Here is a 57,671-nt window from a genome sequence, read left to right as displayed (position 1 = left end):
CTTTGCCATACCAATACTGCAGCGCCATTTTTAGTGCAACTTCTACAGAGACAGATCCTGAATCGGCTAAAAAAACGTGCTCAAGGTTGGATGGTACTAATGACAAAATATTTTTGCATAGACTGACAGCGGGCTGATGAGTTAAGCCACCAAACATGATGTGTGACATTTTATCGATTTGTTGGTGCGCAGCTTGATTGAGTTGAGGATGGTTATAACCATGTATAGCTGACCACCAAGAAGACATTCCATCCACTAGATTTTGACCATCTTCTAATTGAATTATCACACCATTAGCCTGAGTCACTGGGTAACATGGTAGAGGATTTATAGTCGAAGTATAAGGGTGCCAGATATGCTGCTGATCAAACTCGGTGTCTACTCGAGAAGATTTGTTTAATTCACGACTCATTGTAAACCTGTTTATTAATTTAAAGTTGACAGTGTATCCGCTGTGAGTAGACTAGCCAAGCTTTAACAAGTGCTAGTTTATGGCATTCATCAAAATAATAAGGAACTCACTGTGGAAGCTCGTCATTACTGGAGTGTTCAGCAAGTACAGACACTTATCGATAAACCTTTTATGGATTTGTTGTTTGAAGCCCAACAAGTGCATCGTCAATATCAACAGAGCAATCATGTGCAAGTTAGTACATTACTTTCGATTAAAACGGGTGCTTGTCCTGAAGATTGTAAATATTGTCCACAAAGTGCGCATTATCGTACCGATGTTGAAAAAGAGCGTTTGATGGAAGTTGAGCGAGTATTGGATGCGGCGCAAAAGGCTAAGCACTCAGGTTCAACACGCTTTTGTATGGGAGCTGCTTGGAAGAATCCCAAGCAAAGAGATATGCCATATTTAACTGACATGATTAAAGGTGTGAAAGATTTAGGTTTGGAAACGTGCATGACGCTTGGCATGTTAACGCCAGATCAAGCCACTCAGCTTTCTAATGCAGGTTTAGATTATTACAATCATAACTTGGACACTTCTCCTGAGTTTTACGGCAAAATAATCACCACTAGAACTTATCAAGATCGCTTAGACACCCTTTCTCATGTCCGTGATGCGGGAATGAAAATTTGTTCTGGTGGCATTATTGGAATGGGAGAAAGTGTTTCTGATCGTGCCGGTTTATTAGTTGAGCTTGCGAACTTACCAACTCAACCAGAAAGTGTACCCATTAATATGTTGGTGAAGGTTAAAGGCACACCAATGGAAAATGTTGAGGATGTTGAACCGTTCGATTTTATCCGCTTAATTGCAATTGCACGGATTATGATGCCTCAATCGGCAGTTCGTCTCTCTGCTGGACGTGAAAATATGAATGAACAGATGCAAGCTTTGTGCTTTATGGCGGGTGCTAATTCTATTTTTTACGGTTGTAAGCTATTAACCACGCCCAACCCTGAAGAAGATACCGATCTTCAATTATTTGAAAAACTAGGGATCAACCGTCAACAAATCCATCAAAAACCAGATGATGTTCAAGAGAATGATTTGTTGGATCAAGTAATCGAACAAGTTGTGGCTCGACCGACAGCAGATGATATTTTCTATCAAGCATAAGGTCTGAAATTATGTTTGAACAACGAATAGCTCAGCAGCTGCAAGGGCGACAACAAGCAGGATTATCCCGTAGTTTACATGCTGTTAATATGGGAAGGAACGCGCAGTTAATGAATGATAAACAGCAATCATTTGTGAACTTTTCGAGTAATGATTATTTAGGTTTGGCTCAAGACCCTGAATTACGCCAAGCATGGCAACAAGGTTTAGCAAAGTATGGGTGCGGAAGTGGAGCGTCTCCTTTAGTCACTGGCTTTAGTTCTGCACATGCCAACTTAGAATCCAAGTTATGTGAATGGCTCGGATTTGAAAGGGCGGTTTTATTTAGTTCGGGCTTCAGTGCCAATCAAGCCATGCTGTTTACTTTACTGCAATCAGGCGATGTATTGATTCAAGATAAGCTCAATCACGCTTCATTAATTGAGGCTGGTTTATTATCTGCGGCAGAGATGATTCGTTTTAAACATAATGACGTGAATCAACTTAATCAACAATTACAAAAGGCTGCGAATGACCGTAAATCCAGATTGGTGGTAACGGAAGGCGTATTTAGCATGGATGGTGATCAATCTGATTTAGCGGCTATTCATCAAGCCTGCCTTAATCATCAATCATGGCTTGCGGTCGATGATGCTCATGGGATTGGAGTGTTAGGAGATGCCGGCGCAGGAAGTTGTGCTGCAATGAGCATTAAACCTAATATTCTGGTTGTTACCTTTGGCAAAGCATTTGGTTTATCGGGTGCAGCCATTTTATGTGACCGTAATTCGGGGGATTATCTGACTCAGTTTTCACGTCACCATGTTTATTCTACAGCGATCCCACCATCACAAGCATTCGCACTATCTCATGCGATTGAGATGATCCAAACGCAGCAGTGGCGTCGAGATAAGCTTCAAGATCTCAATGGTTATTACCAAGAAGGGTTAGATAATATAGCTGGATATGTCGCGACTAAAACTACAATTAAACCTTTTATCTGTGGATCGAATGATAAGGTTATGCATTTCTCTGAACAGTTGAAGCAATACGGTTTTTGGGTTGGCGCGATCCGTCCACCGACAGTAGCGAAAAATAGTGCTCGCTTACGCATAACACTAACCGCGAATCATAGTGCTGAACAAGTCATGCAATTAACTACATTACTCTCTGAGGTCGTTGAAATTTCTGACCAATATACAACTAGTGAGGCAGTGTAATGCAGACCTCAACGATGTTATTACCAAAAGTTGAACAAAGTTTCATAGATAAACAAGCGATCGCGCAAGCATTTAGCAAAGCCGCGAGTACCTATGATCAACATGCGGCATTTCAACGAGATGTTGGCCAAAGACTGATGGATAAATTACCTCAAGATCTCACCGGATTATCGGTATTAGATTTAGGCTGTGGAACTGGCTATTTCACTGAGCAATTAGCCCAGCGCGGGGCAAAAGTGACCGCATTTGATTTATCTGATTCGATGCTAGAGCAATGCCGCAAACGCTGTGTCTCGCTCTCGGTTTCATATCAACAAGGTGATGCTGAAATACCGCCATTTGAAAACAATAGCTTTGATATTGTATTTTCCAGTCTGGCGATTCAATGGTGTCGTGATTTAACTCGTTTATTTAAAACTGTCATGAATTTATTAATACCGGAAGGTCAGTTTTATTTTTCCTCCCTTCTTGATGGATCTTTGTATGAACTACAACAATCATGGGCTCAAGTTGATGCAAATCAACATGTGAATAAATTTCATCTACGTGATGAGATAAACTTTGCGTTAGCTCAATCACCTATCAAATCCTATCACGTAGACTCAATTAAAATTCAAGTTTGGTATGCTTCTGCTTTTGAATTAATGAAAGATTTAAAAGGAATTGGCGCGACGCATGTTTCTGGAAGAGCTTCAGGCTTAACCAAGCGTCGCTCATTACTGGATGTCGAACAAGCATATCGACAATATTGTAATCCATTAGGTCAGTTTCCTGCGACCTATCAAGTTTGCTTAGGACTTATTGTAAAATGATTAATTCAGTATTTATTGCCGGCACGGATACCGATGTCGGTAAAACTATGGTATCTCAGGCGTTATTACGTGCTTTTTCAGAACAAGGGCTTTCAACATCAGGTTATAAGCCAGTGGCTTCTGGTTCTGAAATGACAGATCAAGGCATGAGAAACTCAGATGCACTCCACTTACAATCAGCATCAACCATTGAGTTAGAGTATGACGTGGTGAATCCATACACTTTAACGATGCCCGCATCCCCGCATTTTGCCGCGCGAACAGAGGGTGTTGTGATTGAATTTGACACACTCTCATTGACACTTACTCAGCATAAATCAGCAGCCGATATTGTTGTTGTTGAAGGCGCTGGTGGGTGGCGAGTACCTATATCTGAACACGAATATTTATCAACGTGGGTTCAACAAGAAAAATTACCCGTCATTCTTGTTGTGGGTGTAAAACTAGGTTGTTTGAGCCATGCTATATTAACAGTCGAAGCGATTGAAAGTGATGGTTTAGAAGTGGTTGGTTGGGTTGCCAATAGAATTAATCCAGGCACCGAGCATTACGCGGAGATTATTCGTATGTTGGAATTAAAAATAAAAGCGCCAAAATTAGGTGAAATTCCATACTTACTTGGCTCAAAACGTAAAGATGCGAATAAGTATTTAGATGTATCTAGTTTGCTAGAATAATCGATTGTTGGTTTAAAGGATATTCGTTACATAAAGAAACGCTGCTCTAAATAGAGCAGCGTTTTTGCTATTAACTTTGTATATAGACAGGGCCTTAAGTGAGGTATTATTTTTTTAAATAGATACCAGGAATAACCACTTTAGCTTCTTCTTCTTTTTTGTCGTTAATACCTAAATGTTCTTTTGCTTCTTCTTCCGAAAGCCCTAAGTGGCAAGATAATAAATCAATCGCCATCTGGTAGTTTGCTTTCTCTGCCATTGTTCTCGTTCCTATTTATTGATCTTATTTGTTTACAAAGTAAGCTGCTTAGAATAAAAGAGCAATACGACCAAAGTCTAAAGCCAAAATAATCACCGTTGTTGCTGTGATGTTAAGGTAATGAATGCGCAGGTGTTTATCATTAAAGTAAATAGAGACATTAAATGTTTCAATTTAACACTTAACCTACATGTGAAAATCTACGATTATGTATAGCTATAAACGATAGCTTCTTATTACGGAGACAAAAATGAAGCGAGTGATGTTATTTTTAGCAACCAACTTAGCAGTAGTGTTAGTTTTAAGTGTTGTTCTAAATATTGTATATGCCGTAACGGGAATGCAACCAGGTAGTTTGTCGGGCTTATTAGTCATGGCCGCTATATTTGGTTTTGGTGGTTCATTTATCTCTTTGCTAATGTCGAAAAAAATGGCATTACGATCAGTGGGTGGGCAAGTTATTGAACAGCCACGTAACGAAACTGAGCATTGGTTAATTCAAACGGTTAGTCGTCAGGCACAACAGGTTGGGGTTGGAATGCCAACAGTAGCTATTTATGATTCACCCGACATTAATGCGTTTGCGACAGGTGCTAAAAAAGATGACTCGTTAGTCGCGGTTTCAACCGGCTTGTTACACAACATGACCCGAGAAGAAGCAGAGGCCGTATTAGCACATGAAATGAGTCATATTGCCAACGGTGATATGGTGACCATGACGCTTATGCAGGGTGTCGTGAATACGTTCGTTATCTTTTTATCTCGTATGATTGCTAATATGTTGAGTTCTCGTAATAGCGAAGAAGGCGGTGGTTCTAATATGATGAGTTATTTCATCATTTCAATGGTATTGGAATTAGTATTTGGCTTCTTAGCTAGCTTTATTACAATGTGGTACAGTCGCCACCGTGAATTTCATGCGGACGCAGGTGCAGCGCAATTAGTCGGAAAAGAAAAGATGATTGCAGCTTTAGAGCGTTTGAAGATGAGCCATGAACCGCAACTTGAAGGCTCGATGATGGCGTTCGGTATCAATGGTAAGCGTACGATGATGGAATTACTGATGAGTCATCCGCCACTTGATAAACGTATCGATGCATTAAGAAGTCAACAATAATCGATTACATACCAAATAGTATTTACGCTTAATCAATATGAAAAGGCTTAGCTCTTAGATAAAAATGAGACTAAGCCTTTTTTGATGCTTTGAGAAGTGACTAGATAGGAATCAGGATTATTGAACTTGTGGTTTTTCGGGATTAATCGTTTACGTTTGACCTGATTTTTCTCTCCAGATCTTTTTTAACTATTTCGATAGCATTTAGCGCAACTTGTGAATCGATCTCATTACTTTCGAGTAAATAAATCAAATCGACCGCCAGTTTTACTTCGGCAGGCGCGGAGTTTAATGGGCTTTCAATGCGAGAGTCTTGATCGGTATTTGTATTTAATTCGTTAGACATAATCATTACTTGGGTTATGTTGTTCGCGGTAAGTTATCTTCCTTTCAATTTTTAATATTGCAGCTTTACATCGTTCTAAACGTTGCTCTGCTGCCATTAAATCTTGCTGTGCTTGCGTTTGGTTATGTTGTCCGCATTGATTTAAAGCAGCCGTTTTTTGACGAACCAAATCAGAAAGTCTAGTTTCCCATTCTTGGTGTTGCGATAAGTCTTGATATAGCTCGCTGATGGTTTTTCGATAATAGCTACTGTGCTTAATTTCAGTATTGCGGATTTTCTGAGTGGCTAACTCTCGCTGTATCGCTGCTAATTGAGATAATAGAAGCTGAGTTAAATACTCTGCTCGTAATGCGGTTAACCGTTTTGCCGTTTTTTCTTTTAGAATCGTGTCATAAGTGGTGAGTGTTTCTGCTACGCAAGGAGCCAACAAGCGAGCACGACAACGAAATAAGTGTTCATCAAATAACGCCTGATGATGCTCACCTTTTTGTTTATCTCGTTCTTTTGCTTGTATCGACAATTGTTCTAATTTTGCTGCAATGTCGCTGAATGTATTCATAAACACCTTTTTGGCGGCTTAAATTGTTAGAACCATACTTGGTAAGCAAGCTTAATCGCCATCACATAAATTATTGAGGTATTTCCCCCTTGAAGTGATGAATGGCTGCAAGTTTACTTATTCGTCAATCAAGTCAATCCGATTAATATTCCACTTTGCGAGAAAATGGCGGTAATGAATCTAATAATGCTTTGCCATAACGCTTGGTAACGATGCGGCGATCAAGTAACACGACTCTACCAGAATCTTGCTCTTTACGCAGCAGTCGCCCTACCGATTGGATCAGTTTTTTACTGGCTTCAGGAACGGATATTTGCAAAAAAGGATTGCCGCCTTTATGGCTGATATATTCCGAGTGTGCTTCTTCCACAGGGGATGTGGGGACGCCAAATGGTATTTTTGTAATGATCAAGTTTTCCAAAAGGTTGCCGGGTAAATCTAATCCTTCTGAAAAGCTACCGGTTCCAAATAGCACGCTAGTTTGGCCGAACTGACAATAAGCACTGTGTTTTTTTAGGATCTCACCCCGAGAAGCTTTGCCTTGAACCTGTAAGTTCCATTTATTTTTAATGGCTATTTTATCGAGGGCTTCGGTGACTTTATTCATTTGCCAATAAGATGAGAACAGCACCAAGTTTGCTTTTTTTTCTTCTATATATTGAGGGAGAAGTTCAATTAAGTATTCTGTGAAATCTGGGTGCTGAGGTTCTAATTTAAGTTTTGGGATCAATAATTCTGCATTATTGGTATAGTCGAAAGGAGATGCTAATGCCAAAAATTGAGTGGCATCCTCTGGTTTTAAACTGATCCCAGCTTGAATAGCAAAGTATTGAAATGAATTCAACGCTCGCATGGTGGCAGAAACTAAAACTCCACCGTGACACCGGCTCCATAACTGCTGATCAAGTCGCCAACCAATTTCTAATGGTGAGACGTTAACGGTAAAATCGTTATCACGCTCAGAGCTCACTTCTAACCATCGTGCCAGTGGTGCCCCTTTTTCATGATTAGGCTCGGCCATCAAGCTCCATACTTTGGCTAAGTTTTCTAATCGTTGTAAAAAGAAACCAGCTTCAGCCAGTGCGGGTTCGGCGAGTCGATTAGATAATTCACCATCTTTGACTCTTTCGGTAATTAAATCGATTATTTTTGCCATGGCTTTATTGGCTTTTTGAGTTAAAAGCTTCAAGCCCTTTGATTCTTCTTCAAGCCATTGAGGGAGTTCACCATGCTCAAAACGGTAAATGTTGTCTTTGAATTGTTCCGCATTAAACTGCTGACTTAATTGAGTCAGTGAAGGGACCAGTTGCTGAATAGCATCGGTTAATTCATTTTGAAAGCGGCCACTGCGTTTGAGATCAGTGAGACCTACAAATTTAGATACCGCCTTATTGAGCGTTTCAAGCCAACTGGCGGCACCTTTTAAACTTGCGGCGGCGGAAGCATGCTCGCGTGCGACATTTGGCAGATGATGCGCTTCATCGAAAATATAAATACTTTGCTCTGGTTCTGGCAAAATTACGCCGCCGCCTAAATCAATATCGGCCATCACTAAACTGTGATTGGCAATGATTACATCGACTTTATCTAAATTGGCGCGTGATTTTTGGAAAGGACAATCGCGATGTGATGGCATGGAATTATTGCAACTGTGCTTATCACTGGCGATGATTTTCCAAAGATCATCCTGAATCGTCGCTGGCCAACTGTCTCTGTCGCCATCCCATTTATTATTGCTGATTGCCTTATATAAGGATTGCAGTAATTCGATGTCTTTTGTTTTAGGTTTAGATTCGAACATGCCTAGTTGCGCACCGCCGGATTCTGGCGCATTTTCACCGCTCGCAAGTGCTAATTTTTCTAGGCAGCAATAACGTTGGCGACCTTTGGCTAATAAAAAGCTAAAGGGCGTTTCTGTAAGGCGGCGATAAAGTGGTATGTCTTTATGAACTAGTTGTTCTTGCAGAGCGACAGTGGCAGTCGAAATAATGATTTTCTTTTGGCTAAACTGCGCAAAAGGAACGGTAGCCATTAAATAAGCAAGAGACTTACCAATACCGGTTCCGGCTTCGGCCACGATCATTCGATTGGATTCGTGGTAACTACCCGATAAGGTTTTTGCTATTTCAGCCACTAGATAATTCTGCGCCCGACGAGGGATGAAACCATCAAGTTGGTGGGTCAGATTTTGATAGCTTTGTTTTATGGCTTTTTGGATGGTTGGCGACAGCATAACTAACTCTCATAAAGGAACGCGGGGATAGTAGCATAAACAGCGGTAAGTCATATCAATAGTATATTTTGTGAGGGTAAGTACAGTGAAGCGGAAGGTTTTTTGTACGTTGTTTATTCATGGTTTAGTAATCATTAAATACGACGTTTTATTGGGTTGTGCATAAATTTAGGTAGAAGTCTTACCTTTATCTAATGAAAACAGGAGCTTTATCACAAAAATAGATTGAACTTTACCAAGTGATTCAATTTTGAACATTGCTCACATGTCTTTATATAAAAATATCGGTAACCTTTTATTTTTTAGTGTATTCAACTTGTTTATTTGTATTTTGTGTTTTTATATTCTGATTTTATGTTGTGTTTTTATGATCTGTGTTGACATTGAAGTGCTCTACATTTTGAATGTAATGGCTTGTAATTTGTTATATCTATTTGTTTATTAATGTTTTTTATTAATTTTTATGTTTGATTTATTTTTTTTTATAATATTTGACAGTTTCATGGAACTTTAGCAATCTTGAGGTGCGAATCAGATGTATCGCCTGTTGGTTGGATTGACCGATGAGCATAAAAAATAAAGAAAGGAATCCCAAAGGGAATTTCACATTAATTAAAGGCAGTGGATTATTATGAAAAAAACGCTTCTATCGTTAGCTATCGCAGCAACAGCAGTCGCTGGTTCTGTAAACGCAGCAGAGATTTACAATCAAGATGGTGGTTCAGTTGATTTTTATGGTCAACTTCGTACTGAAATGAGATTTGATGATTCAAATGACCACAATGGTGATTTAACAACAGGCTCTTCTCGTATTGGTGTTAATGGCGTATATGCGATTTCTGACAATTTTGACGCATTAGCTACTATCGAATTAGGTGTTCCAGCGAATAGCAGCAATGATGTTACTGTTCGTCGTCACATGGTTGGTTTTGCAACTGAGCTTGGAACTATTCAATTTGGTCGCGATTGGACAACGTCTGATGATCTTGGTGGTACAGATTACTCATACATGTACGGTGGTTCAGGTAACCTTTATAGCCAACTAAATGGCGCATTGCACGATTCACAAATTAAATACTCTCTAGATTTAGATAACTGGTGGGTAAAAGCGACTTATGGTTTTAATGATAATACATCACAAAACAGCGATCTTGCTGAAGCATTCGTAGGCGCTACTTATGGCGATTTAAGCTTCCACGTTGGTGGTGGTTACAACCGTAACCATGCATTTGATGTTGCTGGCACTAATACGATGGATATAAGTAATACATATTATGAAGCAACCGTAATATATGATGTATTAAATAATCTGCAATTAAGCGGTACTTATTATGGTTCTCAACTAAAGAATAATGATGGTGCAGGCAAAGTTGATCAAAATGCAATTTCTGTTGGTGGTTACTGGACCTTTATTGATAAAACATCTTTATACGGTGGCTATGAATTTGTAACTCAAGATGCAACAGATGCTTACAATAATGCTGATGAAGATGGTACTAATATCTTTGTAGGCTTAGAATATAAATTCTCTAGCTGGGCTCGTGTATTTGCTGAAGGTAGTTATTCTGATGGTACTACTCTAGGCTTTACTGATAATGATCAAGAACCTGTTAAAGCACAAAAAGTTGATGATTCTTTTAACTTCGGTCTTGGTGCTCGTTTCTACTGGTAATCAAATTACTGAATAACACTAGAAGCTCGGTATTATACCGAGCTTTTTTTTTACTTGAATTTGATGAATAGATGCACGTTAGTTTCTTTCTTATTAGAAAAAAGAGAAACAAATATTCTACGAGATTCGGTTTTCAGGTAATATTTATAGTTCTATCGTTATGGTATTTAATGTAAATAAAGAAAAGGAATAATAATGAAACGATTGGTTATTTCAGCTATAGGTTGTTTGGGATTATTGGTTAGCCATGTGTCATTTGCAGAAGTGAAAATTGTTATTCCAGATAGTATTAACCTGTTAGTAGTGAATTCCTTAAAGCCTCATACGGAAGGAGGTGGTTTCTTTGGTGATAAAACTTTGGTGCTTCCTGATGGTGAAAACCAAATTTTGTTTAAATTTCAGCCTAGTGTGGATGAAAATGATACTGTAAGAAAGGCTTATAGTGATGTGGTCGTCGCTAAGTTCACTGCCACTGACACACAGTTAACCTTTGAACTGCCAACTTATCGAGATTTAAATCAAGCTCGTCAAGAAATTAAGACTTTTGAATGGTCGTTAGTTGATGCCGATAAACAGTCGATTGAAGTCATACAAGATAAACTAGATGCTGATGGCGTACAATTTGGTCGTAATTTTATTCAAGATGTCACCGATTATAATCAACGTGGTGGAATTGCAGCGATTTCAGTGGGTACGACCGCGACACTTAAATCGTTACCAAAAACAGGTAACGGAGCATTATCTGAAAATAGTGCACAATTACAAATGTGGTATTTAAAAGCCTCACCAAGTGAGCGTAAAGAATTTCAAAAATGGTTAATTGACCAGAATTAATTTTTACCGCGTATGCACTCTATTTTGTATAAGGCGATCTTAGGATCGCTTTTTTATTGCAGTTAATTTGACTTGCAACCGTTTGCTATTTTTCGCTGTATTGATGATATTGAAAACTCTCGCTACAATTTATAATCCTGTCCTCATTACACAGTATATAAACCGATTATGAAATTCCCCGGCCAACGTAAATCCAAACATTATTTCCCTGTTCATGCCCGTGATCCTTTAGTGACTCAAGCGCAAGAAAGCAAAAGAATGACGCGAACACATATTATTGGTATTGATCAAACTCTAGTCGATATTGAAGCGAAGGTGAGCGATGATCTTATTGACAAATACCAACTGAGCAAAGGTCATTCATTAGTATTAGATGATATTAGAGCCGAAGATTTATATAATGAATTGAAAGAAATGGATTTAATTACTGATGAATTTGCTGGTGGTACAATTGGTAATACGCTACATAATTATTCTGTACTCGCGGATGATAAATCAACATTATTAGGGGTAATGAGTAAGAATATTAAAATTGGTAGTTATGGCTATCGATATATTTGTAATACCTCAAGCCGTATGGATTTAAATTACTTACAAGGTGTGGATGGGGCGATTGGCCGTTGCTTTGCCTTGATCAGCGATAATGGTGAAAGAACTTTTGCGATTAGTGAAGGGAAAATGAATCAACTTTTGCCCTCTAGTATTCCAGAATCTATTTTTCCGGATGCCTCAGCTTTGGTGTTAACCGCTTATCTTGTGCGTTGCAAACCGGGCGACCCAATGCCAGCAGCCACAATGCAGGCGATTGAATACGCTAAGAAGCATCACGTGCCGGTTGTTCTAACTTTAGGTACGAAATATGTGATTCAAGATGATCCAGAATATTGGCGCGACTTTATCCAGCAGCATGTGTCTGTTTTAGCCATGAACGAAGAAGAGGCGGAAGCCTTAACGGATGAAAAAGATCCATTACTAGCATCTGATAAAGCATTGGATTGGGTTGATTTGGTATTGTGCACTGCGGGGCCAGTTGGATTATATATGGCCGGTTATACGGAGGAAGATGCAAAGCGCGAAACTAGTTTGCCTTTGCTACCGGGTGCGATTGCGGAATTTAATCGTTATGAATTTAGCCGTCCGACACGCCACCTTGAATGTGAAAATCCGATCAAAGTATATTCTCATATAGCGCCTTATATGGGTGGACCAGAGAAGATAATGAATACTAACGGCGCAGGAGATGCTGCTTTATCGGCTATTTTGCATGATATGGCTGCTAATAAATATCATAGAGAAAATATTCCTAATTCAAGTAAGCATGAATATTCGTATCTAACTTATTCTTCATTTTCTCAAGTGTGTAAGTATGCGAATCGAGTAAGTTATGAAGTATTAGCACAACATTCACCACGTTTGTCTCGTGGGTTACCTGAGAAAGAAGATAGCTTAGAAGAAGCGTATTGGGAGCGGTAATATTTACGGCTAATATTTATCAGGTATTTATAAGTGCTTTATTTATAGGTATTAAATAAAATAGTAAATACAAAAAAGGATGACTAATTTAGTCATCCTTTTTTGTTAATATATAAGTTTTTATTTGATTAAAAATGTATCTATTGACTTGCCAGCATCTAAGGCTTCTTGAATCTGAGATGGTGTACGTCCTTGACCTGTCCAAGTTTTACGCACGCCATTTAGCATGTATTCATATTTAGCAGGGCGAGGTTCACGTTTCTTACGTGATTTAGTTTTAACTTCAGTGCCATTCATTGCTGCGATAAGATCTTCAAGGTTGATGCCATCTTTCGCAATCATATCAGCGTATTCAGCAAGTTTTGCATCACGTTGAGCTTGTTGTGCTAGCTCTTCCTCTTCAATTTCTTTTCTTTCTTCGTAAACTGTTGAAAGTTTTTCAATTAGCTCTTCTAATTCTTGTAATGTGAATTCTTCACGAGTAAAAGCACGAAGACTGCGGATATTAAGAAGCGCCGATTTTTTGATTTCTGACATGGGATTTCCTATATGGGCTGTATTTAATTTAATCACGTGAATGCGTCAAATACTATTTATATACGCATAGTAGCGCTGTTTATTTTATAAGTGAAATAGTATTTTAATCAATTGGCATTAATTATTGTGATAACTAAATTTAGACTTAGTTCAATAATATTTCAAATTGTTTTATATAGTGTTTCATTATTGTTCTGAATCAATACTCAGGCATTCATTGATTAAATCTCAGTTTTAGTCATTTATCTTGCCATTTCTGTTTTGATCATTACAATACGTCGAATCTTTTCTTACTGACTCGTATATACTCTAGTTTGATAGTGTTTACTGGGTTGATCTAGTGAAAGGATGTAGAGGTGCAAATTTCATCAGTAACTTATATTAGGGTGATGCCTGTGATTATAAGTGAAAGGGGCTTTTGCCGAAGTAAGGATAAAATAATCGCTATATCATTTATTTTATTATGATTTATCTCAATCACTTGCTGGGGATGCATTAAATAAGTGTATCACTGCCATAGTTTGTACTTAGATTCGTTGGTATAAGTATTTAAGTATGTTTATTACCGTACTATGGAGCGCTACTGTAGGCAAATCTCATCTATGATTTGTTTATTGTTAAATGTTGTATTGTTTGAATATCTTCAAAGAATATCTTTTTCTGCAGTAGATCTCTGACCAATTTTGGTTTTTAAGATCATGAACTTGATAGATTTTACTTCTTCTCCGGAATCGTTACTTCCTCCCATTGTTGCTTTAAGCATGGCTATTTTGACTCGTCGCGTTTTGTTATCGCTTGGGCTTGGCATCTTGTTGGGTGGCATATTATTAGCTGATTATTCTTTATTAAATACTTTTTCTTACATCAGTGGCAAAGTTCTTGCTGTGTTTATTTCTGAGGGTGGCATTAACTCCTGGAATATGAGTATTGTTGCCTTCTTAATTATATTGGGTATGACAACAGCATTGCTGACCTTATCTGGTGGAACCTATGCATTTGCAGAATGGGCACAAACTCGCATTAAAAGTAAACGTGGTGCGAAGCTATTGGCAGCATGGCTCGGTGTGTTTATCTTTATCGATGATTACTTTAATAGTTTAGCAGTTGGCGCTATCGCTCGTCCTGTCACTGATCGTTATTATGTTTCTCGTTCAAAACTTGCTTATATTTTAGATTCAACAGCGGCACCAATGTGTGTACTAATGCCTGCTTCAAGTTGGGGCGCTTACATCATGACAGTGGTTAGCGGCATTCTAGTGTCTCACGGCATTACTGAATATTCAGCATTAGGGGCTTATGTCCGCCTTATTCCTATGAATTTCTATGCCATTTTTGCTCTTGCAATGGTCTTTGCTGTCGTTTGGTTCCAGTTAGATATTGGTCCAATGCGTCGTGAGGAAATTAAAGCTTCACAAGGATTGGGCTTTGATGATGAAGAGGGTATTCGCGATTTAACTGAAGAATCTGATATTGAAGAGAGTAAAACTGGCTCAGTTTCTGACCTTATACTACCTATTGTTGGATTGATTGTTGCCACCATGTTTTTTATTGTCTATTTAGGTGCTTTAGCATTAGAAGCGGATGGACAAGAATTTAATATATTTAAAGCGTTTGAAAATACCGATGTAGGTATGTCACTTTGCTATGGTGCTTTGGTTGGGCTTGCTATTGCATTATATACCGTTTGGAAACAGCGTTTACCGATTAAAGATGTATCTCATACTTTATGGATTGGTGCTAAATCTATGTTTGGTGCGATCTTGATTTTGATATTCGCATGGACAATAGGTTCTGTTATTAAAGACATGGGGACTGGAGCTTATCTTTCTACTTTGGTTGAAGGTAACATTGATGACCATTGGTTGCCGGTTATTTTATTCTTATTATCTGGCGTGATGGCATTTTCAACAGGAACTTCGTGGGGGACTTTTGGAATCATGTTACCAATAGCGGGCGACATGGCAGGAGCAACGGATTTAGCGTTAATGTTACCAATGTTAAGTGCGGTACTGGCAGGATCGGTATTTGGCGATCATTGTTCACCAATTTCAGACACAACGATTTTGTCGTCAACGGGGGCACGTTGTGATCATATTGATCATGTTTCAACTCAACTGCCGTACGCATTATTGACAGCATTTATCTCTGCAGTTGGTTTTCTTGTTCTTGGTTTAACTATGAATGTGTGGCTTGGACTAGCTGCTTCTACTGCAACCTTCATGGTGTCTTGTCTGGTACTTTCAATGATATCGAGATCAAGAGTGTCGGCTGTATACGCTAGATAATTAACCTTATAAAAAATAATTCAATTAATAGTTGAAAAAAACACGCAGCTTCGATAATGTGAAGCTCATACAAACTGATAAGAAAGTGAAAACTTATGCGTACATTTGATATGAACATTCATCATCACCATCATCCTGTTATATCTTGCGGGTGAGTGTATGCATCCGGAAGATATCTCTTCCGGTGCTGAATCAGTAACAGATTCAAACCCTCGGAAGAGTATTCTCTCCGGGGGTTTTTTCATTTTGGACGGTTTATTAATAACATTAATAAAACAAATTTACAGGGATAGAAAAATGCAAAACAAACGATTAAGAATTGCGATTCAAAAGAAAGGCCGTTTAAGTAAAGAGTGTCAGATTCTGCTTAAAAAATGTGGTGTAAAATTTAATATTGCTGGTGAACGTTTAGTTGTCCACAGTGAAAATATGCCAATCGATTTATTACTCGTTCGTGATGATGATATTCCAGGTTTAATCATGGATGGTGTTGTTGATTTAGGTTTTATTGGTGAGAATGAATTAGAGGAAGTTCGTCTTGATCGTAAAGCATCGGGAGAACCTTGTACTTTTAATGCACTGCGTCGCTTAGATTTTGGTGGATGTCGTTTATCTATCGCGATTGATAAAGAACAATCTTACAACGGCCCACAAGATTTAGCGGGAATGAGAATTGCAAGTTCATATCCGCATTTGCTGAAAAGTTATATGGATGAGCAAGGTATCAATTTTAGTACTTGTATGTTAACAGGATCGGTTGAAGTGGCTCCACGCGCAGGTCTTGCTGATGCCATTGCCGATTTAGTTTCTACTGGCGCAACGCTTGAAGCGAATGGCTTAAAAGAAGTTGAAGTGATTTTCCGTTCAAAAGCAACACTAATCCAACGTATTGGTGATTTCTCGGAAGAACAAAATAGCTTGATTGATAAGCTTCTCACACGTATGCAAGGTGTTATTCAAGCGAAAGAATCTAAATACATAATGCTTCATGCTCCATCAGACAAGCTTGAGCAAATCAAAAAACTGTTACCAGGAGCCGAAGACCCTACGGTTCTGCCTCTTTCTCAAGAAAAAAACCGTGTTGCCGTACATTTAGTCAGTACTGAAAACCTGTTCTGGGAAACGATGGAAGGTTTGAAAGCATTAGGCGCAAGCTCAATTTTAGTATTGCCAATTGAGAAGATGATGGAGTAAGCCTTATGAAAACAGTGGTTTGGCAATCATTAAGTGAAGAGCAACAAGATAGTGTACTTGAGCGTCCTGCGATTAGTAATGGCGCAAATATTACCGATATCGTGACGGGCGTATTAAAGCAAGTTCAGCAAGAGGGTGATGTCGCTTTGAAAGCGCTCACTGAAAAATTTGATAAAGTAGTACCTGAATCGATTCGAGTCTCAGCGGTAGAAATTGAAGCGGCTTCGAATCGTTTATCAGATAAAATGAAACAAGCATTGAAACAAGCGCATAAAAATATTTCGATGTTTCATCAAGCACAAAAAGCTCAACCGTTACGCGTTGAGACACAACCAGGTGTGGTGTGTGAGCTCGTTACTCGTTCCATTAACAAAGTGGGCTTGTATATTCCCGGTGGTAGCGCACCATTGCCTTCAACGGTATTAATGCTTGGCGTTCCGGCGCAAATTGCGGGTTGCCGCAAAGTGGTGTTGTGTTCGCCGCCGCCAATTGCTGATGAGATCTTATATGTTGCTAAACTATGTAATATTGATGAAGTCTACAATGTTGGTGGCGCTCAAGCGGTAGCTGCAATGGCATACGGTACTGAAACAGTAGCAAAAGTTGATAAAATATTTGGCCCAGGCAACGCCTTTGTGACCGAAGCGAAACGCCAAGTCAGTAATGATTTTCGCGGAGCAGCGATTGATATGCCTGCTGGTCCTTCTGAGGTGTTAGTGATTGCGGATGAAACCGCAGATGCTGATTTTGTCGCGGCAGATCTACTCTCTCAAGCCGAACATGGTCCTGATTCTCAAGTGGTATTATTGACACCATCGGCAATGATTGCCGATCAAGTTGCAGATGCATTACAAAAACAACTTAAACTACTTTCTCGCGCAGATATTGCGGAACAAGCTCTAGGTTCAAGTGTTATTGTGATCACTGAGTCGCTAACTCAATGTGTCACAATTTCGAATGCTTACGGTCCAGAACACTTGATCGTTCAAACTAGAAACCCACGTGAACTCTTACCTCTGCTAGACAATGCTGGTTCTATTTTCTTAGGCCAATGGTCGCCAGAATCGGTTGGCGATTATGCTTCAGGCACAAACCATGTATTACCAACGTATGGCTACACTCGTACATACTCTAGTTTAGGTTTAGCGGATTTTTCGAAGCGAATGACAGTGCAAGAATTGTCTCAGCAGGGTTTGCAAGGCTTGGCAGATACGGTGGTCACCATGGCGGAAGCGGAAGGGTTAGATGCGCATAAACGTGCGGTGACGATTCGTATTGAAAAGCTTAGTTGTATGGAAAAGCTAAGCCGGACGGAAAAATTAACTAATCAAGTCAATGGATAAGTAAGAGGATCACATGGAAAAGTTAGCTCGTAAGCAAGTTCAAGCGTTAACCCCTTATTTATCTGCCCGTCGTATTGGTGGCAGTGGCGATGTGTGGCTTAATGCCAATGAATCTCCATTTGATAACGAATATAAAACGAATTTCTCACGTTTAAATCGTTATAGCGAATGCCAACCAAAAGCATTAATTGATGGTTATGCCGCTTATGCAGGGTTAGCGCCTGAGCAAGTGCTAACCTCTCGTGGGGCTGATGAAGGTATCGAGCTTTTAATTCGCGCTTTTTGTGAGCCAAATGAAGATGCGATTTTATATTGTCCACCGACATATGGAATGTATGCGATCAGCGCGGAAACGTCGGGTGTCGAACGTAAAGTCGTTCCATTGACACCTGAATGGCAACTCGATTTAGATACCATTCAAGCTAATCTTGCCAATGTTAAATTAGTGTTTGTATGCAGTCCCAATAATCCAACGGGCAACCTAATCAAACGTGAAGACATTATTAGTTTGCTTGATATGACGCAAGACAAAGCCATCGTGGTGATGGATGAAGCCTATATTGATTTTTGCCCTGAAGCCTCAACCGTTGATTTGCTAGCTCAATATCCTAACCTGGCGATTTTACGCACCATGTCGAAAGCCTTTGCATTAGCGGGTCTACGTTGTGGCTTCACGCTGGCTAATCCGTCGATTATTGATGTGTTGTCGAAAGTGATAGCACCTTACCCTGTGCCTGTTCCGGTTTCAGATATTGCGACTCAAGCATTATCGGCTGCAGGTCTTGCTCGTATGCGATATCAAGTATTGGATTTAAGCGCTAATCGAGCTTATTTACAAGCGGGTTTAGGGATGCTTGAAGGTGTGGAAGTATTTGATGGATGGGGCAACTACCTATTAGTTAAATTTATCGATGGTAACGCTGTATTTAAAGCTGCGTGGGATAACGGTATTATCTTACGTAATTCTCCAATTAAAGACTGTGTTCGCATTAGTATCGGCAATCGGGATGAGTGTGAGAAGACCCTCAGTTTTATTCGTAATGCAGTAACTACTATTAATTCGGTTTCTAATTAAGCAACCGAGAGCTCTGAGAAGGAAATCGATGTGAGCCAAGCAAATAAAATTCTTTTTATCGACCGAGATGGCACCTTAATTGTTGAGCCTCCGGTTGATTTTCAAGTGGATCGTTTAGATAAACTAAAATTTGAACCCAACGTTGTTCCTGTTTTGTTAAAGCTGCAAGATGCAGGTTACCGTTTAGTGATGGTGACTAATCAAGATGGCCTAGGCACTGACAGTTACCCACAAGCTGATTTCGATGCACCTCACGATATGATGATGGATATTTTCAGTTCACAAGGTGTGAAGTTTGATGATGTGTTGATTTGCCCACACTTTGAAGCTGATAACTGTTCTTGCCGTAAGCCAAAATTAGGCATGGTTAAAGATTATCTGCAAGCAGGTAGAGTGGATTTTAAAACCTCTGTGGTAATCGGCGATCGTATCACGGACTTACAACTTGCTGAAAATATGGCGATTCGTGGGATTCAATATAATCCTGAAAGTATGAATTGGCTGGATATCTTAAAAGATCTTACCGTTAATGCACGTAAAGCAACGGTTGTTCGTACCACTAAAGAAACTGACATTAAAATTTCGGTGAACTTAGATGATCAGGGTGGCAATAAAATTTCAACCGGGATGGGATTTTTTGATCACATGCTCGATCAAATTGCTACTCATGGCGGATTCCAACTCATTGCTGAAGTGCAAGGCGATTTGCATATTGATGATCATCATACCATTGAAGATACGGCGCTTGCGTTAGGTCAAGCGTTGAAAGAAGCCTTAGGGGACAAACGTGGTATTGGTCGTTTTGGTTTTAGTTTGCCAATGGATGAATGTTTAGCCCAATGTGGTTTGGATTTATCGGGTCGTCCGTATTTGAAATTCGAGGCCGAATTTAGCCGCGAGCAAGTGGGCGAGCTTTCAACCGAAATGGTGGTGCACTTTTTCCGTTCATTGACTGATACCTTGGCTTGTACATTGCACTTGTCCTCAACCGGCCATAATGATCATCACATTATTGAAAGTTTGTTTAAAGCTTTCGGTCGTACATTACGTCAAGCGATTAAAGTTGAAGGTAATGAATTACCAAGTAGTAAAGGGGTGTTGTGATGAGTCAAACACTCGAGTCATCGCCAAGCCAATTTAATCAGCAGCAAAAAGTCGTGATTATTGATACCGGCTGTTCCAATGTGTCTTCGGTTCGATTTGCAATTGAACGTCTAGGTTATGAAGTCACTATCTCAAAAGATCCTCAAGTGGTTCTTGCTGCAGATAAGCTATTTCTACCTGGTGTCGGTACGGCTTCAGAAGCGATGAAGAACCTTGAAGAACGTAACTTGATCGAATTGGTAAAAAAAGTTGAAAAACCGTTATTGGGCATTTGTTTAGGCATGCAATTACTTGGAAAACTTTCTGAAGAAAAAGGTCAGCAAGGATCGAAAGGAAGTAGCCAAGAAGTTTCTTGTCTTGACTTGTGTGATGGCGAAGTCCGTTTAATGGATACTGGCGATCTGCCATTGCCACACATGGGGTGGAATACCCTTAAATCTGTGGATGGACATCCTTTATTTAAAGGCATTGCAGCCGATAGCTATTTTTACTTTGTGCACAGTTATGCCATGCAATTGGGCGATTACACTATTGCCAGTTGTGAGTACGGCAATCCGTTCACCGCAGCCGTCCAACGCGGTAATTATTATGGGGTGCAATTTCACCCAGAACGTTCATCTAAAGTAGGATCGAAACTGATCCAAAATTTTCTTGAATTATAAAGGGATTTAACAGTGATCATTCCTGCATTAGATTTAATTGATGGCCAAGTAGTGCGCTTGTTTCAAGGCGACTATGGGCAAAAAACAGAATATAAAGTGGATCCGGCTGAGCAATTTAATTTGTATCATCAAGCTGGTGCCAATTGGCTGCATCTAGTCGATCTGACTGGTGCCAAAGATACCAATGCACGCCAACTCGATTTGATTGCCAAACTGTTGGCAAGTACTCCTGCTAATATTCAAATTGGCGGTGGTGTCCGCAGTGAACAAGATGTGGTTGATTTATTAGAAGCTGGAGCACAACGTGTCGTGGTCGGCTCTACCGCGGTTAAACAGCCTGAACTTGTAAAAGGTTGGATGACAACTTATGGCGCAGAAAAAATTGTCTTAGCATTAGATATTAATATTGATGACCAAGGCGTGCGGAACGTCGCTATCTCTGGCTGGCAAGAAGATTCTGGTGTGACGATTGAAGCCCTGATTGATGATTATCTGACGGTTGGTTTGAAGCATGTATTGTGTACTGATATTTCGCGTGATGGCACATTAGCAGGTTCGAATGTTGAACTGTATATCGACCTTTGCAAGCAATACCCACAAGTACAATTTCAATCCTCTGGTGGTATTGGTAACTTGGATGATATTGCCGCATTGAAAGGGTCCGGAGTTTCTGGTGTGATTGTTGGCCGAGCATTACTTGATGGTAAATTTACAGCCGAGGAGGCATTCTCATGTTGGCAAAGCGAATAATTCCTTGTCTTGATGTTCGTGATGGCCAAGTGGTCAAAGGCGTACAGTTTCGTAACCATGAAATCATTGGTGATATTGTACCCCTAGCGCAGCGTTATGCCGAAGAAGGCGCAGATGAACTGGTTTTTTATGATATTACCGCCTCAAGTGATGGCCGAGTAGTTGATAAAAGCTGGGTAGCGCGTGTCGCAGAAGTGATTGATATTCCTTTTTGTGTTGCGGGAGGAATTAAATCTGCCGAAGATGCAGCGAGGATTTTAGAGTTTGGCGCGGATAAAGTCTCGATTAATTCACCTGCATTGGCGAACCCTGAACTTATCACTGAATTGGCCGATAAATTTGGCGTGCAATGCATTGTGGTCGGCATTGATTCTTACTTTGATAGCGAAACGGGCAAATATCAGGTCTACCAATTTACTGGTGATGAAGCACGTACTAAAGCTACAAAATGGGAAACGCGTGATTGGGTCATTGAAGTACAAAAACGTGGCGCAGGTGAAATCGTATTAAATATGATGAACCAAGATGGTGTTCGTAATGGCTATGATTTAGACCAATTAAACATGGTGCGTGATGTGTGCCATGTGCCTTTGATTGCTTCTGGTGGCGCCGGTGAAATGGTGCACTTTAAAGATGCGTATGAAAAAGCCAATGTAGATGGCGCATTAGCCGCATCGGTATTTCACAAGCAAGTGATCAACATTGGTGAGTTGAAACAATATTTGAAAAATGAAGGCGTGGAGATACGTTTATGAGTAACGTTACGTTAAACCTTAAAACTACATTTCAAGCGTCTGATTATGAGGCTTTAACAGGTCGAATCAATTGGGAGAAGGTCGAAGGACTCGTCCCTGTCGTGGTACAAGATTTTCAATCAAGCCAAGTATTGATGTTGGGTTATATGAACCAAGATGCGTTGCAAAAAACGGCGCAAACGGGTTTAGTGACTTTTTATTCAAGAACGAAGCAACGTTTATGGACTAAAGGTGAAGAGTCGGGTAATTCATTAAATGTGGTGAATGTGGCACTCGATTGTGATCAAGATACATTACTGGTAAAAGTGAATCCTATCGGACCGACTTGTCACACTGGAACCACAACCTGTTTTGATAATGAGCAACAAGAAGAAAGCCAATTGGTGTGGCTTCATCAACTTGAGCAGTTACTGGCTGCCCGCAAGAGTGCCGATCCCGAGTCTTCTTATACTGCCAGTTTGTATGCCCGTGGCACCAAACGTATTTCGCAGAAAGTGGGCGAAGAGGGCGTTGAAGTCGCGCTTGCGGCAACGTCGGGTGACAAGGCGGAATTAATCTGTGAATCTGCTGATTTGATGTATCATTTGTTTGTTTTATTGCAAGACCAAGGCTTGTCGTTTAATGATGTCATTAATAAATTAAAAGAGCGTCATCAGTAAACGCTTGAAAACGAGATTAAAGAATCGCTTACAGCCTATTGGTTATAAGCGATTTTTTTTGCTTTATTTTTTATTGTCCATTTGTGCAGTATTATGTTGAAAAATTAATAAGCAATGCTTACTATATGCTTTAGTTAAGTCAAAATGCAGAATATATTTGAGTGGTTTATACCTGAAAGAGTTGGAGCACAGCTTTCAATTTTAAAAGGGTAAATTTATGAGTTATTAAAATAGAAGGTTTTATGACCAGAGCACCTATTGGATATTTACTTTCTGATGTATCACGTTTGGTACGGAAAGAATTTCAGAAAGACCCATCGATGGGGCAAATGACACTCGCAAAAGCAAGAGCGTTAGGTTTGATATCGAGACATGAAGGTATAAAGCAAGTTGAATTAGCAGAATTACTTGAAATTAAACCAATGACGTTAGGAAGAATTATCGACCAGCTTGTTGAAGACGGATTGATTGAACGCCGAGCTAATCCGTGTGATCGAAGAGCGTACTTAATTTATTTATTACCTGCAGCGCAATCTGAATTAGAACGAATCAAATCAGCCAGTTTTCGTGTGTGGGGAAGAGCACTTGAAGGTTTGTCGGAGCAAGAAATCGAAGCTTTCAACCAATCGTTAGAACGTATACGTAACAATTTGTCATCTTATTAAACTTTGGAATTATTTATTTATGGCTAACCAACCAATTAATACTGAATCACCGGATCTTGAATTAAGCAAAGATCATCAGGTTGAAGTTGCATCTACGTTGCCTCCTAGGAAACCAAAGAAAAAAACAAAACGTGTCATTTTCCTTTTTGTTATTCCTCTTTTATTAATTATCGCTAGTGGTTTTATCTATCTGCATGGCGGTCGCTATGTTGAGACTGATAACGCTTATGTGAAAGCCAATAAAACACCGATTAGTTCAGAAGTTTCTGGCCGAGTGATAGCTGTCCCTGTTGTTGAAAATCAACACGTTAATGCTGGCGATTTATTAGTTAAAATTGATCCTAAGCCATATCAATATGCCGTTGATCGCGCAAAAGCCAATTTAAATGATATTCGCACTGACCTTGAAACGACCAAAGCTGAATATCAAAGTAAATTAGCGAATATTGATGTTGCAAAAAGCCAATTAGATTACGCGCGTAAAGAAGAAAAACGCCAATATGATCTGCGTAAAAAGAATTATGCATCGGTTGCTGAATATGATTCGGCGCATCAAAAGACACTGTTATTTGAACTACAGATCAATATGTTGAACAAACAATTAGACCAAGTGGCTGAAAGCTTAGGTGGCGATCCTCAAGCGCCAGTTGAACTTCATCCAAAATACCATTTAGCCCAAGCCGAATTAGAACAAGCACAGAATGATCTGAATCACGTCAATATCTATGCACCTGCGGCTGGAGTTGTATCGAAAGTCCTTGAAAAAGGTCAGTATATTTCTCCCAACACAACCACCATGTTACTGATTGCTGATGATAACTTATGGATCGAAGCTAACTTCACAGAGAAGGAAATGTCGAATGTCCAAGTTGGACAAAAGGTAGATATTGAAGTGGATTATGCTTCTGGTTATCAATGGACTGGTCATGTGAAAAGTATCAGCCCTGCTACGGGATCGGAGTATTCAGTTATTCCAGCGCAAAATGCAACGGGCAACTGGGTAAAAGTAACTCAGCGTTTACCTATCCGTATTTATATCGATGCACAAAAAGATGCACCGAAATTACGTGCAGGCATGAGTGCAATAGTAACGGTCGACACTGAGCATGTTCGTCATCTTTCCCTTTAAATATATAATTAATAAGGGGTCGAAATGAATCAGATTACAGCGAGTCAACCGGAAAAAGATGAAGGTTCGAAAAGGCTTCTAATTACTTTTTCCGTTATGCTTGCCACTATTATGCAAGCATTGGATACCACTATTGCCAATGTTGCTTTGCCACACATGCAAGGAGCGATGGGGGCGACTCAAGATCAAATTTCATGGGTATTAACGTCTTATATTGTTGCGTCAGCCATTGCCATGCCATTAACAGGTTTTGTGGCTGCAAAAATTGGTCGTAAACGATTATTTATTTACTCGGTTATTGGTTTCACGATTGCATCTGCATTGTGCGGCGCAGCTCAGTCGTTGGATCAGATTATTCTATTTCGCTTGCTGCAAGGTATATTTGGCGCGAGTCTGGTACCACTTTCACAAGCTGTATTGCTTGATACTTATCCTAAAGAACAGCATGGTTCTGCGATGGCAATGTGGGGTGTCGGAGTTATGGTAGGTCCGATATTGGGACCTTCGCTCGGCGGCTGGTTAACAGAGTATTATAATTGGCGTTGGGTGTTTTACATTAACATCCCCTTTGGTGCTTTAGCGTGGTTTGGTATTGCCGCGTATGTGAAAGAAACCAGCATTGAAGCGAAAAGAAAGTTTGATATCTTTGGCTTTGCGCTAATTGGTATTGCGATTGGGTCATTACAATTATTTTTAGATCGAGGTGAATCTCAAAATTGGTTTTCAAGTATGGAAATTGTAATTGAAGCCGTTTTAGCTGGATTAGCCTTTTATATGTTTCTTGTCCACATGTTTACCGCCAAAAAGCCTTTCTTAGATCCTATCATGTTTAAAGATAGGAATTTTGTGGTTGGTTTAATTGTCGGGTTTATGATGGGGATTGTGTTGCTAGCAACCATGGCATTATTGCCACCGTTTATGCAAAGCTTAATGGGATACCCTGTGCTAGATGTTGGTCTTCTATTGACCCCACGTGGCTTTGGTACCATGATCGGTATGCTGATTGTTGGTCATTTAGCTCGGAAAGTTGATTTACGTTATTTAATGGTGGTTGGAGTCTTATTGATGATTCTCTCGCTTTGGGAAATGACGCTTTTCACTGCAGAAATCAGCTCTTGGGATATTGTTAGAACTGGTGTAATACAAGGCTTAGGTTTGGGTTTAGTTTTTGTACCATTATCAACTATGGCTTTCTCGACTTTAGCACCTAAATTTAGAACCGAAGGTACGGCGTTATTCAGTTTGATACGTAATATTGGCAGCAGTATTGGGATCTCGGTTGTAACAACGTATTTAGCCCACCGGGTACAGATTAACCATGAGACATTTTCTCAGTATATTACCTCATTCAGTTTGCCGTTAAAGATGGCTTCGGAGCATGGCATGTACGATATATCTACACAGGTTGGATTAATGTCGATTGATGCAGAAGTGAATCGACAAGCGGCTATTTTAGGGTATTTACAAGATTATCGTTTAATGATGTTTGTATGTTTTATCATGCTGCCATTGTTGTTTTTACTCAAGCGAGCTAGAGATTAATAATTTGCCTAAGTAAAAGTAAAAGTAAAAGTAAAAGTAAAAGTCCAATATCAAATCAGATATTGGGCTTTTTATTTTATGTTCGTTTTATTTATCATCTTGATGATATTCAAATTATTTAAGGTGTATCTTGTATCAGTATATTTGGTTTTTTAGCCACAACACTTTTTGAATTTTTTGCCACTTCCACAAATACAAGGGTCATTACGACCAATTTTTAAGCTTTGGATGGTTTGAGTAAGTCTAGGATCAGTGAGTGTTGGTTCTGGTGGCATAAAACCATCAATGTATGTCCAAAGTCCATCTTCTTTCACAAAACGAGAATGTTCATGTAAACAGAACTCTTGTTCATCCTCTTTGAAATAAGCTTTAAATTCTACATAGCCCTGATCGTTTTCAACGGCGCTAGTGTTTAACACGTCTAACCGACACCATCGGCTTTCAATCGAATCAATAATCGCCGTACGTTGTTCTTCTGCATGACAAGATGAGTGGTAAGTTTCTATAACAAAATCAACCAGCTTTAGAGCATGTGCAGAGTAACGTGCACGCATGAGTTGTTCTGGCTTCTGTGCTTGCTTGCGATCGTTATGAATAGGCTGACAGCATTGTGAATAGGTAAGGTTACTACAACAAGTGCAAAGCATAGAATATCTCTTCTTTTAGGTCTACTTACGACGGTGAGGTCATTTATTGCTAATAAATTGACGTGTTTGTAATGACGTTGATTCTGGTGTACAAACTAAAACAGAACCTTGTTCATACCAATCACCTAATACAATACGAGTGGCAGTGCCATCACTAGTTTCAAGACTATGAACAAAAGGGCGGTGAGTATGCCCATGGATCATTTGAGTGACATGATAAGACTCTAGAACTCGTACCACTTCACTTGGCGTGACATCCATAATATTCATTTGCTTGGTCTGTTTGACTTGCTTAGCTTTATTTTGAACATGAGACACAATCTTTTGACGAATAAATAATGGAATACGTTTAAATAAGAATTGCAGCCAAGGTTGATGAACTTTAGTCCTGAAATTTTGATAGTTTTCATCCAATGTACATAAGGTATCACCATGTAAAATAACCGTTGGTGTTCCATAAAGATCAATCATACAGACGTCATCCAACAATGTGATTCCAGTTTGTCGGCAAAATTCTTTCCCGAGTAAGAAGTCTCTATTTCCTTGAATGAAGTAACAATTGACACCTTGTTGAGTTAATGTCGAAAAAGCCTCTTTAATGGTTTTGCTAAATGAAGAATCCTCATCATCACCAATCCAAAATTCAAATAAATCGCCTAAAACATATAAAGACTTGGCTTGTGGCGCTTCGGTTTGCATAAAGTGCAGGAAGCAAGCCGTGATATCTGGTCGAAGAGGTGAAAGATGTAAGTCTGCAATAAAAAGCGTTGTCATTAGGTTGTGATCATCATTTAGAGGAAGGACTTGAGTAATTACTAGGGTAGGGCAAAAGAAGTAAAAGATAAACAATAGTAATGCGAGGCAAATAAAAAGGAGAACGCTGTCTCCCTTTTATTTGTTAACACCGAAGGATTACGCTTCGATTGTTGTACCAGTGATCAGCACGTCTTCTAGCGGAACATCTTGATGCATACCGTAAGAACCAGTGTTTACATTTTTGATTTTTTCTACAATATCCATACCTTCAACTACTTCAGCAAATACACAGTAGCCCCAGCCATTCATTGATTCAGATTTAAAATCAAGGAACGTATTATCATTCACGTTAATGAAAAATTGTGAACTCGCTGAATGCGGCTCCATAGTACGTGCCATTGCTAATGTACCTGTTTTATTACTTAGGCCATTGTTTGCTTCATTTTGAATCGTTGCACGAGTGGTCTTCTCTTTAAGGCCTGATGTCATGCCACCACCTTGAACCATGAATCCATCAATAACGCGGTGAAAAAGAGTATTGTCGTAGAAACCATCTTGACAATATTGTAAGAAGTTAGCGCTGGTTAATGGTGCTTTTTCTTCGTTAAGTTGGATCTTGATATCACCGAAATTAGTATGAAGGATGATCATGATGTAGTCCTTTCTATATTGAGTTTAATAAGGTTTAGATGGGGTGATTTTATAGTAAGTTTAAGTGAAAGCAACCGTAAGACTTGCGAGATGAATATTTGCTCAGATGAATGCTTAATAAAACGGCAGATAAGGGCATGAAACTATGCATGGTTATCGACTTACTTTTCGCTTTGGGTATAATTAAGGATTCGAATGTTTCCCCAACGAATAGATAGAGATCATGTTAAAAATATATAACACATTGACCCGACAGAAAGAGGAATTCAAACCCATTCATGCTGGAAAAATTGGCATGTATGTTTGTGGGGTAACTATTTATGATCTTTGTCATATTGGCCATGGGCGTACTTTTGTGTCTTTTGATGTTATTTCTCGTTATTTGCGCTTCTTGGGATATGACCTAAATTTTGTCCGCAATATTACCGATATCGACGATAAAATCATTAAGCGCGCCGCTGAAAATAATGAAAGCTGCGACGTTTTAACCGAGCGCTTAATTGGTGAGATGTATACAGACTTTGATGCTCTGAATATTAAGAGACCGGATGTTGAGCCACGTGCAACGCATTACATTAAAGAGATCATCGAATTAGTTGAAAAGCTGATTGAGCGTGGTTTTGCTTATGTAGCGAGTAATGGTGATGTTATGTTCGAAGTGAAAAAATTCGAACAATATGGAAAACTATCAGGGCAAGATCTTGAGCAGCTTCAAGCTGGTGCGCGTGTCGATATTGAAAGTGCGAAACGAAGCCCAATGGACTTTGTGGTTTGGAAAATGTCGAAACCAGGCGAACCAACGTGGGAATCACCTTGGGGGCCAGGTCGTCCTGGTTGGCATATTGAGTGTTCAGCCATGAACTCATCTATCTTAGGTAATCACTTTGATATTCATGGTGGAGGCTCTGATCTACAATTTCCTCATCATGAAAATGAAATTGCACAATCGTGCTGTGCACATGACACCCCATATGTGAATACGTGGATGCATAGTGGTATGGTAATGATTGACCGTGAGAAGATGTCGAAATCATTAGGTAATTTTTTCACTATTCGTGATGTATTAAAGCATTATGACTCTGAAACTGTGCGCTACTTTCTTATGTCTGGACATTATCGTAGCCAATTAAATTACAGCGAAGATAACCTTAACCAAGCGCGTGCTTCCCTTGAGCGTTTATACACCTCTCTACGTGGATTGGATTTCTCGGTTGCTCCTGCTGGTGGCGAAGAGTTTGTCGCTCGTTTTAGCGCGGCAATGAACGATGACTTCAATACGCCAGAAGCTTATTCGGTGTTGTTTGATATGGCGCGTGAAATTAATCGCTTAAAGACAATTGATATGTCAAAAGCTTCCGCATTGGGTGCATTAATGCGTGAGTTAGCCGATGTGATTGGTATCTTACATCAAATACCAGAAAGCTTTTTACAAGGCGAGTCGAGTTCAGATGATGAAACCGCTGAAATTGAGGCTTTGATTAAACTGCGTAATGATTCTCGTGCATCTAAAGATTGGGCTAATGCCGATCTTGCTCGTGATAAATTAAATGAATTAGGCATTGAGTTGGAAGATGGATCAGAAGGGACAACTTGGCGTCGTAAGTAATTTTATATGTTTTTGAATGAAAGGCTGGTCATTAACCAGCCTTTTTTATAACGCTATATTTTAATAATAACTTTAAATATTACATAGGTATTTTTCGTGGCTCAGATGTATTTTTACTACTCGGCAATGAATGCGGGTAAGTCGACTACTTTACTCCAATCTTCTTTTAACTATCGTGAACGTGGTATGAATGCGGTGATTTTCACAGCTGAAATAGACAATCGAAATGGTGTTGGAATCGTCAGTTCACGTATTGGTCTACAGTCTGATGCGCATTTATATAATTCAGCAACCGATATGTTTGATGCGATTAATACCTTATATCAAGATGAAAAAATTCATTGCATTATGATTGATGAATGCCAATTTTTGTCAAAACAACAAGTTTACCAATTAACCGAAGTTGTCGATAAGTTACATGTGCCTGTTCTTTGTTATGGTTTACGCAGCGATTTTTTAGGCGAGCTTTTTGAAGGTAGCCAATATTTATTGGCGTGGGCTGATAAGCTGATTGAACTTAAGACGATTTGTCATTGTGGCCGTAAAGCCAATATGGTGGTGCGGTTGGATGAAAGTGGTAGGGCGATTGCAGAAGGTGATCAAGTAGCCATTGGTGGTAATGATCGTTACGAATCGGTTTGCCGAGTGCATTATAAAGAAGCGTTAGGAAAATAGGTAAACACTGTGTCGTAGGCATAAAAACCGCAGATCAATCTGCGGTTTTTTAGGTTTAAGCTTTGGATCTTATTCTGCTTTAGAATTGTGGTTTTGCTGAAAAATGCTTTGCAGCATAAGCAACACGCTCAGCAGGTTTTGGATACTCTAATGGAACACCCAAGTTTTCAATATGATGTAAGCGAGGCAGAAGACCTGCGCCATTGGCGATCTGAATAGCAAGCCCAGGGCGAGCATTTAATTCGAGTACCATTGGGCCTTCTTCTTTATCGAGCACCATGTCAGTTCCCATATACCCTAATCCAGTCATCTCCCACGCGCTTGATGCTAGAGTGAGTAGTTTTTCCCAATTTGGGACAACTAACTGATTCAGTGGTTTATCGGTATCTGGGTGATGAGAAATAGGGTGGTCAAATTGAACCGCACGAACTGCACGACCTGTCGCAATATCCAGACCCACGCCAACTGCGCCTTGGTGTAAGTTCGCTTTACCATCAGACGCTGCTGTTGAACAACGCATCATCGCCATAACCGGGTAGCCTTTAAATACGATTACTCGAATATCAGGCACACCTTCATAACTAAAACCATCGAAAGAAACATCATCAAATTTGATTAAGTTCTCTACGACTGCAACATCATTTTTACCACCAAGTGAAAATAACCCGGCGAGAGCATTACTGATATGACGCTCAACGTCTTGCTCATTAATGGCGTGACCAGATGGCTTTATATAAACCCCATCTTTATGTGAAATGACAACAAGAATGCCTTTTCCACCAGAGCCTTGTGCTGGTTTAATTACAAACCCAGGCCAATCTTTCACCATGGCATGAATTCTTTTTACTTCAGCTTGTTGAGCAATCACACCAATCAGTTTAGGCACGGTTGCACCATGTTGCTGGGCAATTATTTTGGTTTTTAGCTTGTCATCAACTAAAGGGTATTTAGAACGATCATTATAACGACTAATAAAGGCGCTATTACGTTTATTCATACCCATGATGCCTTTTGCATTTAACTTTTGCGGTGAAGTAAACATTGAAAACATGGCTTAGTCCTCCGCAAGTGGTTTGAATCTTTTTAGCTCAAGTAAGCGGTATCCAGTGTAATTACCAAGCGCTAGGATACAGGCCAAGATAATGAACTGAGTACCAATAAAGTTAAAGGTGAAATGTTGAACATAAGAGTTCGTCATTGCTAGATAGATGAGCACTGCAGTAAGCAATGAACCGCCACCTTGCATTAAGACTTCCTTCGCACCTTCTTCTTCCCAAAGAATCGACATACGTTCAATGGTCCACGATAAAATAATCATCGGGAAGAAGGTAATAGTGAGCCCTTGAGTTAGGCCGATGTTAAACGCGACAATAGTGAACACAGAAATGATCAATATTACCGTAATAATCACCGCGGATATTCGGGAAACAAGAAGTAAATTCAGCTTAGATAAGTAGCCTCGAATCACCAGACCTGTTCCGACGATCAATAAGAAACCTACAATGCCGGGTAGTAATTGTGTTTGTACAAACGCAACCGCAATCAATACTGGCATAAAAGTACCAGAGGTTTTTAAGCCAATTAAAACGCGTAAGAAAACAACGATTAATGCACCAATTGGGATTAACATAATAGTTTTAAACATCGACTGCTCTTCAAGCGGTAAGCTATGGATAGAGAAGTTGAGTAAGTTATCTGCGACAATTTTTTGTTTCGTGGCATTATTTGGTGATACATCGTGAGAAAGCATAGAAAAGTAAACTTTACTTTGTTTGCCTCCAATCACATCTAGTAATGAAACGTTAGACTCGTCCCAGATAAGCATGTTATCAGTGACGCCTTGTACGTTTGTTTCTGAGTTAAATAGTGTCCATGCTTTACCATCCCAAACTTCAATCATTGGAATAATAGATTGGCGACGACGGCCATCTTCCATTTCAACTACACCGACCGTCTTGCTGTAAATTTTATTTGTCGCTAAAAGCTTAGAAATAGCGTCCACTTTACTAAAATCATCGAGCAGTAATGAAGCATTTTGATTATCGGGATCATTAAATTGTTTAATGATTTCACGAGTTAATGTTCCATTGTCTGAAGAGCGAGCAGAAGCTTGCTCTAAGATTGATGTGGCAGCTGCTTGCTGAGGGCCAGTAAAGGTTGGCTCGATAAGGTCTGCTTCAATCGGTGGGATAGTGGAAACACTTGCTTGAGGGTCAACTAAAAACTGGGTTTTATAATAAATAGTCTGCGGGCCGCTTGCATGGCGGATTGACCATTCGGCACGGCGTCCAGTATCGGTGTTGACATAAGAAAGCCCGTAACCTGAAGAGGAAGCGCTTTCATCAACTAGCGTAAACCCATTTTGAGTATGGGGCGCTGCGAGTGATACTTTTACTGGGCCATCTGAGGCAATGAATTCGACTCGTGCTTCTACATCCCAAACCTGGCGTGTTTCACCTGGAGTCCAAGGTACACCATAATTTTCATGGCGCATGATACTAAGAGCTATTCCCGTTGCAATAAGAATGGCAATGAGAAAATAAAATGGCACTCTAGACGTCATAATGATTCCTTAAATCTGTCTATAAATTGTTATTGTTTTAGTATATCTAATTTAATGGATATCTAGTTGATATTATTTAATGACGGTCTATTTTATATCCGACTTGTTCTGGGGTTTTTGGATGAATTTTCGGCTTACATCCACAACTGCAATATCTTGGATGAACTCTCGACCTAGTAATATTGGGTAATCCATCTGTGAGCGGTCAGCAAGTGTAAATTGTGCTTTCTCATGTATTGAACCAATTTTAATCCACAATTCAACCACCGCGCGGCGCTCTAGTTTTTTCTCTTCGGTTGATTGACGAATCTTCACATGTCGAATAATCGGGGCTTCAACCCATTTTCTGACTTCTGGATCATTATCGTCTAAAACATGAAATCTTACCCAGCGCTTGCCATTACGATCAAACTCTTGCATATCTGCTGCATTAATCGAGGAGGTTGTCGCGCCAGTATCTATACGGGCGGTAAATTCCGATTTGATTACATCAATATAAAGATACTCTAAGGAACCGAGTGCAACCATGCCGGCTTTTAAATCAGGAACTGTGCTGGCGAGTAAAGTAGGGTTAGGCGTGCTTTGAGAGGCATTTTTTGCCGGTGCAGAAGTTGTTCTTGTATGGCGTTGATTTTTTTTAAGCGTTTCCACTTCATTGCTTAAATTAATAATCGACGCTTCTAAACTTTCAATGTAATCCGTTTGGTTGCTTAAATTTAAATTGATTTCTTGAAGCTGAGAGGAAAGCTTTTGCTCACTTTCTGACATAGCATCAAGTGTTTTCTTTGAGTACTCATCACTATTCATTAATGCACAACCAGAAAGCAGTAATAAAGGTGTAAGACTTGCGATTTTTTTGAACATACTAAGTAGTTGTTAACCTTTTAAGTAATGATGAACGTTTGATAATTATTGATATGCTAAGTGCTTGTTAGTCAAAGTTTAGCTTATCTCAATCTTGACGTGAAGTATGCAATATTTAGCTTGAGTGACCATATTCATAAAATTAAGGATTAGTTGCAATTAAAACGGCGCGGCGCGGAGCAGGATAGCCTTCAATCGTTTTGTCTGGGTCATTGGGATCTAAATAATCAGGCAATGAATTATGCGTCATCCAATCGGTAGTACGCTGCTCTCCGACAGATGTGATATTTTCATCAACGATTTTGACGTTAATAAAACCACACTTTTCTAGCCACACTTTCAACGCTTTAGCCGATGGAAAAAAATAAACATTACGCATCTGAGCATAGCGATCAATGGGAACTAAAACGGCATTCTCATCACCATCAATAACCAAAGTTTCAAGAACTAACTCACCACCTGAAACTAATTGATTTTTTAATTGGTATAAATGGTCAAGTGGTGATCGGCGATGGTACAGCACTCCCATACTAAAAACAGTATCGAATGCTTTCAGTTCTGGAAGTTGCTCAATGCCTAAAGGTAAAAGATGAGCGCGTTGATCATTGCCCATTAGTTTACGAATAGCTTCAAACTGAATAAGAAATAGATGAGAAGGATCGATGCCAACACACATACGAGCACCAGCGCCAAGCATGCGCCACATGTGGTAACCATTACCACAACCTACATCTAATACAGAGCGATGTGTTAAATCAGAAATGTGGGGTAAAACTCGATCCCATTTCCAATCGGATCGCCATTCCGTATCAATATTTAACCCGTGAATATGGTATGGACCTTTACGCCAAGGGTGAAATGTGCGCAATAAGCTTTCGAGTTTTTTTTGCTCGCCAATCGAGATCGGATGCTTATTGTCAATACGGACTTCATTACTGAGAATAACTTCGTCGGGTACTTGGTCAGTAATTTTATTTAAAGCTTTCACCCAGCGTTCGAAATCACCATGTTCGGCATTTTGCCAATCCGTTAATTGCTGAGGCAACGTATTTAGCCAAGACTGTAAGCGAGGATCTTGCGCAATTAGTTGATAGAAATTAGCAAAATTAAACATAAAATTTATTTCTTTTATTAAGTGAGTGTATGAATATTTTGGGATGTTGATTTATGTCGTTATTTTATGGCGAACATTGACCCAAAATTAAAGCATTGGAACCAGACTTCGTAACTGCTAAAACCAATGGTTTTAAAGCGTTCTTTGTGCGCAGAAATGCTGTCAGGTTTCATCACATTTTCGATGGCGCTACGTTTTTGACTAACCTCTAATTCGCTATAACCATTGGCTCGTTTAAAGTCGTGGTGTAAGTCAATTAACAGCTCATGAGCCACATTATTCTTGAAGATGTATTTTTCCGATAAAATTAAAATTCCACCAGGACGTAATCCAGCATAGATTTTTTCGAGCAGGGAATAACGATCTTCAGGAGAGAGGAACTGTAAAGTGAAATTGAGTACAACGACGGAAGCATTTTTAATTTCAATGTCACGGATATCTGCTTCTATCACTTGAACAGGAGTCTCTGAACGATAAGCATCGATATGGCGCTTACAACGTTCAACCATCGCTGGTGAATTATCTACAGCAATGATGTTGCAGTTTTCTTTTTGGATATGGCGACGCATTGATAAAGTTGCTGCGCCTAACGAGCAACCTAAGTCATAAATATGAGAATTTGATTTTGCAAAGCGCTCTGCAAGCATACCGATAGCTGAGATGATATTACTGTAGCCGGGAACCGATCTCTGAATCATATCAGGGAATACTTCGGCAACTTTTTCATCAAAAGTGAAATCACCCATTTTTTCAATTGGTGCTGAAAAAATAACATCACGCTGGCTCATATGATCTCGCTTAGCAATTCGTTGGAAATATCCTTTTGGTAATAGGGCAATTAGCCAATTACTTTTGGATTTATCATCATGAAATATGAGCCTTTATTTTAAGGCAACTTGGCAGCTTCTGCTATGGGGTTGTGACTATATTTTATATTATTTCATCAAGCTGACAGAAATGGATAAAAGTTGGCCGTAAATTGTTTGTTGTTTAGCCGGATTTAGGTTGGATAGCTATTTGATGATGAGTAAGTTGAATAACTATTGAGCATTTTTTGTTTATTCGAATTAAATCTATAGAAAAGGTGATAAATTAGTGCGCTTATGGTCGATTTTTGTTGCCTTTCCAAGTATAAATAACGGATATAAATTAGTGCGGCACTTTTCAATTGTTGAAACTTCAATAGTTGAGGGTATTTGTCGTCTTTCGAACAATAAATTAAAGAGATTGGGAAATTCATTATGCGCACCCAGTATTGTGGTCACCTGAACAAAACCCTTGCGGGACAAACTGTAGAACTTTGCGGCTGGGTTAATCGCCGCCGTGATCTAGGCGGTCTTATCTTCATCGACATGCGTGATCGCGAAGGTATTGTTCAAGTTGTCATCGATCCAGATATGACAGAAATTTTTACAGAAGCCAACCAATTGCGTAATGAGTTTTGTATAAAGCTGACTGGTGAAGTACGTGCGCGTCCTGATACTCAAATCAATAAAGATATGATGACGGGTGAAGTCGAAGTTTATGCCACTGGCCTTGAAATCATTAATCGTTCTGAGCCATTACCACTGGATTTCAATCAAACTAATTCAGAAGAACAGCGCCTAAAATATCGTTATATTGATTTGCGTCGCCCTGAAATGAGTGACCGTATAAAATTGCGTGCTAAAGCTTCTAGCTTTGTTCGTCGTTTTCTTGATGAAAATGGATTCCTTGATATTGAAACACCAGTATTGACTAAAGCAACGCCTGAAGGTGCTCGTGACTATTTAGTACCAAGCCGTGTTCATAAAGGCAGTTTTTACGCATTGCCACAGTCTCCACAGCTGTTTAAACAATTATTGATGATGTCTGGTTTTGACCGTTATTATCAAATCGTAAAATGTTTCCGTGATGAAGATTTACGTGCTGATCGTCAACCTGAATTTACTCAAATCGATATCGAAACATCGTTTATGTCAGCAGAACAAGTTCGCGGCGTAACTGAAACAATGGTTCGTAATATGTGGCAAGAGCTGCTGAATGTCGATCTTGGTGATTTTCCAATTATGCCTTTCTCTGAAGCGATTCGTCGCTTTGGTTCAGATAAACCAGATCTGCGTAACCCTCTTGAGCTCGTAGATGTGGCTGATCTAGTAAAAGATGTTGAGTTTAAAGTATTTTCTGGCCCAGCAAACGATGAAAAAGGTCGCGTAGCCGTTATTCGAGTTCCTGGTGGTGCATCACTTTCTCGTAAGCAAATCGATGAATACGGCAGCTTTGTTGGTATTTATGGTGCTAAAGGCTTGGCATGGATGAAGGTAAACGATCTTGATGCTGGCTTGGAAGGCATTCAATCTCCTGTGGCGAAATTCCTGAACGAAGACGTGATTAAAGGTATTTTACAGCGTACAGGCGCTCAATCTGGTGACATCATTTTATTTGGTGCAGATAAAGCGAACATAGTCTCTGAAGCGATGGGTGCATTACGCATTAAATTAGGTAATGACTTACAGTTAACTGATAGCGATGCATGGAAACCACTTTGGGTGATTGATTTCCCAATGTTTGAGCAAGACGATGAAGGAAACTTGCATGCGATGCATCATCCATTTACATCACCGTTAAATATGACGGCAGAAGAGCTGCTTGCTAATCCTGCGACTGCTAATTCAAATGCTTATGACATGGTTATTAATGGTTATGAAGTTGGCGGTGGCTCAGTTCGTATCCATAATACGGAGATGCAATCGGCGGTGTTTGGTTTACTTGGTATTGAAGAGTCAGAGCAACGCTTGAAATTTGGTTTCTTGTTAGACGCACTTAAATATGGCACACCACCACATGCAGGTTTAGCGTTTGGTTTGGACCGCTTGGTTATGTTGCTATGTGGAACCGATAATATCCGTGATGTGATCGCATTTCCTAAAACAACGGCCGCGGCTTGTCCATTGACTAATGCACCGAGCCTTGCTAATCCAGCGGCGCTTGAAGAGCTTTCAATTGCGGTTGCTATCGCAAAAGATAAAAAAGAAGAAAAATAGTTAAGCCTACGATTATACTCAAGCAAGATGGGTATTAATGCTACTAGGTTTGATTAATCAACGCCTACATTCTATTGATTAGTGTGTAGGTGTTTTGTTTTAAAGCTGCTTAACTTTAATACAGCTTGGTTGCCAAGAAGGGAATACATGACAATTATCCTTGGGATTGATCCCGGTTCTCGAATCACTGGCTATGGTGTGATCCGCCAAGAAGGGCGATATCTACAGTATTTGGGCAGTGGTTGTATCCGTATGTCAGAAAAGGAATTGCCAGGTCGTTTAAAGCAAATATATGCAGGTGTTTCTGAGATTATTACCCAGTTTCAGCCAGATGTGTTTGCGATTGAACAAGTCTTTATGGCGAAGAATCCTGATTCAGCGCTTAAGCTTGGGCAGGCTCGGGGCAGTGCAATTGTCGCTGCCGTCAATGCAGATTTGCCAGTATTTGAGTATGCGGCGCGTTTGATCAAGCAATCCGTGGTAGGAACTGGCGCGGCAACGAAAGAACAAGTACAGCATATGGTTCAAAGTATGTTGAAATTATCCGCTAAACCACAGGCGGATGCAGCGGATGCATTAGGTGTGGCTATTTGTCATGCCAATACCAACAAAACCCTCATAGCTTTAGCTGGCCAAGCTAGTAGTTCTCGCCGTGGCCGTTATCGATAAATACTCCTTTCAAAATCAATATGTACTGGATGTTTATCCAGTAAGTTATTATGATTAGGCAATTGTAAAATAATGAATGAAAGGAAAGTCGAGTGATTGGTCGTTTACGTGGGATCATTATTGAAAAGCAACCTCCGGAAGTTTTAATTGAAGTGTCTGGTATTGGGTACGAAGTACAAATGCCGATGAGCTGCTTTTATGAACTGCCTAATGTGAATGAAGAAGCCATTATTTATACTCACTTTGTCGTACGAGAAGATGCACAACTTTTGTATGGTTTCAATACTGTAAAAGAGCGTGCTTTATTTCGTGAAGTGATCAAGGCGAATGGTGTTGGGCCAAAGCTTGGCTTAGCGATCTTATCGGGTATGACAGCTTCTCAGTTTGTCACTTGTGTAGAGCATGAAGATGTAACAACGTTAGTTAAATTACCGGGTGTTGGTAAGAAAACAGCGGAACGTCTTGTGGTTGAAATGAAAGATCGATTGAAGGGGTGGACAACTCATGATTTGTTTACGCCGGCTACGGATGCAGCGCCGATGGATTCTAGCTTCAATTCTCGTTCTAATCATGCAGAAGATGAAGCTGTTAGCGCATTAATTTCTTTAGGGTATAAACCACCAATGGCTTCTAAAGTGGTTGCTCAAGTTGCCAAACCTGATATGAGTAGTGAAAACATTATCCGTGAAGCACTTAAGTCAATGGTATAAGATGTCTTCTCTAAATTCCTTTAACTTTTTTAGTTCCATAGGTCTCCAATGATTGAAGCTGATCGCTTGATTGCTCCTGAAAACCCAGTATTTCGCGATGAAGAAATAATTGATAGAGCAATACGTCCTAAAAAGCTAGCGGATTACCGTGGGCAAGATCATGTGCGTGATCAGATGGAAATTTTTATTAAAGCGGCGCAATTACGCAGTGAGCCATTAGACCATTTATTGATTTTTGGTCCTCCAGGTTTAGGTAAAACGACATTAGCCAATATTGTCGCTAATGAAATGGAAGTCAGTATTCGAACGACGTCGGGTCCAGTGCTGGAGAAGGCGGGTGATTTGGCCGCTTTACTGACAAACCTTGAAGCTAACGATATTTTGTTTATTGATGAGATTCATCGTTTAAGCCCAGTGGTTGAAGAGATTTTGTACCCAGCGATGGAAGATTATCAACTCGATATCATGATTGGTGAAGGCCCAGCAGCACGTTCTATTAAAATTGATTTACCTCCTTTCACACTAATTGGTGCAACTACTCGCGCTGGCTCATTAACTTCTCCGTTACGTGACCGTTTTGGTATTGTGCAGCGCCTCGAATACTACAAAATTGAAGATCTACAGCATATTGTTAAGCGCAGTGCTGATTGCTTAGGTCTTTCGATGGAAGAGGAAGGTGCTTTAGAGGTTGCTCGACGAGCAAGAGGAACACCTCGAATAGCTAATCGGTTGTTACGTCGAGTTCGTGATTACGCAGAAGTGAAAGGAAATGGCCATATTTGTGCCGATACCGCAGATAAAGCGCTGAATATGCTGGATGTGGATAACCAAGGCTTTGACTATATGGATAGAAAACTACTTTTAGCCATAATGGATAAGTTTTCAGGTGGTCCTGTTGGGCTTGATAATTTATCGGCGGCTATTGGTGAAGAGAAAGACACGATTGAAGATGTTATTGAGCCGTATTTGATCCAGCAAGGATACTTGCAAAGAACACCAAGAGGACGAATTGCCAGCGATCGGGCTTACCTTCATTTTGGTATTGATAAACAGGATAATTAAAAATGTAACTAAAGGATAATTAAGAGTAATTATCCTTTTTCCATACTTGCATCTCCACTCCAGTCTTCTACAATTCTTCTGCTCATATCTCGATACTTTTAATTTTTAAACGTTGTACTGTTCAAAGTCTATCATTAATACTTAGATACACTTTGTTTTTATGTTTTAGCAAAATAGAGAGTGTTGCGATGGTGGTATTTGATATGTATCAAAGAAAGTTTTTTGAAAAACCTTTTGAAAGGTGGATCTTTAACAAGTAATATTAGCGTTAGCTATATTAGATAATACTTAACAATATAACAACAAACTTGGCACAACTTTGTAACAACCGATATTGACTGTTATAAACGTGTCGACATTAACCATCCTAATCGTTATTGATACCTCATTATGGGTGTTTATACGAAATAAAAAGGAGTTACCATGATTGATGTTGTTGATCTATCGCGGTTGCAATTTGCAATGACAGCGATGTATCACTTCCTATTTGTTCCTCTGACTCTCGGTATGGCATTTTTACTTGCCATCATGGAATCAGTGTATGTAATGACAGGAAAGCAAATCTACAAGGACATGACCAAGTTCTGGGGTAAGCTTTTTGGTATTAACTTTGCTCTTGGCGTAGCGACTGGCCTAACGATGGAGTTTCAGTTTGGTACTAACTGGTCTTACTATTCTCATTATGTAGGTGATATTTTTGGTGCTCCTTTGGCCATTGAAGCCTTAATTGCTTTCTTCTTAGAATCAACCATGGTTGGCCTTTTCTTCTTCGGTTGGGATCGGTTATCTAAGCGTCAGCATTTAACGGTAACGTGGTTAGTGGCTATCGGTTCTAACTTTTCTGCGCTTTGGATTCTTATTGCTAATGGTTGGATGCAAAATCCAGTCGGCTCAGAATTCAACTTTGAAACAATGCGCATGGAAATGGTTAGCTTTTCTGAAGTGATCTTTAATCCTGTCGCACAAGTTAAGTTTGTTCATACTGTTGCAGCCGGTTATACCTGTGGTGCGATGTTTATTCTAGGTGTAAGTTCTTATTACTTATTAAAAGGCCGTGATATTCCATTTGCTCGTCGTTCTTTTGCGATTGCTGCGTCTTTTGGTATGGCTGCCATTTTATCCGTATTAGTACTGGGTGATGAATCTGGTTATGAAGTTGGTGAAGTTCAAAAAGTGAAGCTTGCTGCGATAGAATCTGAGTGGAATACCGAGCCTGCTCCTGCGGCATTTACTGCATTTGGTTTACCTAACCAAGAAACAATGAATACTGACTACGCCATTAAAATCCCATATGCAATGGGTATAATTGCAACTCGTTCATTGGATAAACAAGTTACGGGCTTAAAAGATCTGAAAGCTGAACATGAAGTCCGTATTCGAAACGGTATGATTGCTTATGGGTTGCTTGAGAAATTGCGCGCTGGTGATAAATCAGAAGCGAATGTTTCAGCATTCGATGAAGTGAAACATGATCTGGGCTACGGTCTATTGTTAAAACGTTACACGGATAAAGTAGTTGACGCATCAGAAGAGCAAATTAAAGCTGCTGCGGATGATTCAATTCCGACGGTGTGGCCTATCTTCTGGTCGTTCCGAATCATGGTGGCGTGTGGAATTATTATGCTAGCCGTATTTGGTTTTGCCTTTATTCAGACTTGTCGCCAAAAAATCACCCAGAAACCGTGGTTGTTGAAAGCGGCTCTATTTAGTATCCCACTTCCTTGGATTGCTATAGAAACGGGTTGGTTTGTCGCTGAGTTTGGTCGTCAACCATGGGCGGTAGGTGAAATATTGCCGACGTACGTTGCTGCATCTGCATTATCTCGTGGTGAAATATTAACTTCAATTTTCGCAATTATTGCACTTTATACGTGTTTCTTAATTGCAGAAGTTTATTTGATGGTTAAGTTTGCACGTAAAGGTCCTAGTAGCTTGAAAACAGGACGTTATCACTTTGAGCAAAACGATACTTCTTTAGAAAGTAAAGTTTCTCGTCAAGTCGAAATTTAAGCAGAGGATAATTCATGTTTGATTACGAAGCATTTCGATTTATCTGGTGGGTGTTGATCGGTGTATTATTCATCGGTTTTGCTATCACAGATGGTTTTGATATGGGAGTGGGTGCATTAGTCCCACTGATTGGTAAAACGGATACTCAGCGACGTGTAATGATCAATTCAATTGCACCTCACTGGGATGGCAACCAAGTCTGGTTAATTACCGCAGGTGGTGCTCTATTTGCTGCATGGCCAATGGTATACGCTACGTCTTTCTCTGGGTTCTATTTGGCGATGTATGTCACATTGGCTGCTCTTTGGTTACGTCCACTGGCACTAGATTATCGCTCAAAAATTGAAACTCAAAAATGGCGTAATAACTGGGATATATGTATTTCAATCAGTGGTTTTGTTCCACCTTTAATTTTTGGTGTGGCATTTGGTAACCTGCTCCAAGGTGTACCATTTGAACTGAATGAATTAATGATGTCTCAATACCACGGCAGCTTTTTCGGGTTATTGAATCCATTTGCCTTAGTGTGTGGCCTAGTGAGTGTTTCTATGTTTGTACTTCAAGGGTCTACATGGTTACAAATGAAAACCACGGGTGATGTCTATAATCGTGCCCGTACGGTATCTACGATTACAGGGCTTGCTGTAGCTGTACTATTTATTATCGCCGGATTTTGGGTGCAAAACATTGACGGCTATGTTGTGAAAAGTGTAATGGATCATAATGGGCCATCAAATCCTCTTCTTAAAGAAGTCGTCCGTGAGCCGGGTGCTTGGATGGCTAATTTTGCTACTTATCCATTGATGTGGATAGCACCAGCTCTAGGTGTTGTTATGGCTGTACTTGCTATCATCGCCACCAAAGCTGAAAAAGGGGCATTGGCATTTGTTGCTTCAAGCTTGACGTGTGCCGGTGTGATTTTGACAGCCGGTTTTGCTATGTTCCCATTCGTAATGCCATCAAGCTTAAATCCAAATGATAGCTTTACAATGTGGGATTCAACATCAAGCTTATTAACATTGCAAATAATGACCGGTGTTGCCGCTGTGATGGTTCCTATCATTCTAGGCTATACAACTTGGACTTATTACAAAATGTTTGGCCGTCTTGATGATAAATTCATCGAAGCAAATAAGAATTCACTTTATTAAGGAGTCATTGATATGTGGTATTTTGCTTGGATCTTAGGCGTATTACTTGCCTGTGCATTCGGTATTATCAATGCTCTCTGGTTAGAGCATTCAGAAATGATGGATGAGGATCGTGAATAATATTAGTCAAAAAATGACTGATATACACCGACCAATGGATAGGGCTCTATTAAGAGCCCTGTTTTTTATGGTTGCCGTGTTCCATATCAGTATGTTCATGTGGTTGCCGAAAGACTATGCGGATCAAATAGGTGGCTTCAATGCACAGTTAACTATCTTATTTATATGGTCTTTATGCAGCACAATGGTCTACAGCGTTGGCTTCAAACCGATCTTTTGGTTATGGCAAGTGCTATTTAGCCCATATATTTCTGGCGTGATACTCGTTATTTTTTCATACCTATACGTTTAAATATAAATGTTACCGTAGCTCAAATTGTAAATATCTAGTCCACTAGAAGTTATGAATATTACGGTAGCATTTAACGTATTGTAACAACTTTCCCTCTTGTTTTTATTGTGTCTATTTATCTTTCCTGCTTATTTCCCTATAGATTGTCAAAGTCCAAAACTAACTGAGTGGTAAATATTCAATTGAGTCTAATTTAAGTAAAATTTCTGCTTATGCTATTATTGAATCAGCTAAGTTACTGTATAGTGTTAGTAATTATATGTTGTTTATGGGATGTGATGTGATAGAGCAATTAAAAGCAGCATTTAAATGGCCAATTACCATTTACTATGAAGATACTGACGCAGGTGGTGTTGTTTACCACTCAAATTATCTAAAGTTTTTTGAGCGAGCTCGAACTGAGTTATTGCGTTCTTTAGGTATATCTCAGTACTCACTTCTCGACCAAGAAATTGGTTTTGTTGTGCGCCATATGGACATTGATTATATCCATGGTGCCACACTGGACCAACAGCTAGAAGTACTCACTTCGATTACTACTTTAAAAAAAGCATCCATAATATTTTGTCAGGAGTTAGTCAATCTTGATGGCAAAGTTTTGTGTAAAGCAAATGTTAAGGTAGCCTGTGTCAACATTAAACAAATGAAACCACAAGCTATTCCTAGTCTAATTATGTCGGAGTTTACCCGTGTCAGCTGATATTTCAATTTTTGACCTTTTTTTACAGGCAAGTTTATTGGTTAAGCTTGTTATGCTTATTTTACTTGGTATGTCAGTGCTCTCTTGGGCTGTAATCCTAAAAAGAAGTAAATTACTTAATAGTGCATCTAAAAACGCCACAACATTTGAAGAGAAGTTTTGGTCAGGCGTTGATCTTTCAAAACTTTATCAAGAAGTAAAAGTTCGTAAAAATGATATTACAGGCACAGAACAAATTTTCTATTCGGGTTTTACTGAGTTTGCTCGTTTACGTCGTACTCCAGGCGCGTCAGCTGAATATGTCATGGAAGGTGCAGGGCGCTCAATGCGTGTAACACTGTCAAAAGAAATCGATGAACTTGAGGACCAATTACCATTCTTAGCCACTGTAGGATCAATTAGTCCTTATATTGGTTTATTTGGTACGGTTTGGGGAATCATGACTTCTTTTATTGCTCTTGGGCAAGTTAAGCAGGCGACATTGGCTATGGTAGCACCTGGTATTGCAGAAGCACTGGTTGCAACTGCTATGGGTTTATTTGCGGCAATTCCAGCGGTTATGGCTTATAACCGTCTAAGTAATCAGGTAACTAAGCTTGAGCATAATTATGCTACTTTTGCTGAAGAGTTTCACAGTATCTTACACCGCCAAGTCATGACTGAGCATAAGGAATAATCATGGCAGGTTACATTCGTAAGAAACGCCAACTCAAAGCTGAGATTAATGTCGTACCGTATATCGATGTTATGTTGGTGTTATTGATTATTTTTATGGTGACTTCTCCATTTGTTACTCAAGGAGTCGAAGTTGAGTTGCCTAAGACAGAAACTGCTAAGCCGGCTTCGGATATTGCAGGTGACAGCGGTGCAAGTTTTATCATTGTTGAAATTAACCAAAAAGGTCAATTAGGCCTGAGTGTTAATGATGAAGATATGGTGCGTGGATTGGATATGGGGCAAGTTATCACTCGTGTGAAAGCTGAGAGAAAGCTTAATCCTGACTCACCGGTGGCGGTTGGTGGTGATGCAAAAACATCATATGCGGATATTGTATTGGTACTTGATCAACTGAGTAAAGCCGGAATTGAAAAAGTAGGGCTGTTAACTGACATTAAAGAGAGCAGTTAATTTGTTGATATTTAATAAAGAATACAAATCAGCTATATTGATTTCTATAGGTCTACACTTTATCATTTTGATATTAATGTTAGGCGGCTCATGGTTTTCTGATACTGAGAAAAAACCTCAACACAAAATGGTTGAAGCAGTTGTTATTGATCCTAAAGCGATAGAGCAACAAGCAAAAAGTATTCGAGAGAAACGTGATGCGGCTAAGAAAACAGATCAACAGCGAGTTGAAAAACTGCGTCAGCAAACGGAACGGAAAGAACAAAATAGAAAAAAAGAAGAAGACAGACAGAGAAAGTTGAAAGAACAAAAGGTTGAAGCGGATAAAGCTGCAAGGGAAAAAGAAAGACAGCAGCAATTAGCACAAGAACAGAAAAAATCTGATGCAAAAAAAGCACTTATAGCAAAAGAAGAAGCGGCAAAGGCTGAGCGTGTTCGTCAAGCGAAAGCAAAAGCGGCAGAAGAAGCTAAAGCAGTTGAAGCAGCTAAAGTTGCAGCTGAAGCGAAAGCAATGGCAGAGGCGAAAGCAAAAGCCGATGCAAAATCTGCAGCTGACGCGAGACAAAAGGCAGATCTTAAAGCTAAAGCGGACGCTAAAGCAAAGGCTGATGCAAAAGCGGCTGAACAAGCTCGTTTAGCGAGAGAGAAAAAAGCTCAAGATGCAGCGTTGGATGATGTTTTTTCTGGGTTAGAAGCTGAAAATGAACAAATTTCTGTTGCAAGACAAAAATATATTACCTCAGAGCTTGTTCGGTATGGTGCGATTTACACCCAAATGATCCAAGAGAAACTATTAACTGAAGATGCATTTAAAGGTAAGTCATGCAAAATTAACATTCGTCTTATACAAGCGGGTAAAGGCGCGATTGTGAGCAAAGTATCGCCTATAGATGGTGATGCAAGATTATGTTCAGCAGCTAAGCGCGCCGTCGCTCAGGTAGGAACATTTCCTCTACCAAAAGAGCAAGATGTAGCAGACCAATTGAAAAATATCAATTTAACAGTCGAACCTAAATGATACCGATTAGTTTAGTCAAATTGGTATAAGCACTAAAAGGAATATTCAGTGATAAAACGCGTATTATTGGGGTTATTTATTATCTTGACTGCTAGCCAAGCGGCTAACGCAGCATTAGAACTTGTTATTACTGAAGGTGTGAATTCTGCTCGTCCAATTGGTGTGGTACCGTTTAAATGGGGAGGAAAAGAGCCTCTACCTCAAGATGTTGCCGATGTAATTTCCTCTGACTTACAGCGTAGTGGGAAATTTAACCCCATTGCGACCTCCAAAATGCCGCAAACACCTTATACGGATACGGAAATTAATTTTTCTCAGTGGAATAATATAGGTGTCGATTCTTTGGTTACTGGGACAATCAGTCCTGACGGGAAAGGGAATTATATTATTCAATATCAATTAGTTGATATTGTTCGTGGTCAACTCAATAATGGTAAGAGTAAAGCTCTGGATGAAAATGGTAATTTAGTTCCAGCTAAAGACTATTTACTTTTAAGTAAGAGAGCTGTGGTCCCAGCTAAGCGTCTACGTGAATATGCACACCGTATTTCAGACCTAGTTTATGAAAAACTTACTGGTGAAAAAGGTGCTTTTTTAACAAGAATTGCCTATGTTGTTGTAAGTAGTAAAAGTAATTATCCATATCAATTACGTATTTCGGATTATGATGGTTACAATGAACGACTAGTATTACGATCTAAGCAACCTTTAATGTCACCAGCATGGTCACCTGATGGTCGCAAGCTTGCTTATGTAAGTTTTCAAACTGGTAGTGCTAAGCTTTATATGATGGACATCTATTCAGGTAAAACAGAGATTCTGACTGCATTCCCTCGTCATAATGGAGCGCCAGAGTTTTCTCCTGATGGTAAGAAACTCGCATTAGTACTTTCGAAAAGCGGAAGTTTACAAGTTTATGTGTTAGATCTACAGACTCGTAAGTTAAAACAAATTACAGGTGGTAGAGCAAACAATACTGAACCGTTCTGGGTGCCAGATGGTCAGTCTTTAATATTTACTTCAGATAGAGGCGGTTTACCGCAAATATATAAAGTGAATTTGTCAGATCAAGCGACGACTCGTTTGACTTGGCAAGGTAGCCAAAACCTTGGTGGGCAAATTACACCTGATGGTCGATTCTTAATTATGGTGAATCGAAATGCAGAAGGGTTTAATATAGCCAAGCAAGATTTGGACACTGGAGCCGTTCAAGTGCTAACAAAAACGCAATTGGATGAATCTCCTAGTGTGGCGCCAAATGGTAGTATGGTGATTTATAGTTCGATGTATCAGGGGCAGAATGTGTTATCTATGGTCTCTCTTGATGGTCGATTTAGAGCTCTATTACCAGCGACAAATGGCAGAGTGAAAGCTCCTGCTTGGTCTCCATTTTTATAATAACTACAGTTAGACAATATAAGGAAAATACATATGCAACTTAATAAGATTCTTAAAGGATTACTAATCGCACTGCCTCTTCTAACAGTTGCAGCTTGTAGCTCTAGCGATGATGCGGCAGAAAACTCTGATGCTCAAACTAGCTCTCAGCAAGAAACTGCAGTAGCATCAGCAGTTGGTGAAAGTGGTGTGATGTCTGAGCAAGATATAGCAGCGGCAGAGCAAAAGCTGCGTGAAAACTCTACTGTATTCTTTAAGTTTGATACATCTGAGATTTCGTCTGAGTATGAAGATACACTTGCAGCACACGCTAAATTCCTTAGCACAATGCCTGACGTAAAAGTAACTATCGAAGGTTATGCTGATGAGCGTGGTACTCCTGAGTACAACATCGCACTAGGCGAGCGTCGTGCAGAAGCAGTATCTAAGTATATTCAAGCACTAGGTGTTCAAGCTGAACAAATCTCTATCGTAAGTTATGGCGAAGAAAAACCTTTAGAAATGGGCCAATCGGAAGACGCTTATTCTAAAAACCGTCGCGCAGTTATCGTTTACTAATAGGCGATATCTATGCTTGGTAACATAAAGCGAGTTATTACGCTTACGTTACTAGTAGTTGCAGCAGGCCCAGTGCTTGCTGCTTCTGCTCCAGTATCTGATCTCAATGACTCTACAGGGCGCTCTCAGTCTGGGCGTTCAGAAAACGATCTCCAACGTGTTCAACGTTTACTCGATAACAGTAATCGTGTTCAGGCTCGCCTACAGCAACAACTTGATAACCAAGAAGCTGAAATTACTAGTTTGCGCGGTACCATTGAGCGTAATAATTATGAGATGAAGCAATCGGTTGAAAGGCAAAGACAGCTTTTTATTGAGTTAGATAAATTAAGATCAGATTTAAAAGATATGAAATCTAAGCCTGTATCTTCTGCTGACACAGCTTCTCCTGCTATCCCTACAGCTGCCTTTGATGCGAGTAAAGATGAACAATCTTCTTATCAAGCTGCTGTTGATCTGATTTTAAAAGATAGAAATTATGATGGGGCAATTACTGCATTCAAGGAATTTAAGACTCAATATCCCAAGTCTAGCTTTTCTACAAATGCTAATTACTGGTTAGGGCAACTCTATTTTGCAAAAAAACAAGATGGTGATGCTGCAAAAAGTTTTGCCTCTGTTGTTTCTGATTCGCAATCACCAAAACGTCCTGATGCTTTAGTTAAGCTCGGTGATATTGCCAAGAGAAATAATAAAGATGATGTGGCGAATAAATATTATCAGAAAGTTATTAAAGAGTATCCGAGCTCTTCAGCGGCTAAATTAGCTAAAGGTAACTTGTAGCTGCGCATACCCCATTATAAGTATCAGAATGTTTATACAAGCCACTCTAGCAGTGGCTTTTGTTTTTTATTGAATCTAACGAGTGTACAATACTCGAACCTAAAAAATTTGTGTAGAGTAAGAGCAATGGCGCACATTACAGATACAATTGAAACCATCTACCCATTTCCTCCGAAACCAGTTCCGTTAACTCAGGAACAAAAAGACTTGCATATAGCTAAGATCAAAAAGCTGTTAGCTGAAAAAGATGCAGTACTTATCGCTCATTATTATACTGATCCAGAGATTCAAGCATTAGCAGAAGCTACCGGTGGTTTTGTCGGTGATTCTTTAGAAATGGCTAAGTTTGGTAATCGTCACCCAGCTTCGACATTGATCATTGCAGGTGTACGTTTTATGGGAGAGTCAGCTAAGATTTTAACGCCAGAAAAAAATATATTAATGCCAACATTAGATGCTGAATGTTCGCTTGATCTTGGGTGCCCAGCCGATAAGTTTACCGAATTCTGTGATGCGCACCCTGATCATACTGTAGTTGTATATGCCAATACATCGGCAGCCGTGAAAGCTCGTGCGGATTGGGTTGTGACATCAAGTATTGCTCTTGAAATTGTTGAGCATTTAGACTCACAAGATAAAAAAATCATCTGGGGACCAGATCGCCATCTTGGGTCTTATATTGCCAATAGAACAGGTGCTGAAATGTTGTTATGGCAAGGCGAGTGTGTTGTACATGATGAGTTTTCTGCTAAAGCATTAAAAGATATGAAAGCTCTATATCCAGAAGCCGCCGTATTGGTTCATCCTGAATCTCCTGCCAGTGTGGTTGAATTGGCTGATGCAGTAGGTTCAACAAGTCAATTAATTAAAGCCGCCAAATCTTTACCAAATCAAAAGCTCATTGTTGCAACAGATAAAGGAATATTCTTTAAAATGCAGCAATTGGTCCCTGAAAAAGAATTGATAGAGGCACCAACTGCTGGAAATGGTGCAACTTGCCGTAGTTGCGCACATTGTCCTTGGATGGCGATGAATGGCCTGCAAGCGATTGAGAAAGCATTAACGGAAAGTGGTGTAGAGCATGAAATATTTGTGGATGAAGAGATACGCCTGAAGTCTTTAATTCCATTAAATCGAATGCTAAGTTTTGCTGACTCATTAAATATGTCAGTTAAAGGCAACGCTTAATATAAAGCGGCTTATGAGACCCGTATACGGTTGGTAAATCAACTCTAGTAACGGTTTTTAGCTCTATTTAATAGACCAAAAATTATAAACAAAAAGAGGCTGGGAAAATATTTTATCAGCCTCTTTATCTTTTTAGTGGTATTTTTTAATGTTTGGCTTGTTGTGCTAGAGCGTTGCCACGTTGAGTTAATCCGCAGAGCATTACAGGTATAGCATTGTAAATTTCTTGGAATTCATCTAATCCAGTTAAACCTTGGTCTGAGAGTGTAGTAATTGCCGTTTCTGGGTCGTACAGCATACTAATTGAAAGCAACACGCCACCTAGTAAGGAATCATCTTCGCTTCCTTCAGGCATTAAAGTTTCCCAATCATCTCTAGTTAACTGCCATCCTTGTAGTAAACCCTCAGCAAAATCACGTACAGATTCGGTTACCACTTCTTCTTCATCAAGATTATACCCTTCAGGCCAGGTCCATGAGCCATCTAAAAGCGCAGGATGAATTATATTCCATTGGGCAATGATGAGCTCAGCATACTGTTCAAATTGCTCTGTTGTCTCGAAAGGGGCCGTGTCATCTCCTCCCCATAAGAAAGGCAACCATTCTGTTGGCTCTAATAAATAAGGTGCTGCGGCCATTGCAGTTAAAAAGCCGGTTGTTTGTTCGGTATTTAATAGTTTGTCTTCTAGTTCTGGTTGATTAATCAGTTCATTTAAAGTCACAGGAAAATCCTTAAAAAGGTGAGTGAATCAATGATAGCAAGGAGTCGGTTTGAGAAATAGAAGCAAGGTATAAATACATAATAAATGTTGCAATCGCGATGCCTTGAGGTTTGTTTCGTGACTGGGTGGTGCATCAAAGTAAAAAGGCATTCATCTTGAAAGGCTACGCAGCAAGGAGTATAGATCTTCGTATGCCTGAGGTGTGTTATATGACTTATTTCTAGATCTATGTCGTTGGCCGTTTAGAGAAGAAGAGTATTAAGATGTGAAAGGATGATAGAGTAAATCTGAAGATTTAAATTGGCTAAGTAGTTAAATATTGAACACTTAAACAAGAATAGTACGATAATCTAGTTTTAAGCTTGACCTTACCTTATAGAATCATTAAATTAGCGTCTCGTTAAGTAATCTTAACCAAAATTACGGTGAGTTGTCCGAGTGGCTTAAGGAGCACGCCTGGAAAGTGTGTATACGGCAACGTATCGAGGGTTCGAATCCCTTGCTCACCGCCACATTTAATATATAAATCAATATTTTTCTGATTTGTGTATGTAGAAAATATGTATATGATAATGCAAAAAAGCTCTATTGATTTATTTCAGTAGAGCTTATTTTTTATCCCAAGAATGGGCATGGATCTTAAATCTAAAATATTGACCTTTCTTTATTTAGCATTGCCATTTATACCTTGCTTTAATATTCGTTCAAACTCTTTAGCAGGAACGGGGCGACTGTAATAATACCCTTGCCCAAATTCGCACCCCATATCTTTTAAGTAACTCACGTGCCAATTGTCTTCAATTCCCTCAGCAACAATTTCTAAATTTAGCGCCTTAGCCATTGCGATGATTGCATTTACTAATTCTCGTTTTTCTTCGCTATAACGCATATCAATTAAAAATTCCCGATCAATCTTAAGGCGGTCAAAAGGGAATTTTTGAAGATAGCTTAAGGCTGAATATCCGGTTCCAAAATCATCAATTGTTAATTGTGCTCCCATACTTTGGAGCTCATTAAGCATAGCGACTACGCCTTCATTATGATCGAATAATAGGCTTTCGGTAATTTCAATATCGAGTTTCTGTGATGGCAAGGAGGATGAATCTAAAGCCTTTTGAATTTGAGACAATAATCCGTCATAGTATCTGAATTGGACACTCGAAAAATTAACAGATATTTGTAATGGTGAAATTTCCTGCCACTTAGCAGCTTGGCAGCAAGCTGTATTAAGTGCAAAGTCACCTAGTTGGTGAATTAGACCATTTTTTTCAGCTATAGGGATGAACTCATCAGGAGGGATAAATCCATATTCACTATCATTCCAGCGCATTAATGCTTCAGCACCGATGATTTTTTCTGTTTTTAAATCAATAATCGGCTGGTAATAAAGTTCTAATTCTTTATTTACAATAGCTTGGCGTAAACGACTGTCGAGAGTTAACATCCGTTGTACATCAATATGCATATCCGAATTATAAAAGCTAAATGCGTTACGTCCGTCTTCTTTGACTTTATACATGGCGATGTCAGCATTCGCTAATAATTGTTGTGATGTGGTTCCATCATATGGATACATCGCCATGCCAATGCTTGTTGAAATGAAGAATTCTTGATTATTTGATACAAAAGACTGTTCAAACAGGGCGAGAATTGTGGAAGCAATATGCTTTGCATCATTACTGTTTTTCAGATTTGGGATAATAAGTAAAAATTCATCACCACCGAAACGAGATAGTGTGGAGGATGGTGTAATCATTTGTAGTAGGCGTTGGGTCGTTTCGATTAAAACCATGTCTCCGACCAAATGACCTAAAGTATCGTTAATTTGTTTGAAGTTATCCAAATCAATAAAGATGACTAGCGTAAGGGTATTATTCTGGGCTGCTTTTATTAATTCTTGCTCTAATTGATCGTTGCCATATTTACGATTGGCTAACCCTGTTAGTGCATCGTGGGATGCTTGATAGGCTAGTAGTACTTCTGATTGTTTACGCTTTTCTACCTCTTCAAGTAAGCGCTGGTTTTTTACGAATAACACTTTTTGTTGGCGTCGGCTATGTTGGATTTTAGTCCTCAATACGAGATTCATATTATTGATCATGAAAATATAAAGCAGCCCTAAAATGACAGGGATAGCTAAGAGTGATAAAGCGATGATAAACCAACGTGAGGTGAAAATATCTTTTTCAGCCAATGGTTCAAACCAGCTTTTTAATTTAAAAGGTGATCCAATAATAGGAACTTCAAAATAAATACTCTCATTTAGGTTCAAGTTTTTAGATTCAGAATGCGTACCGGTGAAGGTATCCCAAATAAGAATATCCCCTGATGAGGTCGTTAAGTTCATGCGACTATGGCTATCTTCATATTCTTGTGATGTAAGCTGTTTGATGATGACATTTTTATTTAACTGGGCGATTAAATAAGCAACGGTCTTTCCTCCGTACTGAATAGGCTTGATCATCTTTATATGAATTTTATCGTGTTCTTTACTTGCATCGACTAATATTTCAGTGCTTTGTAGTTGATGATATTGAGAAATATTAGTATTGATACTTGTGGCATTGCCTGTTTCAGAGATGATGTTTCCTGTGTAATTAAGTAAGAGTAGATGCTCAAATGTCGGTTCGTTATACAGCTTTCTTGTATCGATGAGTTGTGTCAGATCTCGGTTTAACTTCATTAGACTGGCACCTAAGCCATATTCCATTGACATACCAGAGGCTAAGTTTGCAAAGAATGTTTGCATTGATTTTCCAGTAGAGACGTTATTGATTCGGTCTTTGGTGACAACAAATAACATATCTAAGACATGAGCATAGCTTTGAACTTTCAAACCTAACTCACGCTGTTGAGACTCTTTAAGCCTTGTTTGTCCTAGATTAGTAACACCAAGTATTAAGATTAAATACAGACCTAATATAATCGATCCGCTAACGATTAACTGGCGACTTGAAATTTTTTTAATCCACTGATTCATAATAGCGATTGTTCTTTATTTGAAATAAGCACGGTAGAAATCAAATACTGATGGGTAGTATTTTTCTATTAGATGTTGATAAGTCCCATCAGCCTTGATGATTTTTAGATATTGGTTATAAGCTTTCCGTAATTCTGGGGAGTCTTTTCTAAATCCTGCGGCCATTTTTTGTTGCTCAGAAATCGGACCTATTACTTTAATTTGACCTGGCCACTTTTCAAGAGCAATTAAGGTATCAGCCACATCTAGTAATGTATTATTAGCATCTTTATTTAAAATAGCAGGGACCATCTCATTTAAATTTCGCTTACGAGTCGGTAGGATAATATTGATACCGTTATCATAAAGATTGTATAGATTTGGGTCTAAGCAAGAGTCTTCCATGGCCAGAACATTTCTTCCCACCATTAGTTTTTTGACTATCTCGATATCTTTTTGCAATGAACCTGATGGTGTTATTGGCTGTAAATCGGAATCAACTCTTGAAACAAGCCATACAGCTGAAGGGAAATAGTCATCTGAAAAATCAAATAATTGAGATCGCCAGTTTAAAACGGTCATTCCATTGGCGATAATGTCGCCCTCTATAGCAACAGATTTACCCTTGATAATATGGTTATTTTTAAATTGCGAATCGATACCAGTTAACTTTCCAACTATATTATTCCACGTGGCTGGGATGTATTCATATTTAACCCCAATAAACTTTGCAAATCCTTGTGTTATCTCAATGTCGAGTCCCGTCACGGATTCAAACCCATCACTGTCAATATAGGATATGAAATTAGCGTATGGCACACCGAGATGATGTAAAACGCCTTCTTTTTGGATATCCGCAAGGTCTCTAGCAAAAACTGTATTGCTAAAGAGTAGAGCTGTAATAATTAATGAAGAATTAATAATAATTTTTTTTAATATGTTACGAACCATGATGCCCTCTTTAATCCATACCAAATAAATCAAAGCACCCTTAGAGAGTAAGGGCGCTTAAATTGCGGTTAGGCCATTTTTTTGTATAGACGCTTAATGGCAGAAACTAGGCCACGAACATCATCTTCATCATTAAAAATATGTGTAGATATCCGTAAAGCGTGGCTTTCTTCTGTATCCTCTTTGTACAGCTTAAAATCAGTAGTTCGGATGATATAACCATATTCATTTCTTAAGCGATCCCTAAACTCTAAGAGGCGGTCATTATCGGTTAGTCCAAATGGATTGAAGGATGTGATACCACTAAGGAAATTCTCGTGATTAGGTGAAAATTGATAGGCATGAGGTAGAGCATCGGCTAGTAAGTCTTTGCATAATTTGCTTAGTTCAAAAATACGCTTTTCGATTTTGTCTCGACCTATTTTATCCCATAATTTACAACTATCAGCTAATGCTTGTTTTGCTGGGTAGTTGTCATTGCCGATATATTGTATTTGGACTTGAGTGCCTAAATAAGCGGCCTCGGACAATGAAGAGTTAATAAACCAAAGAGGATTGCTGCGATCACTCCAATAGTTACTCAGTCGGTTTGCATTATCACGAACAAAAAGTATCCCGGTAGCGCCAGGGCCACATTGCCATTTATGGCCAGAACCTGCATAGAAATCACAATCGATGTCATGTAAATCTATGTTGAGCATTCCAAACGTATGAGCACCATCAATCAGTGTCGGTATGCCATATTGCTTAGCTAACTCGCAAAGACGTTTTGCTGGTAGCTTTGTCCCAGTTTTATAAGTAATGTGTGAAAAAGTGAGTAAGCGGACATTGCTATGGGCGTTTAAAGCGGAACGGAAAGCTTCAACATAATCATCTTCTGATACTGTTTCAGTTCCAGTATAAATTGGCAGTTGTACTTCAACTACGTTAACACCAAAACGTTGTTTGACGACATTTAAAGGTGATGTTGCGGCAACGTGTTCATGATGGGTCGTTAAAATGACATCACCTGGTTCGAATTGTAGACCATTGATAATTGTACACATACCATCAGTAGTATTGCGGCTTAAGATTATTTCATATGGATCGGCACCAAAACTCGATGCTATATCGTCTACCATTTCAGTGGTGTAAGGAAAGGCGCCAAATTTGTTTTCCATATCCCAAGGTGAGCGAGCGACAATTTTGCTATTTTTTTCATACTGTTCAAGAATTTGGTTTGGTATTGAACCAGTTGTTCCTGTATTCATGTAGGTGGTTGCTTTACTGAGCGAAAATTCACTTTTCACTTTTCACTTTACGCCACAATTTTTTATCATTGTCATTATGTGAAGGGTGTCTCCATCCAGAATTCCAATTGTGTGCCTCCGCTTCAGAGCTGAATATGGTCGAACCTAGCCCCGCAGCGACGGCAAAACTTACCGAGCCTTGGATAAATCTACGTCTATTAATTCCATTTACTTTCGATGTGTTGCTGCTCATCTTTTTCTCCATGCAAGTCAATTTAACGTTAATTGGTCGAGTGCAATTTCAGAGTGAATGAAATCGCTCAAGGCATACAAATATTAGATGGAAGCGCGCGAATTGTAACGAATTAATCACAAAGAATTGACATATCTCTCGCTCATTCAGGCGGTGTGTTTGTTTATTGCGCATGTTGGGTGTTAATTGTACTTTCAGTAAAGGTGTAGTCGGGAGATTCTCTAGTAACTGATTGGAAAATAATACAAATCCACTTTTAGGAAGTGGGTACTTTATTGGGAGGTTGAAAGTATTTTGGCGTTGTAGAAATGAGAATATTTGTCACCACCAGTGCAAAAATGATCCACTAACACCAATTGAAAATTGATCCACTTGGTATCATTCAGTTTTAACAAAACTGGATGGTGATTATGTTAACCAA

56 protein-coding genes, 1 tRNA gene, 1 pseudogene, 1 riboswitch and 1 other annotated feature (1 of these 60 running past the window's edge) are annotated in these 57,671 nt (G+C 39.4%); of the genes and pseudogenes, 40 read left to right on the top strand and 18 right to left on the bottom strand.

What is annotated here, in order from left to right; genetic code table 11:
* Nucleotides 1-412, bottom strand: partial view of an adenosylmethionine--8-amino-7-oxononanoate transaminase gene (gene bioA / locus HC725_RS00285; RefSeq protein WP_190329765.1) — the 5' end (the start) only. The gene continues 950 nt to the left of window position 1, outside the view; 412 of the gene's 1,362 nt are visible here — the first part of the coding sequence; its start codon is at nucleotides 410-412; the stop codon falls past the left edge of the window.
* Nucleotides 413-523: 111 nt separating this feature from the next.
* Here bioA and bioB point away from each other — a divergent pair, with 111 nt between their 5' ends.
* The 4 genes from bioB to bioD are packed head-to-tail and all read left to right on the top strand — an operon-like array spanning nucleotide 524 to nucleotide 4,258.
* Nucleotides 524-1,570 (top strand): biotin synthase BioB, encoded by a 1,047-nt coding sequence (gene bioB, locus HC725_RS00280; RefSeq protein ID WP_190329764.1) that lies wholly within the window; start codon nucleotides 524-526, stop codon nucleotides 1,568-1,570.
* 11 nt (nucleotides 1,571-1,581) lie between these two features.
* Nucleotides 1,582-2,769: an 8-amino-7-oxononanoate synthase gene (bioF, locus tag HC725_RS00275; protein ID WP_190329763.1), complete on the top strand. Its 1,188-nt coding sequence runs from the start codon at nucleotides 1,582-1,584 to the stop codon at nucleotides 2,767-2,769.
* Nucleotides 2,769-3,581 carry a malonyl-ACP O-methyltransferase BioC gene (bioC, locus tag HC725_RS00270; RefSeq protein WP_446751341.1) on the top strand — a complete coding sequence of 271 codons (813 nt, stop codon included), beginning with the start codon at nucleotides 2,769-2,771 and terminating at the stop codon, nucleotides 3,579-3,581. Before bioF ends, bioC begins: the two co-directional genes overlap by 1 nt.
* On the top strand, nucleotides 3,578-4,258 hold the full coding sequence (bioD, locus tag HC725_RS00265) for a dethiobiotin synthase (RefSeq protein ID WP_190329762.1): 681 nt from the start codon (nucleotides 3,578-3,580) through the stop codon (nucleotides 4,256-4,258). The genes bioC and bioD overlap by 4 nt, the downstream gene beginning before the upstream one ends.
* Before the next feature lie 106 nt (nucleotides 4,259-4,364).
* Here the strand turns inward: bioD and HC725_RS00260 are convergent, their stop codons facing one another.
* A complete protein-coding gene (locus tag HC725_RS00260) occupies nucleotides 4,365-4,517 on the bottom strand; it encodes a hypothetical protein (protein ID WP_190329761.1) in 153 nt (50 codons plus the stop codon).
* Between the two features lie 250 nt (nucleotides 4,518-4,767).
* Here HC725_RS00260 and htpX point away from each other — a divergent pair, with 250 nt between their 5' ends.
* Nucleotides 4,768-5,634, top strand: a complete 867-nt coding sequence (gene htpX / locus HC725_RS00255) for a protease HtpX (protein ID WP_190329760.1) — start codon at nucleotides 4,768-4,770, stop codon at nucleotides 5,632-5,634.
* Between the two features lie 142 nt (nucleotides 5,635-5,776).
* On the opposite strand, the gene rsmS is transcribed toward htpX, so the two are convergent.
* The 3 genes from rsmS to dinG form a co-directional block, all read right to left on the bottom strand.
* On the bottom strand, nucleotides 5,777-5,980 hold the full coding sequence (gene rsmS / locus HC725_RS00250) for a pleiotropic regulatory protein RsmS (protein WP_190329759.1): 204 nt from the start codon (nucleotides 5,978-5,980) through the stop codon (nucleotides 5,777-5,779).
* Nucleotides 5,973-6,539 carry a primosomal replication protein gene (locus HC725_RS00245; protein ID WP_190329758.1) on the bottom strand — a complete coding sequence of 189 codons (567 nt, stop codon included), beginning with the start codon at nucleotides 6,537-6,539 and terminating at the stop codon, nucleotides 5,973-5,975. Before HC725_RS00245 ends, rsmS begins: the two co-directional genes overlap by 8 nt.
* Before the next feature lie 142 nt (nucleotides 6,540-6,681).
* Nucleotides 6,682-8,772, bottom strand: coding sequence for an ATP-dependent DNA helicase DinG (dinG, locus tag HC725_RS00240; RefSeq protein WP_190329757.1), 2,091 nt, complete (start codon nucleotides 8,770-8,772; stop codon nucleotides 6,682-6,684).
* Between the two features lie 631 nt (nucleotides 8,773-9,403).
* Between dinG and HC725_RS00235 the strand changes: the two genes are divergently transcribed.
* From HC725_RS00235 to HC725_RS00225, 3 genes are all read left to right on the top strand, one after another.
* Nucleotides 9,404-10,444 carry a porin gene (locus HC725_RS00235; RefSeq protein WP_190329756.1) on the top strand — a complete coding sequence of 347 codons (1,041 nt, stop codon included), beginning with the start codon at nucleotides 9,404-9,406 and terminating at the stop codon, nucleotides 10,442-10,444.
* A 195-nt stretch (nucleotides 10,445-10,639) separates the two neighbouring features.
* A complete protein-coding gene (locus HC725_RS00230; protein WP_190329755.1) occupies nucleotides 10,640-11,278 on the top strand; it encodes a DUF2057 family protein in 639 nt (212 codons plus the stop codon).
* 168 nt (nucleotides 11,279-11,446) lie between these two features.
* Nucleotides 11,447-12,751, top strand: coding sequence for an inosine/guanosine kinase (locus HC725_RS00225; RefSeq protein ID WP_190329754.1), 1,305 nt, complete (start codon nucleotides 11,447-11,449; stop codon nucleotides 12,749-12,751).
* 120 nt (nucleotides 12,752-12,871) lie between these two features.
* On the opposite strand, the gene HC725_RS00220 is transcribed toward HC725_RS00225, so the two are convergent.
* A complete protein-coding gene (locus HC725_RS00220) occupies nucleotides 12,872-13,288 on the bottom strand; it encodes an H-NS family histone-like protein (RefSeq protein WP_190329753.1) in 417 nt (138 codons plus the stop codon).
* 343 nt (nucleotides 13,289-13,631) lie between these two features.
* Nucleotides 13,632-13,879: riboswitch (Lysine riboswitch) on the top strand.
* A 107-nt stretch (nucleotides 13,880-13,986) separates the two neighbouring features.
* On the opposite strand from HC725_RS00220, the gene HC725_RS00215 reads away from it, so the two are divergent.
* The 12 genes from HC725_RS00215 to HC725_RS00160 all read left to right on the top strand — a co-directional run bounded on the left by HC725_RS00215 (nucleotide 13,987) and on the right by HC725_RS00160 (nucleotide 26,451).
* Nucleotides 13,987-15,573 carry a Na+/H+ antiporter NhaC family protein gene (locus HC725_RS00215; protein ID WP_190329752.1) on the top strand — a complete coding sequence of 529 codons (1,587 nt, stop codon included), beginning with the start codon at nucleotides 13,987-13,989 and terminating at the stop codon, nucleotides 15,571-15,573.
* Between the two features lie 118 nt (nucleotides 15,574-15,691).
* Nucleotides 15,692-15,815, top strand: a sequence feature (His leader region).
* Nucleotides 15,816-15,870: 55 nt separating this feature from the next.
* Entirely contained in the window at nucleotides 15,871-16,767 is an 897-nt protein-coding gene (hisG, locus tag HC725_RS00210) for an ATP phosphoribosyltransferase (RefSeq protein WP_190329751.1), read from the top strand.
* A 5-nt stretch (nucleotides 16,768-16,772) separates the two neighbouring features.
* Nucleotides 16,773-18,110 carry a histidinol dehydrogenase gene (hisD, locus tag HC725_RS00205; RefSeq protein WP_190329750.1) on the top strand — a complete coding sequence of 446 codons (1,338 nt, stop codon included), beginning with the start codon at nucleotides 16,773-16,775 and terminating at the stop codon, nucleotides 18,108-18,110.
* A gap of 13 nt (nucleotides 18,111-18,123) precedes the next feature.
* Complete coding sequence (gene hisC / locus HC725_RS00200) at nucleotides 18,124-19,185, top strand: histidinol-phosphate transaminase (protein ID WP_190329749.1); 1,062 nt, start codon at nucleotides 18,124-18,126, stop codon at nucleotides 19,183-19,185.
* A gap of 30 nt (nucleotides 19,186-19,215) precedes the next feature.
* Nucleotides 19,216-20,289, top strand: a complete 1,074-nt coding sequence (gene hisB / locus HC725_RS00195; protein ID WP_190329748.1) for a bifunctional histidinol-phosphatase/imidazoleglycerol-phosphate dehydratase HisB — start codon at nucleotides 19,216-19,218, stop codon at nucleotides 20,287-20,289.
* Entirely contained in the window at nucleotides 20,289-20,951 is a 663-nt protein-coding gene (gene hisH, locus HC725_RS00190; RefSeq protein ID WP_190329747.1) for an imidazole glycerol phosphate synthase subunit HisH, read from the top strand. The genes hisB and hisH overlap by 1 nt, the downstream gene beginning before the upstream one ends.
* 12 nt (nucleotides 20,952-20,963) lie before the next feature.
* Nucleotides 20,964-21,701 (top strand): 1-(5-phosphoribosyl)-5-[(5-phosphoribosylamino)methylideneamino]imidazole-4-carboxamide isomerase, encoded by a 738-nt coding sequence (gene hisA / locus HC725_RS00185; protein WP_190329746.1) that lies wholly within the window; start codon nucleotides 20,964-20,966, stop codon nucleotides 21,699-21,701.
* Nucleotides 21,683-22,456 (top strand): imidazole glycerol phosphate synthase subunit HisF, encoded by a 774-nt coding sequence (hisF, locus tag HC725_RS00180; RefSeq protein WP_190329745.1) that lies wholly within the window; start codon nucleotides 21,683-21,685, stop codon nucleotides 22,454-22,456. Before hisA ends, hisF begins: the two co-directional genes overlap by 19 nt.
* Nucleotides 22,453-23,115: a bifunctional phosphoribosyl-AMP cyclohydrolase/phosphoribosyl-ATP diphosphatase HisIE gene (gene hisIE, locus HC725_RS00175; RefSeq protein WP_190329744.1), complete on the top strand. Its 663-nt coding sequence runs from the start codon at nucleotides 22,453-22,455 to the stop codon at nucleotides 23,113-23,115. The genes hisF and hisIE overlap by 4 nt, the downstream gene beginning before the upstream one ends.
* Nucleotides 23,116-23,357: 242 nt before the next feature.
* On the top strand, nucleotides 23,358-23,780 hold the full coding sequence (locus HC725_RS00170; RefSeq protein WP_190329743.1) for a MarR family winged helix-turn-helix transcriptional regulator: 423 nt from the start codon (nucleotides 23,358-23,360) through the stop codon (nucleotides 23,778-23,780).
* A gap of 19 nt (nucleotides 23,781-23,799) precedes the next feature.
* Entirely contained in the window at nucleotides 23,800-24,909 is a 1,110-nt protein-coding gene (locus HC725_RS00165; protein ID WP_190329742.1) for an HlyD family secretion protein, read from the top strand.
* Between the two features lie 24 nt (nucleotides 24,910-24,933).
* A complete protein-coding gene (locus HC725_RS00160; protein ID WP_190329741.1) occupies nucleotides 24,934-26,451 on the top strand; it encodes a DHA2 family efflux MFS transporter permease subunit in 1,518 nt (505 codons plus the stop codon).
* A gap of 152 nt (nucleotides 26,452-26,603) precedes the next feature.
* On the opposite strand, the gene HC725_RS00155 is transcribed toward HC725_RS00160, so the two are convergent.
* The 3 genes from HC725_RS00155 to HC725_RS00145 all read right to left on the bottom strand — a co-directional run bounded on the left by HC725_RS00155 (nucleotide 26,604) and on the right by HC725_RS00145 (nucleotide 28,505).
* On the bottom strand, nucleotides 26,604-27,098 hold the full coding sequence (locus HC725_RS00155; protein ID WP_190329740.1) for a YchJ family metal-binding protein: 495 nt from the start codon (nucleotides 27,096-27,098) through the stop codon (nucleotides 26,604-26,606).
* Nucleotides 27,099-27,137: 39 nt separating this feature from the next.
* Complete coding sequence (gene lpxH / locus HC725_RS00150; protein WP_190329739.1) at nucleotides 27,138-27,872, bottom strand: UDP-2,3-diacylglucosamine diphosphatase; 735 nt, start codon at nucleotides 27,870-27,872, stop codon at nucleotides 27,138-27,140.
* Nucleotides 27,873-28,010: 138 nt separating this feature from the next.
* The gene (locus tag HC725_RS00145; protein WP_190329738.1) at nucleotides 28,011-28,505 is read right to left on the bottom strand and encodes a peptidylprolyl isomerase; all 495 of its coding nucleotides are present in this window, start codon (nucleotides 28,503-28,505) and stop codon (nucleotides 28,011-28,013) included.
* A gap of 223 nt (nucleotides 28,506-28,728) precedes the next feature.
* On the opposite strand from HC725_RS00145, the gene cysS reads away from it, so the two are divergent.
* Together cysS and HC725_RS00135 are read left to right on the top strand one after the other, a co-directional pair.
* The gene (cysS, locus tag HC725_RS00140; RefSeq protein ID WP_190329737.1) at nucleotides 28,729-30,111 is read left to right on the top strand and encodes a cysteine--tRNA ligase; all 1,383 of its coding nucleotides are present in this window, start codon (nucleotides 28,729-28,731) and stop codon (nucleotides 30,109-30,111) included.
* A gap of 96 nt (nucleotides 30,112-30,207) precedes the next feature.
* Complete coding sequence (locus HC725_RS00135; protein WP_190329736.1) at nucleotides 30,208-30,786, top strand: thymidine kinase; 579 nt, start codon at nucleotides 30,208-30,210, stop codon at nucleotides 30,784-30,786.
* A 79-nt stretch (nucleotides 30,787-30,865) separates the two neighbouring features.
* On the opposite strand, the gene HC725_RS00130 is transcribed toward HC725_RS00135, so the two are convergent.
* The 5 genes from HC725_RS00130 to cmoA all read right to left on the bottom strand — a co-directional run bounded on the left by HC725_RS00130 (nucleotide 30,866) and on the right by cmoA (nucleotide 36,115).
* Nucleotides 30,866-31,837: an alpha-L-glutamate ligase-like protein gene (locus HC725_RS00130; protein ID WP_190329735.1), complete on the bottom strand. Its 972-nt coding sequence runs from the start codon at nucleotides 31,835-31,837 to the stop codon at nucleotides 30,866-30,868.
* Nucleotides 31,838-31,840: 3 nt separating this feature from the next.
* Nucleotides 31,841-33,349 (bottom strand): inactive transglutaminase family protein, encoded by a 1,509-nt coding sequence (locus tag HC725_RS00125; RefSeq protein ID WP_190329734.1) that lies wholly within the window; start codon nucleotides 33,347-33,349, stop codon nucleotides 31,841-31,843.
* Between the two features lie 87 nt (nucleotides 33,350-33,436).
* Nucleotides 33,437-34,213, bottom strand: coding sequence for an ATP-dependent zinc protease family protein (locus HC725_RS00120; protein WP_190329733.1), 777 nt, complete (start codon nucleotides 34,211-34,213; stop codon nucleotides 33,437-33,439).
* A 142-nt stretch (nucleotides 34,214-34,355) separates the two neighbouring features.
* Complete coding sequence (gene cmoB / locus HC725_RS00115; RefSeq protein ID WP_190329732.1) at nucleotides 34,356-35,327, bottom strand: tRNA 5-methoxyuridine(34)/uridine 5-oxyacetic acid(34) synthase CmoB; 972 nt, start codon at nucleotides 35,325-35,327, stop codon at nucleotides 34,356-34,358.
* Between the two features lie 59 nt (nucleotides 35,328-35,386).
* A complete protein-coding gene (cmoA, locus tag HC725_RS00110) occupies nucleotides 35,387-36,115 on the bottom strand; it encodes a carboxy-S-adenosyl-L-methionine synthase CmoA (RefSeq protein ID WP_190329731.1) in 729 nt (242 codons plus the stop codon).
* Nucleotides 36,116-36,568: 453 nt separating this feature from the next.
* On the opposite strand from cmoA, the gene aspS reads away from it, so the two are divergent.
* The 16 genes from aspS (at nucleotide 36,569) to nadA (ending at nucleotide 51,137) form a co-directional block, all read left to right on the top strand.
* On the top strand, nucleotides 36,569-38,350 hold the full coding sequence (gene aspS, locus HC725_RS00105) for an aspartate--tRNA ligase (RefSeq protein ID WP_190329730.1): 1,782 nt from the start codon (nucleotides 36,569-36,571) through the stop codon (nucleotides 38,348-38,350).
* A 147-nt stretch (nucleotides 38,351-38,497) separates the two neighbouring features.
* Nucleotides 38,498-39,019, top strand: coding sequence for a crossover junction endodeoxyribonuclease RuvC (gene ruvC / locus HC725_RS00100; RefSeq protein ID WP_190329729.1), 522 nt, complete (start codon nucleotides 38,498-38,500; stop codon nucleotides 39,017-39,019).
* Between the two features lie 92 nt (nucleotides 39,020-39,111).
* Nucleotides 39,112-39,729 carry a Holliday junction branch migration protein RuvA gene (ruvA, locus tag HC725_RS00095; RefSeq protein WP_190329728.1) on the top strand — a complete coding sequence of 206 codons (618 nt, stop codon included), beginning with the start codon at nucleotides 39,112-39,114 and terminating at the stop codon, nucleotides 39,727-39,729.
* Between the two features lie 48 nt (nucleotides 39,730-39,777).
* Nucleotides 39,778-40,791 (top strand): Holliday junction branch migration DNA helicase RuvB, encoded by a 1,014-nt coding sequence (ruvB, locus tag HC725_RS00090; protein WP_190329727.1) that lies wholly within the window; start codon nucleotides 39,778-39,780, stop codon nucleotides 40,789-40,791.
* 423 nt (nucleotides 40,792-41,214) lie between these two features.
* A complete protein-coding gene (gene cydA / locus HC725_RS00085) occupies nucleotides 41,215-42,801 on the top strand; it encodes a cytochrome ubiquinol oxidase subunit I (RefSeq protein ID WP_190329726.1) in 1,587 nt (528 codons plus the stop codon).
* Nucleotides 42,802-42,815: 14 nt separating this feature from the next.
* Nucleotides 42,816-43,952: a cytochrome d ubiquinol oxidase subunit II gene (gene cydB, locus HC725_RS00080; RefSeq protein WP_190329725.1), complete on the top strand. Its 1,137-nt coding sequence runs from the start codon at nucleotides 42,816-42,818 to the stop codon at nucleotides 43,950-43,952.
* A gap of 12 nt (nucleotides 43,953-43,964) precedes the next feature.
* A complete protein-coding gene (gene cydX, locus HC725_RS00075) occupies nucleotides 43,965-44,072 on the top strand; it encodes a cytochrome bd-I oxidase subunit CydX (protein WP_027697179.1) in 108 nt (35 codons plus the stop codon).
* Complete coding sequence (locus HC725_RS00070) at nucleotides 44,056-44,364, top strand: cyd operon YbgE family protein (protein ID WP_194687819.1); 309 nt, start codon at nucleotides 44,056-44,058, stop codon at nucleotides 44,362-44,364. The genes cydX and HC725_RS00070 overlap by 17 nt, the downstream gene beginning before the upstream one ends.
* A gap of 268 nt (nucleotides 44,365-44,632) precedes the next feature.
* Nucleotides 44,633-45,064 carry a tol-pal system-associated acyl-CoA thioesterase gene (gene ybgC, locus HC725_RS00065; RefSeq protein ID WP_190329990.1) on the top strand — a complete coding sequence of 144 codons (432 nt, stop codon included), beginning with the start codon at nucleotides 44,633-44,635 and terminating at the stop codon, nucleotides 45,062-45,064.
* Nucleotides 45,054-45,740, top strand: a complete 687-nt coding sequence (gene tolQ, locus HC725_RS00060) for a protein TolQ (protein ID WP_190329723.1) — start codon at nucleotides 45,054-45,056, stop codon at nucleotides 45,738-45,740. The genes ybgC and tolQ overlap by 11 nt, the downstream gene beginning before the upstream one ends.
* Nucleotides 45,741-45,742: 2 nt before the next feature.
* Nucleotides 45,743-46,192, top strand: coding sequence for a protein TolR (gene tolR, locus HC725_RS00055; protein WP_190329722.1), 450 nt, complete (start codon nucleotides 45,743-45,745; stop codon nucleotides 46,190-46,192).
* A 7-nt stretch (nucleotides 46,193-46,199) separates the two neighbouring features.
* Nucleotides 46,200-47,210 carry a cell envelope integrity protein TolA gene (gene tolA / locus HC725_RS00050; protein WP_190329989.1) on the top strand — a complete coding sequence of 337 codons (1,011 nt, stop codon included), beginning with the start codon at nucleotides 46,200-46,202 and terminating at the stop codon, nucleotides 47,208-47,210.
* A 48-nt stretch (nucleotides 47,211-47,258) separates the two neighbouring features.
* Nucleotides 47,259-48,608 (top strand): Tol-Pal system beta propeller repeat protein TolB, encoded by a 1,350-nt coding sequence (gene tolB / locus HC725_RS00045; RefSeq protein ID WP_190329721.1) that lies wholly within the window; start codon nucleotides 47,259-47,261, stop codon nucleotides 48,606-48,608.
* A gap of 33 nt (nucleotides 48,609-48,641) precedes the next feature.
* Nucleotides 48,642-49,166 (top strand): peptidoglycan-associated lipoprotein Pal, encoded by a 525-nt coding sequence (gene pal / locus HC725_RS00040; protein ID WP_190329720.1) that lies wholly within the window; start codon nucleotides 48,642-48,644, stop codon nucleotides 49,164-49,166.
* A gap of 12 nt (nucleotides 49,167-49,178) precedes the next feature.
* Nucleotides 49,179-49,949, top strand: coding sequence for a tol-pal system protein YbgF (gene ybgF, locus HC725_RS00035; protein WP_190329719.1), 771 nt, complete (start codon nucleotides 49,179-49,181; stop codon nucleotides 49,947-49,949).
* A 126-nt stretch (nucleotides 49,950-50,075) separates the two neighbouring features.
* Nucleotides 50,076-51,137: a quinolinate synthase NadA gene (gene nadA, locus HC725_RS00030; protein ID WP_190329718.1), complete on the top strand. Its 1,062-nt coding sequence runs from the start codon at nucleotides 50,076-50,078 to the stop codon at nucleotides 51,135-51,137.
* Nucleotides 51,138-51,282: 145 nt separating this feature from the next.
* Here the strand turns inward: nadA and HC725_RS00025 are convergent, their stop codons facing one another.
* A complete protein-coding gene (locus HC725_RS00025) occupies nucleotides 51,283-51,858 on the bottom strand; it encodes a UPF0149 family protein (protein WP_190329717.1) in 576 nt (191 codons plus the stop codon).
* A 424-nt stretch (nucleotides 51,859-52,282) separates the two neighbouring features.
* Between HC725_RS00025 and HC725_RS00020 the strand changes: the two genes are divergently transcribed.
* A tRNA-Ser gene (locus HC725_RS00020) sits at nucleotides 52,283-52,370 on the top strand.
* 152 nt (nucleotides 52,371-52,522) lie between these two features.
* Here the strand turns inward: HC725_RS00020 and HC725_RS00015 are convergent.
* The 3 genes and pseudogenes from HC725_RS00015 to HC725_RS00005 all read right to left on the bottom strand — a co-directional run bounded on the left by HC725_RS00015 (nucleotide 52,523) and on the right by HC725_RS00005 (nucleotide 57,202).
* Entirely contained in the window at nucleotides 52,523-54,838 is a 2,316-nt protein-coding gene (locus HC725_RS00015; protein WP_190329716.1) for a putative bifunctional diguanylate cyclase/phosphodiesterase, read from the bottom strand.
* Nucleotides 54,839-54,853: 15 nt separating this feature from the next.
* Nucleotides 54,854-55,768 carry a transporter substrate-binding domain-containing protein gene (locus HC725_RS00010; protein ID WP_190329715.1) on the bottom strand — a complete coding sequence of 305 codons (915 nt, stop codon included), beginning with the start codon at nucleotides 55,766-55,768 and terminating at the stop codon, nucleotides 54,854-54,856.
* Between the two features lie 68 nt (nucleotides 55,769-55,836).
* Nucleotides 55,837-57,202, bottom strand: a pseudogene (locus tag HC725_RS00005) (aminotransferase class V-fold PLP-dependent enzyme).
* Between HC725_RS00005 and HC725_RS16670 the strand changes: the two are divergent.
* Complete coding sequence (locus HC725_RS16670) at nucleotides 57,153-57,311, top strand: hypothetical protein (protein ID WP_238928399.1); 159 nt, start codon at nucleotides 57,153-57,155, stop codon at nucleotides 57,309-57,311. The pseudogene HC725_RS00005 and the gene HC725_RS16670 sit on opposite strands and share 50 nt — an antisense overlap.
* The last annotated feature ends 360 nt before the right edge of the window (nucleotides 57,312-57,671 follow it).

The sequence above is a fragment of the Vibrio sp. S17_S38 genome, from assembly GCF_014694375.1.
GTDB lineage: Bacteria > Pseudomonadota > Gammaproteobacteria > Enterobacterales > Vibrionaceae > Vibrio.
The sequence above is the reverse complement of the archived record's forward strand: the minus strand, read 5'-3'. Positions and strand labels throughout refer to the sequence as shown.

Excerpts from the sequence above, each read along its gene's own strand:
- bioF (WP_190329763.1), top strand. The coding sequence starts at position 1,582 with ATGTTTGAACAACGAATAGCTCAGCAGCTGCAAGGGCGACAACAAGCA.
- bioC (WP_446751341.1), top strand. The coding sequence starts at position 2,769 with ATGCAGACCTCAACGATGTTATTACCAAAAGTTGAACAAAGTTTCATA.
- bioD (WP_190329762.1), top strand. The coding sequence starts at position 3,578 with ATGATTAATTCAGTATTTATTGCCGGCACGGATACCGATGTCGGTAAA.
- HC725_RS00260 (WP_190329761.1), bottom strand. The coding sequence starts at position 4,517 with ATGGCAGAGAAAGCAAACTACCAGATGGCGATTGATTTATTATCTTGC.
- htpX (WP_190329760.1), top strand. The coding sequence starts at position 4,768 with ATGAAGCGAGTGATGTTATTTTTAGCAACCAACTTAGCAGTAGTGTTA.
- rsmS (WP_190329759.1), bottom strand. The coding sequence starts at position 5,980 with ATGTCTAACGAATTAAATACAAATACCGATCAAGACTCTCGCATTGAA.
- HC725_RS00245 (WP_190329758.1), bottom strand. The coding sequence starts at position 6,539 with ATGAATACATTCAGCGACATTGCAGCAAAATTAGAACAATTGTCGATA.
- dinG (WP_190329757.1), bottom strand. The coding sequence starts at position 8,772 with ATGCTGTCGCCAACCATCCAAAAAGCCATAAAACAAAGCTATCAAAAT.
- HC725_RS00235 (WP_190329756.1), top strand. The coding sequence starts at position 9,404 with ATGAAAAAAACGCTTCTATCGTTAGCTATCGCAGCAACAGCAGTCGCT.
- HC725_RS00230 (WP_190329755.1), top strand. The coding sequence starts at position 10,640 with ATGAAACGATTGGTTATTTCAGCTATAGGTTGTTTGGGATTATTGGTT.
- HC725_RS00225 (WP_190329754.1), top strand. The coding sequence starts at position 11,447 with ATGAAATTCCCCGGCCAACGTAAATCCAAACATTATTTCCCTGTTCAT.
- HC725_RS00220 (WP_190329753.1), bottom strand. The coding sequence starts at position 13,288 with ATGTCAGAAATCAAAAAATCGGCGCTTCTTAATATCCGCAGTCTTCGT.
- HC725_RS00215 (WP_190329752.1), top strand. The coding sequence starts at position 13,987 with ATGAACTTGATAGATTTTACTTCTTCTCCGGAATCGTTACTTCCTCCC.
- hisG (WP_190329751.1), top strand. The coding sequence starts at position 15,871 with ATGCAAAACAAACGATTAAGAATTGCGATTCAAAAGAAAGGCCGTTTA.
- hisD (WP_190329750.1), top strand. The coding sequence starts at position 16,773 with ATGAAAACAGTGGTTTGGCAATCATTAAGTGAAGAGCAACAAGATAGT.
- hisC (WP_190329749.1), top strand. The coding sequence starts at position 18,124 with ATGGAAAAGTTAGCTCGTAAGCAAGTTCAAGCGTTAACCCCTTATTTA.
- hisH (WP_190329747.1), top strand. The coding sequence starts at position 20,289 with ATGAGTCAAACACTCGAGTCATCGCCAAGCCAATTTAATCAGCAGCAA.
- hisF (WP_190329745.1), top strand. The coding sequence starts at position 21,683 with ATGTTGGCAAAGCGAATAATTCCTTGTCTTGATGTTCGTGATGGCCAA.
- hisIE (WP_190329744.1), top strand. The coding sequence starts at position 22,453 with ATGAGTAACGTTACGTTAAACCTTAAAACTACATTTCAAGCGTCTGAT.
- HC725_RS00170 (WP_190329743.1), top strand. The coding sequence starts at position 23,358 with ATGACCAGAGCACCTATTGGATATTTACTTTCTGATGTATCACGTTTG.
- HC725_RS00165 (WP_190329742.1), top strand. The coding sequence starts at position 23,800 with ATGGCTAACCAACCAATTAATACTGAATCACCGGATCTTGAATTAAGC.
- HC725_RS00160 (WP_190329741.1), top strand. The coding sequence starts at position 24,934 with ATGAATCAGATTACAGCGAGTCAACCGGAAAAAGATGAAGGTTCGAAA.
- HC725_RS00155 (WP_190329740.1), bottom strand. The coding sequence starts at position 27,098 with ATGCTTTGCACTTGTTGTAGTAACCTTACCTATTCACAATGCTGTCAG.
- lpxH (WP_190329739.1), bottom strand. The coding sequence starts at position 27,872 with ATGACAACGCTTTTTATTGCAGACTTACATCTTTCACCTCTTCGACCA.
- HC725_RS00145 (WP_190329738.1), bottom strand. The coding sequence starts at position 28,505 with ATGATCATCCTTCATACTAATTTCGGTGATATCAAGATCCAACTTAAC.
- cysS (WP_190329737.1), top strand. The coding sequence starts at position 28,729 with ATGTTAAAAATATATAACACATTGACCCGACAGAAAGAGGAATTCAAA.
- HC725_RS00130 (WP_190329735.1), bottom strand. The coding sequence starts at position 31,837 with ATGTTTTCAATGTTTACTTCACCGCAAAAGTTAAATGCAAAAGGCATC.
- HC725_RS00125 (WP_190329734.1), bottom strand. The coding sequence starts at position 33,349 with ATGACGTCTAGAGTGCCATTTTATTTTCTCATTGCCATTCTTATTGCA.
- HC725_RS00120 (WP_190329733.1), bottom strand. The coding sequence starts at position 34,213 with ATGTTCAAAAAAATCGCAAGTCTTACACCTTTATTACTGCTTTCTGGT.
- cmoB (WP_190329732.1), bottom strand. The coding sequence starts at position 35,327 with ATGTTTAATTTTGCTAATTTCTATCAACTAATTGCGCAAGATCCTCGC.
- cmoA (WP_190329731.1), bottom strand. The coding sequence starts at position 36,115 with ATGAGCCAGCGTGATGTTATTTTTTCAGCACCAATTGAAAAAATGGGT.
- aspS (WP_190329730.1), top strand. The coding sequence starts at position 36,569 with ATGCGCACCCAGTATTGTGGTCACCTGAACAAAACCCTTGCGGGACAA.
- ruvC (WP_190329729.1), top strand. The coding sequence starts at position 38,498 with ATGACAATTATCCTTGGGATTGATCCCGGTTCTCGAATCACTGGCTAT.
- ruvB (WP_190329727.1), top strand. The coding sequence starts at position 39,778 with ATGATTGAAGCTGATCGCTTGATTGCTCCTGAAAACCCAGTATTTCGC.
- cydA (WP_190329726.1), top strand. The coding sequence starts at position 41,215 with ATGATTGATGTTGTTGATCTATCGCGGTTGCAATTTGCAATGACAGCG.
- cydB (WP_190329725.1), top strand. The coding sequence starts at position 42,816 with ATGTTTGATTACGAAGCATTTCGATTTATCTGGTGGGTGTTGATCGGT.
- cydX (WP_027697179.1), top strand. The coding sequence starts at position 43,965 with ATGTGGTATTTTGCTTGGATCTTAGGCGTATTACTTGCCTGTGCATTC.
- HC725_RS00070 (WP_194687819.1), top strand. The coding sequence starts at position 44,056 with ATGAGGATCGTGAATAATATTAGTCAAAAAATGACTGATATACACCGA.
- ybgC (WP_190329990.1), top strand. The coding sequence starts at position 44,633 with ATGGGATGTGATGTGATAGAGCAATTAAAAGCAGCATTTAAATGGCCA.
- tolR (WP_190329722.1), top strand. The coding sequence starts at position 45,743 with ATGGCAGGTTACATTCGTAAGAAACGCCAACTCAAAGCTGAGATTAAT.
- pal (WP_190329720.1), top strand. The coding sequence starts at position 48,642 with ATGCAACTTAATAAGATTCTTAAAGGATTACTAATCGCACTGCCTCTT.
- ybgF (WP_190329719.1), top strand. The coding sequence starts at position 49,179 with ATGCTTGGTAACATAAAGCGAGTTATTACGCTTACGTTACTAGTAGTT.
- nadA (WP_190329718.1), top strand. The coding sequence starts at position 50,076 with ATGGCGCACATTACAGATACAATTGAAACCATCTACCCATTTCCTCCG.
- HC725_RS00015 (WP_190329716.1), bottom strand. The coding sequence starts at position 54,838 with ATGAATCAGTGGATTAAAAAAATTTCAAGTCGCCAGTTAATCGTTAGC.
- HC725_RS00010 (WP_190329715.1), bottom strand. The coding sequence starts at position 55,768 with ATGGTTCGTAACATATTAAAAAAAATTATTATTAATTCTTCATTAATT.
- HC725_RS16670 (WP_238928399.1), top strand. The coding sequence starts at position 57,153 with ATGGTCGAACCTAGCCCCGCAGCGACGGCAAAACTTACCGAGCCTTGG.